This is a genomic window from Ramlibacter sp. JJN2-2R (genome assembly GCF_057747835.1).
Genome location: NZ_CM173226.1, coordinates 2,716,346 through 2,771,694 on the forward strand (window position 1 = coordinate 2,716,346; position 55,349 = coordinate 2,771,694).

54 protein-coding genes and 1 tRNA gene (2 of these 55 running past the window's edge) are annotated in these 55,349 nt (G+C 69.7%); 15 read left to right on the plus strand and 40 right to left on the minus strand.

Annotated features, from left to right (window positions below; genetic code table 11):
* Positions 1–66, minus strand: partial view of a PD-(D/E)XK nuclease family protein gene (locus tag AC3ANR_RS13200; RefSeq protein ID WP_488288563.1) — the 5' end (the start) only. The gene continues 2,445 nt to the left of window position 1, outside the view; only the first 66 of its 2,511 coding nucleotides appear in the window; the start codon lies at positions 64–66; the stop codon falls past the left edge of the window.
* A 98-nt stretch (positions 67–164) separates the two neighbouring features.
* Between AC3ANR_RS13200 and trxA the strand changes: the two genes are divergently transcribed.
* The 5 genes from trxA to AC3ANR_RS13225 all read left to right on the plus strand — a co-directional run bounded on the left by trxA (position 165) and on the right by AC3ANR_RS13225 (position 5,486).
* Positions 165–497 (plus strand): thioredoxin TrxA, encoded by a 333-nt coding sequence (gene trxA / locus AC3ANR_RS13205; protein WP_488288564.1) that lies wholly within the window; start codon positions 165–167, stop codon positions 495–497.
* 206 nt (positions 498–703) lie between these two features.
* Positions 704–1,969 (plus strand): transcription termination factor Rho, encoded by a 1,266-nt coding sequence (gene rho, locus AC3ANR_RS13210; protein WP_488288565.1) that lies wholly within the window; start codon positions 704–706, stop codon positions 1,967–1,969.
* 134 nt (positions 1,970–2,103) lie between these two features.
* Positions 2,104–2,364: a type B 50S ribosomal protein L31 gene (locus AC3ANR_RS13215; protein WP_271234789.1), complete on the plus strand. Its 261-nt coding sequence runs from the start codon at positions 2,104–2,106 to the stop codon at positions 2,362–2,364.
* An 84-nt stretch (positions 2,365–2,448) separates the two neighbouring features.
* Positions 2,449–4,134: a hypothetical protein gene (locus AC3ANR_RS13220; RefSeq protein ID WP_488288566.1), complete on the plus strand. Its 1,686-nt coding sequence runs from the start codon at positions 2,449–2,451 to the stop codon at positions 4,132–4,134.
* Positions 4,134–5,486 carry an MATE family efflux transporter gene (locus AC3ANR_RS13225; RefSeq protein ID WP_488288567.1) on the plus strand — a complete coding sequence of 451 codons (1,353 nt, stop codon included), beginning with the start codon at positions 4,134–4,136 and terminating at the stop codon, positions 5,484–5,486. The genes AC3ANR_RS13220 and AC3ANR_RS13225 overlap by 1 nt, the downstream gene beginning before the upstream one ends.
* On the opposite strand, the gene phoR is transcribed toward AC3ANR_RS13225, so the two are convergent.
* From phoR to pstS, 7 genes are all read right to left on the minus strand, one after another.
* Positions 5,434–6,789, minus strand: a complete 1,356-nt coding sequence (gene phoR / locus AC3ANR_RS13230) for a phosphate regulon sensor histidine kinase PhoR (RefSeq protein ID WP_488288568.1) — start codon at positions 6,787–6,789, stop codon at positions 5,434–5,436. The two genes, AC3ANR_RS13225 and phoR, sit on opposite strands and share 53 nt — an antisense overlap.
* A 31-nt stretch (positions 6,790–6,820) precedes the next feature.
* A complete protein-coding gene (phoB, locus tag AC3ANR_RS13235; RefSeq protein WP_488288569.1) occupies positions 6,821–7,531 on the minus strand; it encodes a phosphate regulon transcriptional regulator PhoB in 711 nt (236 codons plus the stop codon).
* A 4-nt stretch (positions 7,532–7,535) separates the two neighbouring features.
* A complete protein-coding gene (phoU, locus tag AC3ANR_RS13240; protein ID WP_488288570.1) occupies positions 7,536–8,237 on the minus strand; it encodes a phosphate signaling complex protein PhoU in 702 nt (233 codons plus the stop codon).
* Positions 8,238–8,272: 35 nt separating this feature from the next.
* Positions 8,273–9,043: a phosphate ABC transporter ATP-binding protein PstB gene (pstB, locus tag AC3ANR_RS13245; protein WP_488288571.1), complete on the minus strand. Its 771-nt coding sequence runs from the start codon at positions 9,041–9,043 to the stop codon at positions 8,273–8,275.
* A 12-nt stretch (positions 9,044–9,055) separates the two neighbouring features.
* Positions 9,056–9,955 (minus strand): phosphate ABC transporter permease PstA, encoded by a 900-nt coding sequence (gene pstA, locus AC3ANR_RS13250; protein ID WP_488288572.1) that lies wholly within the window; start codon positions 9,953–9,955, stop codon positions 9,056–9,058.
* Entirely contained in the window at positions 9,952–10,917 is a 966-nt protein-coding gene (gene pstC, locus AC3ANR_RS13255) for a phosphate ABC transporter permease PstC (protein WP_488288573.1), read from the minus strand. Before pstC ends, pstA begins: the two co-directional genes overlap by 4 nt.
* Positions 10,918–11,047: 130 nt before the next feature.
* Positions 11,048–12,085 (minus strand): phosphate ABC transporter substrate-binding protein PstS, encoded by a 1,038-nt coding sequence (gene pstS, locus AC3ANR_RS13260; protein ID WP_488288574.1) that lies wholly within the window; start codon positions 12,083–12,085, stop codon positions 11,048–11,050.
* A gap of 223 nt (positions 12,086–12,308) precedes the next feature.
* Between pstS and AC3ANR_RS13265 the strand changes: the two genes are divergently transcribed.
* Entirely contained in the window at positions 12,309–13,448 is a 1,140-nt protein-coding gene (locus AC3ANR_RS13265; protein ID WP_488288575.1) for an ABC transporter substrate-binding protein, read from the plus strand.
* 112 nt (positions 13,449–13,560) lie between these two features.
* On the opposite strand, the gene AC3ANR_RS13270 is transcribed toward AC3ANR_RS13265, so the two are convergent.
* From AC3ANR_RS13270 to AC3ANR_RS13295, 6 genes are all read right to left on the minus strand, one after another.
* Positions 13,561–14,385: a GNAT family N-acetyltransferase gene (locus AC3ANR_RS13270; RefSeq protein WP_488288576.1), complete on the minus strand. Its 825-nt coding sequence runs from the start codon at positions 14,383–14,385 to the stop codon at positions 13,561–13,563.
* A gap of 141 nt (positions 14,386–14,526) precedes the next feature.
* Positions 14,527–15,069 (minus strand): MOSC domain-containing protein, encoded by a 543-nt coding sequence (locus tag AC3ANR_RS13275; RefSeq protein ID WP_488288577.1) that lies wholly within the window; start codon positions 15,067–15,069, stop codon positions 14,527–14,529.
* Positions 15,069–16,403: a phosphoglucosamine mutase gene (gene glmM / locus AC3ANR_RS13280; RefSeq protein ID WP_488288578.1), complete on the minus strand. Its 1,335-nt coding sequence runs from the start codon at positions 16,401–16,403 to the stop codon at positions 15,069–15,071. The genes AC3ANR_RS13275 and glmM overlap by 1 nt, the downstream gene beginning before the upstream one ends.
* 2 nt (positions 16,404–16,405) lie before the next feature.
* Positions 16,406–17,245, minus strand: a complete 840-nt coding sequence (gene folP, locus AC3ANR_RS13285; RefSeq protein WP_488288579.1) for a dihydropteroate synthase — start codon at positions 17,243–17,245, stop codon at positions 16,406–16,408.
* 77 nt (positions 17,246–17,322) lie between these two features.
* Positions 17,323–19,233, minus strand: coding sequence for an ATP-dependent zinc metalloprotease FtsH (gene ftsH / locus AC3ANR_RS13290; RefSeq protein ID WP_488288580.1), 1,911 nt, complete (start codon positions 19,231–19,233; stop codon positions 17,323–17,325).
* A 146-nt stretch (positions 19,234–19,379) separates the two neighbouring features.
* The gene (locus tag AC3ANR_RS13295) at positions 19,380–20,045 is read right to left on the minus strand and encodes an RlmE family RNA methyltransferase (protein ID WP_488288581.1); all 666 of its coding nucleotides are present in this window, start codon (positions 20,043–20,045) and stop codon (positions 19,380–19,382) included.
* Between the two features lie 35 nt (positions 20,046–20,080).
* On the opposite strand from AC3ANR_RS13295, the gene AC3ANR_RS13300 reads away from it, so the two are divergent.
* Positions 20,081–20,554, plus strand: coding sequence for a YhbY family RNA-binding protein (locus AC3ANR_RS13300; protein ID WP_488288582.1), 474 nt, complete (start codon positions 20,081–20,083; stop codon positions 20,552–20,554).
* Between the two features lie 24 nt (positions 20,555–20,578).
* Here AC3ANR_RS13300 and AC3ANR_RS13305 read toward each other — a convergent pair whose 3' ends face one another.
* From AC3ANR_RS13305 to rpsB, 21 genes are all read right to left on the minus strand, one after another.
* A complete protein-coding gene (locus AC3ANR_RS13305; RefSeq protein ID WP_488288583.1) occupies positions 20,579–21,037 on the minus strand; it encodes a DUF4149 domain-containing protein in 459 nt (152 codons plus the stop codon).
* Positions 21,038–21,041: 4 nt separating this feature from the next.
* Entirely contained in the window at positions 21,042–21,518 is a 477-nt protein-coding gene (greA, locus tag AC3ANR_RS13310; RefSeq protein ID WP_488288584.1) for a transcription elongation factor GreA, read from the minus strand.
* A 110-nt stretch (positions 21,519–21,628) separates the two neighbouring features.
* Positions 21,629–22,519 carry a Kdo hydroxylase KdoO gene (kdoO, locus tag AC3ANR_RS13315; RefSeq protein WP_488288585.1) on the minus strand — a complete coding sequence of 297 codons (891 nt, stop codon included), beginning with the start codon at positions 22,517–22,519 and terminating at the stop codon, positions 21,629–21,631.
* A gap of 2 nt (positions 22,520–22,521) precedes the next feature.
* Entirely contained in the window at positions 22,522–25,773 is a 3,252-nt protein-coding gene (carB, locus tag AC3ANR_RS13320; protein ID WP_488288586.1) for a carbamoyl-phosphate synthase large subunit, read from the minus strand.
* Positions 25,774–25,776: 3 nt separating this feature from the next.
* Positions 25,777–26,946, minus strand: coding sequence for a glutamine-hydrolyzing carbamoyl-phosphate synthase small subunit (gene carA / locus AC3ANR_RS13325; protein WP_488288587.1), 1,170 nt, complete (start codon positions 26,944–26,946; stop codon positions 25,777–25,779).
* A gap of 180 nt (positions 26,947–27,126) precedes the next feature.
* Entirely contained in the window at positions 27,127–27,891 is a 765-nt protein-coding gene (locus AC3ANR_RS13330; protein ID WP_488288588.1) for a TrmH family RNA methyltransferase, read from the minus strand.
* Positions 27,888–28,541, minus strand: a complete 654-nt coding sequence (gene rnhB, locus AC3ANR_RS13335) for a ribonuclease HII (protein WP_488288589.1) — start codon at positions 28,539–28,541, stop codon at positions 27,888–27,890. The genes AC3ANR_RS13330 and rnhB overlap by 4 nt, the downstream gene beginning before the upstream one ends.
* Entirely contained in the window at positions 28,513–29,631 is a 1,119-nt protein-coding gene (gene lpxB / locus AC3ANR_RS13340; RefSeq protein WP_488291811.1) for a lipid-A-disaccharide synthase, read from the minus strand. The genes rnhB and lpxB overlap by 29 nt, the downstream gene beginning before the upstream one ends.
* 32 nt (positions 29,632–29,663) lie before the next feature.
* Positions 29,664–30,455, minus strand: coding sequence for an acyl-ACP--UDP-N-acetylglucosamine O-acyltransferase (lpxA, locus tag AC3ANR_RS13345; RefSeq protein WP_488288590.1), 792 nt, complete (start codon positions 30,453–30,455; stop codon positions 29,664–29,666).
* A gap of 2 nt (positions 30,456–30,457) precedes the next feature.
* Positions 30,458–30,898, minus strand: coding sequence for a 3-hydroxyacyl-ACP dehydratase FabZ (gene fabZ, locus AC3ANR_RS13350; RefSeq protein WP_488288591.1), 441 nt, complete (start codon positions 30,896–30,898; stop codon positions 30,458–30,460).
* Positions 30,895–31,869 (minus strand): UDP-3-O-(3-hydroxymyristoyl)glucosamine N-acyltransferase, encoded by a 975-nt coding sequence (gene lpxD, locus AC3ANR_RS13355; RefSeq protein WP_488288592.1) that lies wholly within the window; start codon positions 31,867–31,869, stop codon positions 30,895–30,897. Before lpxD ends, fabZ begins: the two co-directional genes overlap by 4 nt.
* A gap of 7 nt (positions 31,870–31,876) precedes the next feature.
* Complete coding sequence (locus tag AC3ANR_RS13360) at positions 31,877–32,386, minus strand: OmpH/Skp family outer membrane protein (RefSeq protein ID WP_488288593.1); 510 nt, start codon at positions 32,384–32,386, stop codon at positions 31,877–31,879.
* A complete protein-coding gene (gene bamA, locus AC3ANR_RS13365) occupies positions 32,386–34,680 on the minus strand; it encodes an outer membrane protein assembly factor BamA (RefSeq protein WP_488288594.1) in 2,295 nt (764 codons plus the stop codon). The genes AC3ANR_RS13360 and bamA overlap by 1 nt, the downstream gene beginning before the upstream one ends.
* 61 nt (positions 34,681–34,741) lie before the next feature.
* The gene (rseP, locus tag AC3ANR_RS13370; protein ID WP_488288595.1) at positions 34,742–36,115 is read right to left on the minus strand and encodes an RIP metalloprotease RseP; all 1,374 of its coding nucleotides are present in this window, start codon (positions 36,113–36,115) and stop codon (positions 34,742–34,744) included.
* A gap of 20 nt (positions 36,116–36,135) precedes the next feature.
* Positions 36,136–37,323: a 1-deoxy-D-xylulose-5-phosphate reductoisomerase gene (gene ispC / locus AC3ANR_RS13375; RefSeq protein WP_488288596.1), complete on the minus strand. Its 1,188-nt coding sequence runs from the start codon at positions 37,321–37,323 to the stop codon at positions 36,136–36,138.
* Positions 37,320–38,171 (minus strand): phosphatidate cytidylyltransferase, encoded by an 852-nt coding sequence (locus AC3ANR_RS13380; RefSeq protein WP_488288597.1) that lies wholly within the window; start codon positions 38,169–38,171, stop codon positions 37,320–37,322. The genes ispC and AC3ANR_RS13380 overlap by 4 nt, the downstream gene beginning before the upstream one ends.
* Before the next feature lie 7 nt (positions 38,172–38,178).
* Complete coding sequence (gene uppS, locus AC3ANR_RS13385; protein WP_488288598.1) at positions 38,179–38,895, minus strand: polyprenyl diphosphate synthase; 717 nt, start codon at positions 38,893–38,895, stop codon at positions 38,179–38,181.
* 16 nt (positions 38,896–38,911) lie between these two features.
* Positions 38,912–39,475: a ribosome recycling factor gene (gene frr, locus AC3ANR_RS13390; protein ID WP_488288599.1), complete on the minus strand. Its 564-nt coding sequence runs from the start codon at positions 39,473–39,475 to the stop codon at positions 38,912–38,914.
* Positions 39,476–39,497: 22 nt separating this feature from the next.
* Entirely contained in the window at positions 39,498–40,220 is a 723-nt protein-coding gene (pyrH, locus tag AC3ANR_RS13395) for a UMP kinase (protein WP_488288600.1), read from the minus strand.
* Positions 40,221–40,322: 102 nt separating this feature from the next.
* On the minus strand, positions 40,323–41,213 hold the full coding sequence (gene tsf / locus AC3ANR_RS13400; RefSeq protein ID WP_488288601.1) for a translation elongation factor Ts: 891 nt from the start codon (positions 41,211–41,213) through the stop codon (positions 40,323–40,325).
* A 72-nt stretch (positions 41,214–41,285) separates the two neighbouring features.
* Positions 41,286–42,038 (minus strand): 30S ribosomal protein S2, encoded by a 753-nt coding sequence (gene rpsB, locus AC3ANR_RS13405; protein ID WP_488288602.1) that lies wholly within the window; start codon positions 42,036–42,038, stop codon positions 41,286–41,288.
* 183 nt (positions 42,039–42,221) lie between these two features.
* On the opposite strand from rpsB, the gene AC3ANR_RS13410 reads away from it, so the two are divergent.
* The 3 genes from AC3ANR_RS13410 (at position 42,222) to AC3ANR_RS13420 (ending at position 46,529) form a co-directional block, all read left to right on the plus strand.
* Positions 42,222–43,556 (plus strand): amidase, encoded by a 1,335-nt coding sequence (locus AC3ANR_RS13410; RefSeq protein ID WP_488288603.1) that lies wholly within the window; start codon positions 42,222–42,224, stop codon positions 43,554–43,556.
* Positions 43,557–43,584: 28 nt separating this feature from the next.
* Positions 43,585–44,856 carry a D-amino acid dehydrogenase gene (locus tag AC3ANR_RS13415; RefSeq protein ID WP_488288604.1) on the plus strand — a complete coding sequence of 424 codons (1,272 nt, stop codon included), beginning with the start codon at positions 43,585–43,587 and terminating at the stop codon, positions 44,854–44,856.
* A gap of 242 nt (positions 44,857–45,098) precedes the next feature.
* Positions 45,099–46,529, plus strand: coding sequence for an NAD(P)H-hydrate dehydratase (locus AC3ANR_RS13420; RefSeq protein ID WP_488288605.1), 1,431 nt, complete (start codon positions 45,099–45,101; stop codon positions 46,527–46,529).
* A 6-nt stretch (positions 46,530–46,535) separates the two neighbouring features.
* On the opposite strand, the gene AC3ANR_RS13425 is transcribed toward AC3ANR_RS13420, so the two are convergent.
* Positions 46,536–47,291, minus strand: a complete 756-nt coding sequence (locus AC3ANR_RS13425; protein WP_488288606.1) for an SDR family oxidoreductase — start codon at positions 47,289–47,291, stop codon at positions 46,536–46,538.
* A gap of 25 nt (positions 47,292–47,316) precedes the next feature.
* Positions 47,317–49,539 carry a ribonuclease R gene (gene rnr / locus AC3ANR_RS13430; protein ID WP_488291812.1) on the minus strand — a complete coding sequence of 741 codons (2,223 nt, stop codon included), beginning with the start codon at positions 49,537–49,539 and terminating at the stop codon, positions 47,317–47,319.
* 55 nt (positions 49,540–49,594) lie between these two features.
* On the opposite strand from rnr, the gene AC3ANR_RS13435 reads away from it, so the two are divergent.
* A tRNA-Leu gene (locus AC3ANR_RS13435) sits at positions 49,595–49,679 on the plus strand.
* Positions 49,680–49,761: 82 nt separating this feature from the next.
* Here AC3ANR_RS13435 and rimO read toward each other — a convergent pair.
* Complete coding sequence (gene rimO / locus AC3ANR_RS13440) at positions 49,762–51,144, minus strand: 30S ribosomal protein S12 methylthiotransferase RimO (protein WP_488288607.1); 1,383 nt, start codon at positions 51,142–51,144, stop codon at positions 49,762–49,764.
* A gap of 70 nt (positions 51,145–51,214) precedes the next feature.
* Positions 51,215–51,733 (minus strand): polyhydroxyalkanoate synthesis repressor PhaR, encoded by a 519-nt coding sequence (gene phaR / locus AC3ANR_RS13445; protein ID WP_488288608.1) that lies wholly within the window; start codon positions 51,731–51,733, stop codon positions 51,215–51,217.
* Positions 51,734–52,052: 319 nt separating this feature from the next.
* On the opposite strand from phaR, the gene AC3ANR_RS13450 reads away from it, so the two are divergent.
* Positions 52,053–52,457, plus strand: a complete 405-nt coding sequence (locus AC3ANR_RS13450; RefSeq protein ID WP_488288609.1) for an RNA-binding protein — start codon at positions 52,053–52,055, stop codon at positions 52,455–52,457.
* 36 nt (positions 52,458–52,493) lie between these two features.
* Here the strand turns inward: AC3ANR_RS13450 and AC3ANR_RS13455 are convergent, their stop codons facing one another.
* Positions 52,494–52,826, minus strand: coding sequence for a hypothetical protein (locus tag AC3ANR_RS13455; protein ID WP_488288610.1), 333 nt, complete (start codon positions 52,824–52,826; stop codon positions 52,494–52,496).
* A 359-nt stretch (positions 52,827–53,185) separates the two neighbouring features.
* On the opposite strand from AC3ANR_RS13455, the gene xisR reads away from it, so the two are divergent.
* The 3 genes from xisR to AC3ANR_RS13470 form a co-directional block, all read left to right on the plus strand.
* The gene (gene xisR / locus AC3ANR_RS13460) at positions 53,186–53,425 is read left to right on the plus strand and encodes an excisionase family protein (protein ID WP_488288611.1); all 240 of its coding nucleotides are present in this window, start codon (positions 53,186–53,188) and stop codon (positions 53,423–53,425) included.
* A gap of 177 nt (positions 53,426–53,602) precedes the next feature.
* Positions 53,603–54,715, plus strand: a complete 1,113-nt coding sequence (locus AC3ANR_RS13465; RefSeq protein WP_488288612.1) for a GmrSD restriction endonuclease domain-containing protein — start codon at positions 53,603–53,605, stop codon at positions 54,713–54,715.
* Positions 54,712–55,349, plus strand: partial view of a HEPN domain-containing protein gene (locus AC3ANR_RS13470; RefSeq protein ID WP_488288613.1) — the 5' portion only. Its footprint extends 79 nt past the window's final position; only the first 638 of its 717 coding nucleotides appear in the window; it begins with the start codon at positions 54,712–54,714; its stop codon lies off the right edge, out of view. The genes AC3ANR_RS13465 and AC3ANR_RS13470 overlap by 4 nt, the downstream gene beginning before the upstream one ends.

Genomic DNA, 55,349 nt, shown 5'->3' on the forward strand with positions numbered 1-55,349 from the left:
GCGCAGGGCGGCGATCCAGTGCGGCCAGGGACCGGCCATGCGATGGTCGGCCGCTATCACGTCCATAGCATCTGCCCACCCGCCCGCTCCCGGTGAGGGCACTTGGCTTCTGTCACAATGACCCCGACTGTAGCCGCATCGTTCGCCAGCAGAAAGGAACCGACATGGCCAGCGACCTGATCAAGCATATTTCCGACGCCAGCTTCGAAGCCGACGTCCTGCAAGCCGACAAGCCCGTGCTGGTGGATTACTGGGCCGAGTGGTGCGGGCCGTGCAAGATGATCGCGCCCATCCTCGACGAGGTGTCCGCCACCTACAAGGACAAGCTGCAGGTCGCCAAGATGAACGTGGACGAGAACCGCGACATCCCGGCCAAGTTCGGCATCCGCGGCATCCCCACGCTCATGCTGTTCAAGGGCGGCCAGCTCGCGGCCACCAAGGTCGGCGCGATGAGCAAGGCGCAGCTGACGGCGTTCCTGGACCAGCAACTGGCCTGAGCGCCGCCCAGCCGGCCCCGGGGCCGGCGAATGGACGGGGCGCTGCGCGCCCCGTTTTTATTGCATAATCATCCGCAATCGCTGACCTGCCCGTGCGAAGCGGGTCAGTTCGAATTCCAGGTCTGCAAGGCGCCTCCAGCCTTGGCCAAGGACCTCCCCCAGCCACCCAACAAGAACCCCGCCGGGGTCCCACCGCAGTCGCAGCCATGCATCTGAACGAACTCAAGGCGCTCCACGTCTCCGAAGTCCTCAAGCAAGCGGAAGAACTCGAGATCGAGAACACCGGCCGCATGCGCAAGCAGGAGCTGATGTTCGCGATCATCAAGAAGCGCGCCCGCGCCGGCGAGCAGGTGTTCGCCGACGGCGTGCTGGAGATCCTGCCGGACGGCTTCGGCTTCCTGCGCAGCCCGGACACCAGCTACACGGCGAGCACCGACGACATCTACATCTCGCCCTCGCAGGTGCGGCGCTTCAACCTGCACACCGGCGACATGATCGAGGGCGAGGTGCGCACGCCCAAGGACGGCGAGCGCTACTTCGCGCTCACCAAGCTCGACCAGGTCAACGGCGGGCCGCCCGAGCAGAACAAGCACAAGGTGATGTTCGAGAACCTCACGCCGCTGTTCCCCAAGGAACAGATGAAGCTCGAGCGCGACGGCTTCAAGGGCGACGAGAACATCACCGGCCGCATCATCGACATCATCGCCCCCATCGGCAAGGGCCAGCGCGCGCTGCTGGTGGCCCCGCCCAAGAGCGGCAAGACGGTGATGATGCAGCACATGGCGCACGCCATCGCGGCCAACTACCCGGACAGCCACATGATGGTGCTGCTGGTGGACGAGCGCCCCGAGGAAGTGACCGAGATGCAGCGCTCGGTGAAGGCCGAGGTCATCGCCTCCACCTTCGACGAGCCGGCCGCCCGCCACGTGCACGTGGCCGAGATGGTGATCGAGCGCGCCAAGCGCCTGGTCGAACTGAAGAAGGACGTGGTGATCCTGCTGGACTCGATCACCCGCCTGGCCCGCGCCTACAACAACGTCGTGCCCTCGTCGGGCAAGGTGCTCACCGGCGGCGTCGACGCCAACGCGCTGCAGCGCCCCAAGCGCTTCCTGGGCGCGGCGCGCAACGTCGAGGAAGGCGGCTCGCTGACCATCATCGCCACCGCGCTGATCGACACCGGCTCGCGCATGGACGAAGTGATCTTCGAGGAGTTCAAGGGCACCGGCAACAGCGAGATCCACCTGGATCGCCGCCTGTACGAAAAGCGCGTGTTCCCCTCGATCCAGCTCAATCGCTCGGGCACCCGCCGCGAGGAGCTGCTGCTGGCCCCCGAGATCCTGCAGAAGACCCGCATCCTGCGCCAGTTCATGTACAACATGGACGAGATCGAGGCGATGGAGATGGTCCTGAAGTCGATGAAGGCCACCAAGACCAACGTCGAGTTCTTCGACATGATGCGCCGCGGCGGCTGACCTTGGTTCAGTGAACGCCGCTGCCCGCGGACCGCAAGGCTCCGCCGTGCGCAGCGGCTATAATCTCGCGTTTTGCGGAAAGTAGCCCAGGTGGTCTGGACCGGCTCCCGCACCGACCTGGAAGGAAAACCACCATGGCCAAAGAAGGCATCCACCCGAACTACCGCGAAGTGCTCTTCGTGGACCTGTCCAACGGCTTCAAGTTCGTCACCCGTTCCTGCGTGAACACCAAGGAGATGGGCAAGACCGACGACGGCCGCGAGCTGCCGCTGTTCAAGCTGGACACCTCGAGCGAATCGCACCCGTTCTACACCGGCACCCAGAAGTCGGTGGACAACATGGGCGGCCGCGTCGAGCGCTTCCGCAACCGCTTCGGCAAGACGGCCGCCAAGTAAGCCGCCTCTTGCGAACGAGGGCAGCCCGGGCAACCGCGCTGCCCTTTTTCTTGCCTGCCGCCACCCTGTGACACACTCGCGCGCGTGACCCAGCCGACCCCCGCCATCGTCGCCCAGAGCGCCGTGCGGCGGCTGCCGCGCACCGCGCTGCTGCTGTTCTGCGCGGCGTACGTGCTGCCCGGGTTCATCGGCCGCGAGCCGTGGAAGAACGCCGACATCACCGCGTTCGGCTACATGCTCGAACTGGCCACCGGCCACGCCGGCTGGCTCTCGCCCACGCTGCTGGGGCAGCCGCCGGAGTTCGACGCCCTGCTGCCCTACTGGCTCGGCGCCTGGGCGATGCGGCTGGCCCCCGGCTGGATCGCGCCCGACTTCGCCGCCCGCCTGCCCTTCATCGCGCTGCTGGCGCTCACGCTGCTGGCCACCTGGTACGGCATCTACAACCTGGCGCGATCGCCCGCCGCGCAGCCGGTGCCCTTCGCCTTCGGCGGCGAGGCGCGCCCCAAGGACTATGCGCGCGCGATCGCCGACGGCGGCCTGCTGGCGCTGATCGCCTCGCTGGGCCTGGCGCAGCTGAGCCACGAGACGACGCCCGCGCTCGCCCAGCTGGGCTTCTCGGCGCTCGCGTTCTATGGCCTGGCGGCCCTGCCGTTCCGCACGGTGCTGCCCGCGGTCGGCATCGCGCTCGGGCTGGCGGGCCTGGCCCTGTCCGGGGCGCCCAGCACCGCCGTCCTGATCGCCCTGGGCGGCGCAGTCTTCCGCGTGCTCGACCATCCGCCAGAGGGCCGTAGCCGCAGCGGGCAGCTGCTGTGGGCCGGCGCGCTCCTCGCCGCCGCGGCCGCCGTCGCCGCCATCGCGAGCTCGCTGGACCTGTGGCGCTGGCGCGTGCTGGCGGGCTGGCAGCGCGACTGGAACGCCCTCGGCAAACTGCTGCTGTGGTTCACCTGGCCGGCCGGCGCGCTGTCCCTGTGGACCGTGTGGCGCTGGCGGCGGCAGCTCGGCAGCCGCCACGTCGCGGTGCCGCTGTGGTTCGCGCTGATCGCGATCGGCTCGACGCTGCTCACGCCGTCGTCCGACCGATCCCTGCTGCTGGGCCTGCCGGCGTTCGCGGCCCTGGCCGTGTTCGCGCTGCCCACGCTGCGCCGCAGCGTCGCGTCCCTGATCGACTGGTTCACCCTGCTGTTCTTCAGCGGCTGCGCGGTCGTCATCTGGGTGGTCTGGATCTCGCTGCAGACCGGCGTGCCGGCCAAGCCGGCGGCCAACGTCGCGCGCCTGGCGCCGGGCTACGAGCCCAGCTTCTCGCTGCTGGCCTTCGCGCTGGCACTGGCCGGCACGGCGGCCTGGCTGTGGCTGGTGAAGTGGCGGGCGGGCCGGCACCAGGCGGCCTTGTGGAAGAGCATGGTCCTGCCCGCAGGCGGGGCGGCGCTGTGCTGGCTGCTGCTGATGACCCTGTGGCTGCCGGTGCTCGATTACGCCCGCAGCTACGCCCCCGTGGTGCGCGGCATCACGCAGGCGATCCACGCGCCCGGCTGCGTCGAGGTCGTCGGCCTCAACCGGGCCCAGGTCGCGGCGCTGCGCTTCCACGGCGAGCTCGAGCTGCGCACCGCCGGGCCGGCGCCGCAGTGCCCCTGGCTGGTCGTCACGTCGGAGTTCCAGCCGCTGGCGGCGATGGCGCTGGACATGAAGCGCTGGGAGCTGGCGGCCACGGTGCGCCGGCCCACCGACGCGCGGGACCACTTCCTCCTCTTCAAGCGCCGCAAGGGCGGCTGATGTCCGAGCTGCGCACCATCAGCCGGCACGCGGGCACCGTGCTGGTCGGCCAGCTCGCCACCATGGCGTTCGCCGTGGCCGACACCGTCATCGCCGGCCGCTACCGGCCCGAGGCGCTCGCCGCCCTGTCGGTGGGCGCCGCCGTGTACGCCAGCATCTTCGTGGCCCTGGTGGGCATGGTGCAGGCCCAGCTGCCCGTCTGGGCCGAACTGCGCGGGGCCGGCCGCAGCGCCGAGGTGGGCCGCTCGGTGCGGCAGGCGCTCTACCTGGTCCTGGCGGCGGTTCTGGTGGGCGGAGCAGCCCTGCTCCTGCCCGGCCCGTTGCTGCGATGGGCGCAGGTGCCGCCCGCGCTGGAGGGCGAGGTGCAACGCTACCTGGGGATCCTCGCGCTCGCCCTGCCGGCGGCGATGCTGTTTCGCGGCTACTCGACGCTGAACCAGTCGCTGGGACGGCCGCTGCTCGTCACGTGGCTGCAGCTCGGGTCGCTGGCCGTGAAGGTGCCGCTGTCGGCCTGGTTCACCTTCGGCGGCCTGGGCCTGCCGGCGCTGGGGCTCGCCGGATGCGCCTGGGCCACGGTGGCCGTGCAGTACCTGATGCTCGCCGTCGCGGCCTGGACGCTGCGGGCCAACGACTTCTACCGGCCGTTCCGGCTGTGGCATCGCATCGAGCCGCCGGACTGGGCCGCGCTGCGCGACTTCGCGCGCCTGGGCGTGCCCACCGCACTGGCCGTGCTGGTCGAGGTGACCTCGTTCACGCTGATGGCGCTGTTCATCGCCCGCCTGGGCACGGAGGCCTCGGCCAGCCACCAGATCGCCGCCAACGTGACCGCCCTGCTCTACATGACGCCGCTGTCGCTGGGGCTGGCGACCAGCGCGCGCGTGAGCTACTGGCTGGGCGCAGGCGACGAGTGCCGGGCCCGGCACGCGCTGCGCGTGGGCTACCGGCTCGCGCTGCTGTTCGCTTGCTGCAGCGCCGGGGTGGTCGCGCTGCTGCACGAGCACATCGCGCGCCTCTACGCGGGCGACCAGCCGGGCGTGCTGCACGTCGCCGGCGGGCTGCTGCTGTGGGTCGCCGTCTACCACGTCGCCGACGCCCTGCAGGCCGTCGGCGTGTTCCTGCTGCGCAGCTACGGCGTGGCGACGCGGCCGCTGGTCGTCTACTGCGTGCTGCTGTGGGGCGTGGGACTGGGCGGCGGCTACGTGCTGGCGTACACCGGCCTGGGGCCGCTGGCGCCGATGCGCACGCCGGCCGCGTTCTGGTCCGCCGGGGCGGTGGCCCTGGCGCTCACGGCCGCGGCCTTCACGATCCTGCTGTGGCGGGTCGTGCACTCGCGGCGCCACGGTCCGCGGTGACCGTGCGCAGCCGCGCCGCCGGAAAGACGATGCCGAACGTCGATCCAGCGCCCGGCGTGCTGTCGATGCGCAGCTCGGCGCCATGCCGCTGCGCCACGTGCTTGACGATCGCCAGCCCGAGGCCGGTGCCGCCGGTCTCGCGCGAGCGGCTGCGGTCGACGCGGTAGAAGCGCTCGGTCAGGCGCGGCAGGTGCTCGGCCGCGATGCCGGGGCCGGTGTCGCGCACCGAGAACTCGGCGCGTCCGTCGGGCAGGTCGCGCCAGCGCACCACGATCCGGCCGCCGGCCGGCGTGTACCGCACGGCATTGCTCACCAGGTTGCACATCGCGCTCAGCAGCTCCGAGGGCGCGCCGGACACTTCCCGCTGCGGCGGCGCCTCGAACAGCAGCTCCTGCGACTTGCCGAGCACGGCCGACAGCGAGCGCGCCTCCTGCTCGCATTGCGCCACCAGCGATGCCACCGGCGTCCAGTCGCCGGCGCCCGGCAGGGGGCTCCCCTCCAGGCGCGACAGCGTGAGCAGGTCGTTCACCAGCGTCTGCATCCGCTGCGCCTGCGGGCCCATCAGCCCGAGGTAGCGCGCGCGCTCGGCCTCGTCCAGCGGCAGGGTCTGCATCGTCTCGATGAAGCCGGCCAGCACCGTGAGCGGCGTGCGGATCTCGTGCGAGACGTTGGCGACGAAATCGCGCCGCATCGTCTCGGCCTGCTCCAGCGCGGTGACGTCGCGCGAGAGCAGGAGCTTGCGCCCGCCGCCATAGGGGTGCAGCTGCACCGACAGCCGCAGCGGCCGCGACGGCGTGCCGCCGCGCCCGGTGATCACGACGTCACGCGCGTAGTCGCCGTGCGCGTTGTAGGCGGTGAAGCCCGGGTCGCGCAGCAGGTTGCCGATGATCTGTTGCAGGTCGCGCTGGGGATCGATGCCCAGCTGCTGGGCCGCGGTCTCGTTGCACCACTCGATGCGGCCGTCCGGATCGAGCAGCACCACGCCGTTGGGCGAAGCCTGGATCGCGGCCAGGAACTCCTGCAGGCGGCGCTCGGCATCGGCCCGCTGCTGGTCGCGGTCGCGCAATGCCCGCCGCACCCGGTCCCCCGCCTCGCCCCACACGCCGACGGAGACCGGCGGATCGGCGCGCTCGCCATGGCGCAGCCAGCGCAGGAAGCGCGCGCCGCGCCACAGATCGACGCCCACCCACGCGAGGCCGCCGGCCACCAGCCCGGCCTGCGCTCCCAGCGGACCCAGCGCGGCCCAGCCGGCCACCCAGCCGGCCGCCAGGCACACCAGGAACGAGCAGACGCGCCAAGCCATGGAAGGGATTGTCAGCGGCCGCCGGGGCGGCTCAGCCGGCCCGCGCCGCGGCCTGCGGCTGCGCGGTGATCCGGTACCCGGCGCCGCGCACCGTCTCGACCATCACGCCCGCGGCCCCGAGCGCCTCGCGCAGGCGCTTGACGTGCACGTCGACCGTGCGCTCCTCGATGAAGACGTGGTCGCCCCACACCTTGTCGAGCAGCTGGGCGCGCGAATGGACGCGCTCCGGGTGCTTCATCAGGAAGTTGAGCAGCTTGAACTCGGTCGGGCCGACCTTCACCGGTTGGCCGCGCCACGACACGCGGTGGGTGGCGGCGTCGAGCCCCAGCTCGCCGATCTGCACCGCGCCGGTGTCCTGCTCGGGCGCGCGCCGGCGCAGCACGGCGCGGATGCGCGCCAGCAACTCCTGGGTCGAGAACGGCTTGGTGATGTAGTCGTCGGCGCCGGCGTCCAGGCCCGCCACCTTGTCGGGCTCGTCGCCGCGGGCGGTGAGCATGAGGATCGGGATGGCCTTGGTGCGCGCCGCGGCGCGCCACTTGCGCGCGAGCGACAGGCCGCTCTGGCCCGGCAGCATCCAGTCCAGCAGGATGACGTCCGGCAGCACCGCGTCGAGCTCGCGCTGGGCGGCATCGCCGTCGGCCGCCCAGACCGGCTGGAAGCCGTTGTGCCGCAGGTTCACCGCCACCAGTTCGGCAATCGCCGGCTCGTCTTCGACCACCAGGACGCGGGGCACGGTCTTCATCGCGTCACTGCAGCGCCGACTCGATCATCTCGAGCGAGGAGTGCCGCACGTCTTCGCCCTTGACGACGTAGATGATGAACTCGGCGATGTTCTTCGCATGGTCGCCGATGCGCTCCAGCGCCTTGGCCAGGAACAGCAGGTCCAGGCTGGCCGAGATGGTGCGCGGGTCTTCCATCATGTAGGTGATCAGCTTGCGCACGAAGCCGTCGAATTCCTTGTCAATGAGGTCGTCCTCCTTGAGGATCGACAGCGCGGTGGCCGTGTCCAGCCTCGCGAAGGCGTCCAGCGCCTTGCGCAGCAGGCCGGCGGCCAGGTCGGCGGCGACCCGCAGCTCCGAAGCCGGAAGGTTGCGGGCCGCGCCGCTGTCGATGATCGAGCGCACCATGCGCGCGATCTTGGCCGCCTCGTCGCCGACCCGCTCGAGGTTGGCCGTCGTCTTGGAGATCGCCATCAGCAGCCGCAGGTCGCGCGCCGTCGGCTGCCGCCGCGCGATGATCGACGACAGCTCCCGGTCGATGTCCAGTTCCATCTGGTTCACCTGCGACTCGGTCTGCAGCACCTGCAGGGCGTCGTCGCCGTTGAACTGGGCCAGCGCCTGCACGGCCCGGTGGATCTGTGATTCGACCAGCCCGCCGAGCTCCATCACGCGCGAGGAGACGGCATTGAGTTCGCTGTCGAACTGGGTGGAGAGGTGCTTGTCTGGCATGTGAACTCCAATCGTTGCTCGTTGCCGGCGGCCGCTCACCCGAAGCGGCCGGTGATGTAGTCCTCGGTCTCCTTGCGCCGGGGCTTGAAGAAGATCTGCTCGGTGTCGCCGACCTCCACCAGGTCGCCCAGGTACATGTAGGCCGTGTAGTCGCTCACGCGCGCGGCCTGCTGCATGTTGTGCGTGACGATCACCACCGTGTAGTCGTGCTTCAGCTCCGCGATCAGTTCCTCGATCTTGCCGGTGGAGATCGGGTCCAGCGCCGAGCACGGCTCGTCCAGCAGCAGCACCTCGGGCTTGATGGCGATGCCGCGCGCGATGCACAGGCGCTGCTGCTGCCCGCCGGACAGGCCCGCGCCGCCTTGGTTCAGCTTGTCCTTCACCTCGTTCCACAGGGCCGCCTTGCGCAGCGCCCACTCCACCCGCTCGTCCATGTCGGTGGCGCTCAGGCTCTCGAACAGCCGCACGCCGAAGGCGATGTTCTCGTAGATCGACATCGGGAACGGCGTCGGCTTCTGGAACACCATGCCGATGCGCGAGCGGATCAGCGCGACGTCGCGCCGCGACGTGAGCAGGTTCTCGCCGTCCAGCACGATCTCGCCCTCGGCGCGCTGCTCGGGGTAGAGCTCGTACATGCGGTTGAAGGTGCGCAGCAGCGTCGACTTGCCGCAGCCCGAGGGACCGATGAAGGCGGTGACCTTCTTCTCCGCGATGTCCAGGTTGATGCCCTTGAGGGCGTGGAACTTGCCGTAGAAGAAGTTCAGGTTGCGGACCGAGATCTTGGCCGGGGCGTGCACGGGGGTCATGGAAAGGGCTCGTCAGGTCTTGCTGCGGGTCAGCACGCGGGCCAGGATGTTCAGGCCCAGCACCGCCAGGGTGATCAGGAACACGCCGGCCCACGCGAGTTGCTGCCAGTTCTCGTACGGGCTCATGGCGAACTTGAAGATCGTCACCGGCAGGCTGGCCATGGGCTGCGACAGGTCGGGGGACCAGAACTGGTTGTTCAGGGCCGTGAAGAGCAGCGGCGCCGTCTCGCCGGAGATGCGGGCCACCGCCAGCAGCACGCCGGTGACCACGCCCGCGCGCGCCGCGCGCAGCGTGATGCCGGTGATCACGCGCCACTTGGGCGCGCCCAGCGCATAGGCCGCCTCGCGCAGCCCCGCCGGCACCAGCATCAGCATGTTCTCCGTGGTGCGGATCACCACCGGGATGACGATCAGGCCGAGCGCGAACACGCCCGCCCAGCCCGAGAAATGCCGGAAGCGTGCCACCACCACGGCATAGATGAACAGGCCGATGACGATGGACGGCGCGGACAGCAGGATGTCGTTGACGAAGCGGGTCGTCGCCCCCAGCCAGCCGCGCTGGGCGTACTCGGCCAGGTAGATGCCGGCCAGGATGCCGATGGGCGTGGCGATGAAGGTGGCCAGCAGCACCATCAGGAAGGAGCCATAGATGGCGTTGGCGATGCCGCCCGGCTCGTTCGGCGCGGGGGTCATCTGGCTGATCGTCGCCCAGGTCAGGCCGCCCACGCCCAGGCGGATCGTCTCCCACAGGATCCAGACCAGCCAGAACACGCCGAACGCCATCGCGGCGAGCGAGAGCGCCAGCGCGACCTTGTTCACGCGCTTGCGCGCCAGGTAGCGGCGCTCGCGCCCGTGGGCCTCGTCGGCCGCGCGCAGCAGGGCTTCGCCGGTACCGGCCATGGGCGACTTCATGCCTTGGTCCCCTCGTTGCGGCGCAGGCGCGACAGCAGCAGCTTGGACAGCGCCAGCACCACGAACGTGATGAAGAACAGCACCAGGCCCAGGTAGATCAGCGCCGCCTGGTGCAGCCCGTCGGCCGCCTCGGCGAACTCGTTGGCCAGCGCCGAGGTGATGCTGTTGGCCGGCTGGAACAGCGAGAGCGAGTCGAGCTGGTTGAAGTTGCCGATGACGAAGGTGACCGCCATCGTCTCGCCCAGCGCGCGGCCCAGGCCGAGCATGATGCCGCCGACGACGCCCGTCTTGGTGTAGGGCAGCACGACGCGCCACATCACTTCCCAGGTCGTGGAGCCCAGGGCGTACGCCGACTCCTTGAGCATCGGCGGCGTGACGTCGAACACGTCGCGCATCACCGAGGCGATGAACGGGATGATCATGATGGCCAGGATGATGCCGGCCGACAGGATGCCCAGGCCCACCGGCGGGCCCGCGAACAGGGCGCCCAGGTAGGGCACGCCCGAGAACACGGCCTGCAGCGGCTGCTGCACGAAGGTGGCCAGGATGGGGCCGAACACCAGCAGGCCCCACATGCCGTACACGATGGAGGGCACGGCGGCCAGCAGCTCGATCGCGGTGCCCAGCGGACGCTTGAGCCACGAGGGCGACAGCTCGGTGAGGAACAGCGCGATGCCGAAGCTCACCGGCACCGCGATGACCAGCGCGATCAGCGACGTGGCCAGCGTGCCGTAGATCATCACCAGGCCGCCGTACTCGTTGGCCACGGGATCCCACGCGGTGCTGGCCAGGAAGCCCAGGCCGTACGTCTCGATCGCCGGCCAGGCGCCCACCAGCAGCGACAGCAGGATTCCGGCCAGCAGGGCCAGCGTGAAAATGGCCGCCCCGCGGGCGGCCCAGCCGAACGCGCGGTCGGCCCAGGGGGCGGCTCGCAGCGAGCGGCCGGGAGACTGAATACTCATCTTGCCTTCACCGTCTCGGGCCCGCACCGGGCCCGGGGTCGGGAAGCTGGCCTCGTGGGCCGGGAGTGTAGAGGACACCGCGTCTCTCCGTGGTGCTTCGTGGGACGTGATCGGCGCGGCGTGGCTGGGCCTACTTGAAGGCGATGGCCTTGCCCGACGCGTCCTTGAGCTGGCTGGCCCAGAGCTTCTCGACCTGCGCCTTCACGGCCGCAGGCATGGGCACGTAGTCGAGGTCGTCGGCGGTCTTGTCACCGTTCTGGTAGGCCCACTCGAAGAACTTCAGCACCTGGGCGGCCTGCGCCGGCTTGTCCTGCACCTTGTGCATCAGGATGAAGGTGGCGCCGGTGATGGGCCAGCTCTCGGCGCCCGGCTGGTTGGTGAGGATCTGGTGGAAGCTCTTGGACCAGTCGGCGCCGGCGGCAGCCGCCTTGAACGCCTTGTCTTCCGGCGCGACGAACTGGCCGGCGGCGTTCTGCATCAGCGCGTAGTTCATCTTGTTCTGCTTCACGTACGCGTACTCGACGTAGCCGATCGAGTTCGGCAGCCGGCCGATGTACGCCGCGACGCCCTCGTTGCCCTTGCCGCCCACGCCGGCCGGCCAGTTGACGGCCGTGCCCTCGCCCACCTTGGACTTCCACTCGGCGTTGGCCTTGGACAGGTAGTTGGTGAAGATGAAGCTGGTGCCCGAGCCGTCGGCACGGCGCACCGGCGAGATCGCCGCGTCGGGCAGGTTCAGCGACGGGTTCAGCGCCTTGATGGCCGGGTCGCTCCACTTGGCGATCTTGCCCAGGTAGATGTCGCCCAGCACCTGGCCGTTCAGGCGCAGCTGTCCGGCGCCGATGCCCTTGATGTTGACCACCGGCACCACGCCGCCGATCACGGTGGGGAACTGCACCTGGTTCTTCTTGGCCAGCTCCTCGTCCTTCAGCGGCGCGTCGGAGGCGCCGAAGTCCACCGTCTTGGCGTCGATCTGGCGGATGCCGGCACCCGATCCGACCGACTGGTAGTTGATCTTCACGCCGGTGGCCTTGTTGTAGTCGGCGGCCCACTTGGCGTACAGCGGGGCCGGGAAGCTGGCGCCGGCGCCGGTGATGTCCTGCGCGGCGGCCAGGCCGGCGAACGACAGGGACAGGAGGCCAAGGGCGGCCGATCGGAAGGTCACTTGCATGGCTGGGTTTCCTCTTTTGCGATGGGGGACGCAGTGACTGTAGGAAGCTTGCGTGACAGCGCCGTGACAAGTCGCGTCACGCGAGCGGGCGCGCGACAGCCACGGATGTGCCACGCCGCTGTCACGGCTGCGTCACCGCTCGTTCCTACGCTGGCCGGCACCCCGGGGCGGCCCCGGGGCGCGGGGCCTCGGGTCCCGCCTCGACGTTGGCAGGAGACCTTCCTTGACTTCCACGCGCGCCTCTTTCGCGCCGCGCCGCCGTGCGCTGCTCGGCTTCGCCGCCGCCGTCGCGGCCCCCTCCGTGCGGGCCCAGCCCGGCCGCTCCGGCGGCCGGCCCTTCACGGTGGCCCAGATCGTCGACGTGTCCCCGGCCCAGCAGGACGTGTCCAAGGACTTCCAGGTCGGGTCACGGGCGGCCTGGCAGGACCTCAACGCACGCGGCGGCGTCCGCGGCCGGCCGGTCAACCACCTGTCCCTCGAGGTCGACGGCTCGGCGGCGGCCCTGCGCGCCGCGCTCGCGCAGGTGCGCGAGGACGCCGGCTGCCTGCTGCTCACCGGCACCGCCGGGGACCCGGCGGCGACGGCCGTCGCCGAACACCTGCGGCAGGAGAACGTCGGCATCGCGCATGTGGCGCCGTGGCTGCAGACCTCGAGCCTGGCGGCCGACGAGCGCACCTTTCCCATCTTCGCCACCCGCCAGGAGCAGATCGCCCATGCGCTGAAGTCGCTCACCTCCGTGGGCGTGCAGGACCTCGGGGCGGTGTACGCGTCCGGCGCCGAGCACGCGCTGTACCGCCACGACCTGGAACGCATCGCGGCGGCGCTCAAGCTGCGGCTGCAGTCGTTCCAGGGCGACGGCGACCTGGCCCGGCTCGCGCGGCGGTTCACGCCCGGCACGCCGGCCATCCTGCTGTTCCTGGGCGGCACGCCCGAACTCGCCCAGCTCACCCAGGGCCTGGAGCAGCAGCAGCGCCAGCGCTACCTCATCGCCCTGGCCGACGTGAACCTGCAGACCATGCAGCAGATGGGCGGCGGCCGCAGCACGCCGGTGATCGCGACGCAGGTCGTCCCGGTGGTGACGTCCGGCGTGCCAGTCGTGCGGGCGTACCGCGAAACCCTCGCGCGGCTGTTCGACGAGCCGCCCACCCCGCTCTCGCTGGCCGGCTTCATCGCGGCGCGCTACACGGCCGAGGTGCTGGCGGACATCGGCGTGCCGCTCTCGCGCGGGGCGGTGCTGGCCGCCTTCCAGCGCCGCGCCAGCCACGACATCGGCGGCTTCCGCGTGAGCTTCGAGCAGGGCCGCCGCGCCGGCGCGTTCGTCACCCAGAGCATCCTGATGCCCGGGGGCCGCGTCGTCGGTTGAATGCGCGGCGATGGACCCTGCCGGACGGTCGCTGCAACGGCCCGCGGCCCACGGCCCACGGCCAGCCGCGCCGGCCGCACCGCGCCTGCGGCTCGCCTTCGGCCTGCGGGCGTTAGTGGCCGAGGAAGTGCTTGCGGTAGCGCGGCGGCAGGTCGCCGATGCGCATGAGCATCGGCAGGTCCGCCGTGTTGAAGTCGGGATCCCACGCCGGCGGGCCCAGCACCTTGGCGCCCAGGCGCAGGTAGCCCTTGATCAGCGCCGGCGGTTCGACCGGCAGCGAGCCGTCGAGCCGCTCCAACGGCAGCGGCAGCCGCGGCAGCACCTGGTCCTCGATCGGCGCCAGGTGCGTGCGACGCACCTGGTTCCAGATGCTGGCCGCGGCATGCCCGCTGACGATGCCGTTGTGCAGCATCGGGATGCTCGCGCAACCGATCATGGTGTCGAGGCGGTTGCGAACCATGAACCCGGCGAGCGCGCCCCACAGGGCCAGGATCACGCCGCCTTGGCGGTGGTCGGCGTGCACGCAGCTGCGCCCCAGTTCGACCATGCGCTCGCGCTGGCCGCGCAGCCGCGTGAGGTCGAACTCGGTGTCGCTGTAGGTGCTGCCCACGCGCCGGGCCTGGGCCGGCGTCAGCACGCGGTACGTGCCGACCACGGCGCGCGTGGCCGCATCGCGCACCAGCAGGTGCTCGCAGAAGTCGTCGAACAGGTCGACGTCGTGGCCGGGCACGACACCATCGAGCCGGGCGCCCATCTCGCCCGCGAAGACCTGGTATCTCAGGCGCTGGGCCTCGCGGACCTCGTCCTGGTGCCGCGCCCAGGCCACCGCAATCGCGCCACGCTGCGCACCAGGCTGCTGCGCAGGAGGTCGATGAAGCGACCCCCGGGGCAGCGACACGGGCGACAGCGGCAGGGTGGGCGTGGGCAGTTCGTTCACGTCGGCGCTCCTCTTGGATGGCCGCAGTGTGCGAAGGCCGGGTGACTCGCGCGTGGCAGCCCGATGGCAGTGGCGTGACACGCCCCCGCCGAAAGGCAGCCATGCCGCCGTCACGGCCGGCGGCAGCCGGCCGCGGGTGGCTCAGACCGGCTCGAGCGCCCGGTGCGGTGGCTGCGGCAGGTGCACCGCGATCGGGTCGCCGGGCCGGACCTCCCCCGCCGCCAGCACCACCGCCATCACGCCGGCCTTGCGCACCAGCGCGCCGGCGGCGTCGCGATCCAGCACCGCGGCCATGAGGCCCTGCTGGAATCGGTCGATCTGCGAGCACGGGTTGCGCAGCCCGGTGAGCTCGACCTGCGCCCCGGCGCCGAATTGCAGGCGCGTCCCCGCGGGCAGCGACAGCAGGTCCAGCCCGCGCGTCGTGACGTTCTCGCCCAGCTCGCCGGGCCAGACCGGAAAGCCCTGCTCCATCAGCTGGTCGAACAGCTCGGCGTGCAGCAGGTGCACCTGCCGCAGGTTGGGCTGCGACGGATCGCGGCGCACGCGCGAGCGGTGCTTCACCGTGCGGCCCGCATGCGCGTCGCCCTCCACGCCGAGCCCAGCCACCAGCGTGATCGCCTCCTCGGCGAACTTGCTGAAGCTGTGGCTGCCGCTGCGGTGGACGGCGACGACCTGCGCCGCCATCAGCCGGCGCGGATCGCGTCGGCCAGCGACTTGGCGCCGCCGCTCGCCAGCTTCTCCTCCTGCGCCTCCACCATCACGCGCACCACCGGTTCGGTGCCGCTCGGCCGGATCAGGATGCGCCCGCGCCCGCCGAGCTGCTGCTCGAGCTCGAGCTGCGCCTGCGCGAGCCCGCGGCTCTGCTTCCAGTCCTGCCCGGGCTGCAGGCGCACGTTGACCAGCGTCTGCGGATAGAGCGTCACGCCCTCGAGCAGCTGCGCGAGGCTGCGGCCGCTGCGCACGCTGGCCTTGAGGATCTGCAGCGCGCTGATCAGGCCGTCGCCGGTGGTGTGCTTGTCCAGGGCCAGCAGGTGGCCGGAGCCCTCGCCGCCGAGCAGCCAGCCGCGCTTCTCGAGTTCCTCGAGCACGTAGCGGTCGCCGACCTTGGCGCGCACGAACTCGACGTCGCGCGCGCGCAGCGCGAGCTCGATGGCCATGTTCGTCATCAGCGTGCCGACGGCGCCGGGCACGCGCTCGCCGGCCGACTGCCGGTCCGCCACCATCAGGTACAGCAGCTCGTCGCCGTTGTACAGGCGCCCGTCGCCGTCCACCATCTGCAGCCGGTCCGCGTCGCCGTCCAGGGCGACGCCGAAATCGGCGCCCCGATCGCGCACGGTCCTGACCAGCGCGTCGGGATGCGTGGCGCCGAAGCCCTTGTTGATGTTCAGGCCGTCGGGCGAACAGCCGATGCAGTGCACCTCGGCCCCGAGTTCGTGGAACACCTTGGGGGCGATGTGGTACGCCGCGCCGTTGGCCGCGTCGACCACGATCGACAGGCCCCGCAGCGTGAGGTCGTTGGAGAACGTGCTCTTGCAGAACTCGATGTAGCGGCCCGCCGCGTCGTCCAGGCGCCGGGTCTTGCCCAGGCTGGCCGAGTCCACCCAGACGGCGGGCTCGTCGAGCGCGGCCTCCACCGCCTGCTCCCAGGCATCAGGCAGCTTGGTGCCCTGCGCGCTGAAGAACTTGATGCCGTTGTCGGCGTACGGGTTGTGGCTGGCGCTGATCACCACCCCGAGGCTGGCGCGCTGGGCGCGCGTGAGGTAGGCGACGCCGGGCGTGGGCAGCGGGCCGAGCAGCGTCACGTCCACGCCGGCCGAATTGAAGCCGGACTCCAGCGCGCTCTCCAGCATGTAGCCGGAGATGCGCGTGTCCTTGCCGATCAGGACCGTGGGGCGCTCCTCGGTGCGCTTGAGGACGCGGCCCACCGCGTGCGCGAGGCGCAGCACGAAGTCGGGCGTGATGGGGGGCTGGCCCACGGTGCCCCGGATGCCGTCGGTGCCGAAATAGCTTCTGCTCATGTTCATTCCTTCCCTGTCCCTTCGCTGGCGGCCACCCAGACCTTCAGGGCCGCCACGGTGTCCTTGACGTCGTGCACGCGCACGACCCGGGCGCCCCGCTCCACCGCGAGCAAGGCCGCGGCCACGCTGGGCACCATGCGCTCGCCCACCGGCAGGCCGGTCACCTGCCCGAGCGAGGACTTGCGCGACCAGCCGGCCAGCAGCGGGTAGCCCAGGTCGAGCAGGGCCCGCTGGCGGGCCAGCAGCGCGAAATTCTGGTCCGGCGTCTTGCCGAAGCCGATGCCCGGATCGAGCACGATGCGCCCGGCGGCAACGCCCAGGCCGCGCAGCACCGCCGCTTCCCGCTGCAGGAAGTCGCGCACCGCGGCGACCGGATCGCCGCCCATCGGCGACAGCTGCATCGTGCGCGGTTCGCCATGCATGTGCATCAGGCAGACGCCGCAGGCCGGATGCGCCGCGACCGCCTCGCGCGCGCCCGGCTGGCGCAGCGCCCAGATGTCGTTCACGATGTCGGCGCCGGCGTCCAGCGCCTGACGCATCACTTCGGGCTTGTACGTGTCCACGGACACCGGCACCTGCAGCCGCACGGCCTCGCGCAGCACGGGCAGGAGCCGGGCCAGTTCCTCCTGCAGCGGCACGGGCGGCGTGCCGGGCCGGGTCGATTCGGCGCCCAGGTCCAGCAGGTCGGCGCCGTCTCGCACCAGCTGCTCGCAACGCTCCACGGCCGTGCGGGGGTCGTCGTACCGGCCGCCGTCGGAGAACGAGTCCGGCGTGACGTTGACGATGCCCATCACCCGGGGACGCGCCAGGTCGATGCGGAATCGCGTGGTCTGCCAGAGCATGGGCCTGGATTGTGCGCCAGCCCGACAAGCGACAAGGGCCCGCGAGGGCCCTTGTCGAGGTTGCCGGGATGGCTCTTTCAGGCTGCCGTGGGCGACGGTTCGGTGACCACGGGGCTGCCGCCGGAACCGCCGCCCGAGGACGGCGTGCGCGGCGTGAAGTCCTTGGGCGGACGCGGGTCCTTGCCGGCCATGATGTCGTCCAGCTGCTCGGCGTCGATGGTCTCCCACTCGAGCAGGGCCTTGGCCATGGCGTGCATCTTGTCCTGGTTGTCCTCGATCAGCTTGCGGGCCAGGGCGTACTGCTCGTCGATGATGCGGCGCACCTCGCCATCGACCTTCTGCATGGTCTGCTCGCTGATGTTGGTGGTCTTGGTGACCGAGCGGCCCAGGAACACCTCGCCCTCGTTCTCGGCATAGACCATCGGGCCCAGCGCGTCGGACATGCCGTAGCGCATGACCATGTCGCGCGCCAGGTGCGTGGCCCGCTCGAAGTCGTTGCTGGCGCCGGTGGTCATCTGGTTCATGAACACCTCTTCCGCGATGCGGCCGCCGAACAGCATGCTGATCTGGTTGAGCATGTACTCGCGGTCGTAGCTGTAGCGGTCCTGCGAGGGCAGGCTCATGGTCACGCCCAGCGCGCGGCCGCGCGGGATGATGGTGACCTTGTGCACCGGGTCGCACTTGGGCAGCAGCTTGCCGATCAGGGCGTGGCCGGACTCGTGGTAGGCCGTGTTGCGGCGCTCCTCCTCGGGCATGACCATGCTCTTGCGCTCCGGGCCCATCAGGATCTTGTCCTTGGCCTTCTCGAAGTCCTGCATCTCGACGACGCGCGCGTTGCGGCGGGCGGCCATCAGCGCGGCCTCGTTGCACAGGTTGGCGAGGTCGGCGCCGGACATGCCCGGGGTGCCGCGCGCGATGATCTCGGCCTTGACGTCCTGGCCGATCGGGATCTTGCGCATGTGCACGTTCAGGATCTGCTCGCGGCCGCGGATGTCCGGCAGCTGCACGTAGACCTGGCGGTCGAAGCGGCCCGGGCGCAGCAGCGCGGCGTCCAGGATGTCCGGCCGGTTGGTGGCCGCGATGACGATCACGCCGAGGTTGGTCTCGAAGCCGTCCATCTCCACCAGCATCTGGTTGAGGGTCTGCTCGCGCTCGTCGTTGCCGCCGCCCAGGCCGGCGCCGCGCTGGCGGCCGACGGCGTCGATCTCGTCGATGAAGATGATGCAGGGGGCGTTCTTCTTGGCGTTCTCGAACATGTCGCGCACGCGGGCCGCGCCCACGCCGACGAACATCTCGACGAAGTCGGAGCCGGAGATCGAGAAGAACGGCACCTTGGCCTCGCCGGCGATGCCCTTGGCCAGCAGCGTCTTGCCGGTGCCGGGGGGGCCGACCAGCAGCAGGCCGCGCGGGATGCGGCCACCGAGCTTCTGGAATTTCTGCGGGTCCTTCAGGAAGTCGACGACTTCCTTGGTCTCCTCCTTGGCCTCGTCGCAGCCGGCGACGTCGGCGAAGGTGACCTGGTTGTTGTTCTCATCGAGCATGCGCGCCTTGCTCTTGCCGAACGAGAACGCACCGCCCTTGCCGCCGCCCTGCATCTGGCGCATGAAGTAGATCCACACGCCAATGAGCAGCAGCATCGGCCCCCAGCTCACGAGCAGCGTCATGAGCAGTGAGCCTTCCTCGCGCGGCTTGACGTCGAACTTGACGCCGTTGTTGATCAGGTCGCCGACCAGGCCGCGATCCAGGTAGGTGGCGGTGGTGCGGATCTTGCGGTCATCGTTGGTGACGGCAACGATCTCGGTGCCGCCCTGGCCCTCCTGGATGACGGCCTGCTTGATGCGGCGACCGCGCACTTCCTCGAGGAAGTCCGAATAGCCCATCACGCTCGCACCGGCGGCGCCGCGCGTGTCGAACTGCTTGAACACCGTGAACAGCACGAGCGCGATGACGAGCCAGACGGCGATTTTGGAGAACCACTGATTGTTCAACTCAGACTCCGGAGAAGCGTGGACACGGGCGGGAACGCCCTAGCCTAGTTACGGCCCATTCTAGGGGTTTCAAGTGGTGGAATGATGCAATTTCGCTACGGAAACCATAGGCGAAAAGGTGACATCCCGTCACTGGCGCAACGGAATCAGCCGGCGGGCTTCTTCAGGCCGATGCCCACCAGGAAGGTCTCGGAGGACTTGTCGCGGGAAGCTTTGGGCTTCAGAGGCTTGACGACCCGGAAAGTTTCCTTGAACAGCTTCACCAGCTGGCTGTAGCCGCTGCCGTGGAACACCTTGGCCACCAGCGCGCCTTCGGGCTTGAGGTGGGTGCGCGAGAACTCCACGGCCAGCTCCACCAGGTGGCTGATGCGGGCCGCGTCGGCCGACTCGATGCCCGACAGGTTGGGCGCCATGTCCGACACCACGGCGTCGGCCTTGCGCCCGCCGACCGCCTGCTCCAGGCGGGCCAGCACCTCGGGCTCGCGGAAGTCGCCCTGCAGGAAGACCACGCCCTCGACCGGCTCCATCGGCAGGATGTCCAGGGCGATGATGGTGCCGTCGAGTTCGCCCGCCGCGGCGCCCTGGGGGGACAGCTTGCGCCGCACGTACTGGCTCCAGGCGCCGGGGGTCGAGCCCAGGTCGACCACCAGGTGGCCAGGCTTGATCAGGCCCAGTGCTTCGTCGATTTCCTTGAGCTTGTACGCGGCGCGCGCGCGGAAGCCCTCCTTCTGCGCCAGCTTGACGTAAGGATCGTTGACGTGGTCGTTCAGCCAGGCCTTGTTGACCTTCTTGCTCTTGGTCTTGACTTTCAAATGCGTGCCTCGGGTGGGCGGGGATAATACCGGTCATGCCCGCAATCGAACTGACCATCGCCGAACGCAAGGCGCACCGCGCCGAAGCCCACCACCTGGATCCCGTGGTGATGATCGGCAACGACGGGCTGACGCCGGCAGTCGTGAAGGAGACCGACGCGGCGCTCAATGCCCACGGGCTGATCAAGGTGCGCGTGCTCGGCGACGACCGCGAGCAACGCGAGGCCGTCTACCGCCGGCTGTGCGACGAGCTGGGCGCGGCGCCGATCCAGCACATCGGCAAGCTGCTGGTGCTCTGGCGCCCCCAGCCGCCCAAGGCCAAGGAGGTCGACGAGGACCGCATGCCCGGCCCGCGCGACTTCAAGGTCCTGAAGTACAGCAAGCGCGGCGGCCAGCGGCCCGAAGTCAAGACCCTGCGCGTGCTGGGCAACCAGCGCCTGACCCCCGGGGGCCAGGTCAAGCGCGCCAAGCCGAAGCAGAAGTCGGTGAAGAAGGGGCGGTTGGGCTGAGGCCCGGCTGGCCGGCTGAGTCGACTAACGTGGATCCCGGCCTGCGCCGGGATGAACGGCTTCGGCGGGCGCCGCGCCGGTCACGCGCCACAAGACGACCAGGGCACAGACCCATTGCAGCGCGTACATCGCGCTGCCGACGCCGTGCCACAGGCGCAGGTTCTCGCGCGCGACGATGCGGGGCGCCACGCCGAATTCGGCCAGCAGCGCCAGCAGTATGCCGGCCAGGACGAAGGCCAGGGCGCCACGCGCCCAGTCCATGCGGGGCGGCTGCCCCGGCTCGCGTGCAGCCATCAGGATCAACACCCCGCAGCCGAGCGTCACCCAGGTCTGGGCGGTGAACAGGCGCGCCGCCGTCTGGCCGGCCAGCGCCGGCGTCGGCAGGCTGGCAAAGAGCAGCGGCACGGCGAGGAAGCCGATGGCACACAGGCTGCCCCACCAGAGGGCCGCCGCCAGCACCGGGACGCGCTGCCGCCAGCCCATGGGATCAGAGGTAGTGGACCGCGACGATCTCGTAGCGCTTGACGCCGCCGGGCGCCTGCACTTCCGCGGTGTCGCCCTCTTCCTTGCCGATCAGCGCGCGGGCGATCGGGCTGGAGATGTTGATCAGGCCTTCCTTCAGGTCGGCCTCGTCCTCGCCGACGATCTGGTACTTCACGGTCTCGCCCGAGTCTTCCTCCTCGAGCTCGACGGTCGCGCCGAACACGACCTTGCCGCCGGCATCCAGCGCGGTCGGGTCGATCACCTGGGCCGCGGCCAGCTTGCCTTCGAGCTCGCGGATGCGGCCCTCGATGAAGCCCTGGCGGTCCTTGGCCGCGTCGTACTCGGCGTTCTCGGACAGGTCGCCCTGCGCCCGCGCCTCGGCGATGGCGTTGATCACGGCCGGGCGCTGCACGGTCTTGAGCTCGTGCAGCTCGGCCTTGAGCTTCTCGATGCCGCGCTTGGTGATGGGGATGGTGGCCATGTGTGTGATTTCCGTTGAACCAAAGGAAAACCGCCGACCGTTGCCGACCGGCGGTGTTCTTGTGGCCTGAATGATACCCGGGCCGCCGGCTCGGCGGTTCGCCCGCCCGCTCAGGCCGCCGGCGGCAGCGGCGCCCCCTGCAGGGGCCGGCCGACCAGCCGCGTCAGGATGCCCAGGGGGCTGGCGGCGGGCTCGTACTGGGCCGACACGGGCAGGTGGAACGTCTGCTCCATCATGTACTGGCCGCCCATGGCCGCATGCAGCGTGTGGTCGGAGAAGCACACCCAGGTCGAGCCGGCCGGGAACTCCACCCGCTGCTGCGGCGCCTCGGCCTGGTAGCGCTCGTCGGCCTTCATCAGGTCGTGCAGCTGCAGCATCAGGTGGTCGTACTCGCTGCGCAGCGACTTGGTCACGCGCAGCGCCCGCAGCAGCCGTGCCTGCACGGGCGAATACGGCCTGGCCTGCGGCAGGTAGCGGCGCGCCAGGTCCTCGAACGGCTCGCCCACGCGCCAGACGCGCGGCTCGCCGGCCGGGTTGACGTTGGTGAACACGCGCAGGATGCGCTCGCCGTAGTTGGGCCGCGAGGGGAAGGCGTCGACGTGGAGGCGCCGGTCGTCGGCGCGCACCGACTGCCGGCGGGTCGAGACCTGCGCCGGCCGCAGGCTCGTCGGGGCCGGGCGCAGTTGCGCGTCGTAGGCCGGGAACAGGCCGCGCACCAGCGCCCTCGCCTGCCCGGCGAAACGCGCCATCAGCCCGGCGACGGCCTGCTGCACGGCGGCGTCGCCCGCGACGCCCTTGAGCTGGCCGTTGGCGTCCAGGCTGATGTTGCGCACGCCGTCGGCCAGCAACTGCGGGCGCAGCAGCGCTCGCTCGGCGTCGCCGAGCGCAAACGCCAGCCGCGGGAAGTACAGCACCTGCCCCGCCTCGACCGCGGCGATCCAGCGCGGATCGGACGCCGCGGCGGACCAGTCGTGGACGTCGAGCGTGACGAGCGCGTCCATGCTCAGCGCAGCTGCGCGTGCAGCTCCTGCAACGAGACCACGCCCAGGTTGTCCACGTACTTCATGCCCTCGACCGCCGCCTCGGCGCCGGCGATGGTGGTGAACGTGGTCACGCGGGCAAGCAGCGCCGAGGTGCGGATCGCGCGCGAGTCGGCGATCGCGTTGCGACGCTCCTCCACGGTGTTGATCACCATGCAGATCTCGTTGTTCTTGATCATGTCGACCACGTGCGGGCGGCCCTCGGTGACCTTGTTCACCGTCTCGCAGGCGATGCCCGCGGCCGAGATGGCGGCCGCCGTGCCCTTGGTGGCGATCAGCTCGAAGCCCTGCGCCGCCAGCTGGCGCGCGACTTCCACCGCGCGCGGCTTGTCGCCGTTCTTCACGGTCAGGAACACCTTGCGCACCGCGTCGGTCGGGCGCGGCAGCTTGGTGCCGGCGCCGATCTGGCTCTTGACGAAGGCCTCGCCGAAGGTCTTGCCCACGCCCATCACCTCGCCGGTGGACTTCATCTCGGGGCCGAGGATGGTGTCCACGCCGGGGAACTTGACGAACGGGAACACCGCTTCCTTGACGCTGAAGTACGGCGGCGTCACCTCGGCACCGATGCCCTGCTGGTCGAGCGACTGGCCCACCATGCAGCGCGCCGCGACCTTGGCCAGCTGGATGCCCGTGGCCTTGCTCACGTAGGGCACCGTGCGCGACGCGCGCGGGTTGACCTCCAGCACGTAGATCACGTCCTGGCCGTCGATCTGCTGGATCGCGAACTGCACGTTCATCAGGCCCACGACGTTCAGGCCCTTGGCCATGGCGGCGGTCTGGCGCTTGAGTTCGTCGATCGTGGCCTGCGACAGCGAGTACGGCGGCAGCGAGCACGCCGAGTCGCCCGAGTGCACGCCCGCCTGCTCGATGTGCTCCATCACGCCGCCGATGAAGGTGCGCTTGCCGTCGGAGAGGCAGTCGACGTCGCACTCGATCGCGTCGTTCAGGAAGCGGTCCAGCAGCACGGGCGAGTCGTTGGACACCTTCACCGCCTCGCGCATGTAGCGCTCCAGGTCGCGCTGCTCGTGCACGATCTCCATCGCGCGGCCGCCCAGCACGTAGCTCGGGCGCACGACCAGCGGGTAGCCCAGCGCCTGGGCCTTCTCCAGCGCCTCGGCCTCGGTGCGGGCCGTGGCATTGGGCGGCTGGCGCAGGCCGAGCTGCTGCAGCAGCTTCTGGAAGCGCTCGCGGTCCTCGGCGGCGTCGATCATGTCGGGGCTGGTGCCGACGATGGGCACGCCCTCGGCCTCCAGGCCCAGGGCCAGCTTCAGCGGCGTCTGGCCGCCGTACTGCACGATCACGCCGGCGGGCTTTTCCTTGTCGACGATCTCGAGCACGTCCTCGAGCGTCAGCGGCTCGAAGTACAGCCGGTCGGACGTGTCGTAGTCGGTCGACACCGTCTCCGGGTTGCAGTTGACCATGATGGTCTCGTAGCCGTCCTCGCGCAGCGCCAGCGCCGCGTGCACGCAGCAGTAGTCGAACTCGATGCCCTGGCCGATGCGGTTGGGCCCGCCGCCCAGCACCATGATCTTCTTCTTGTCGGTCGGCTCGGCCTCGCACTCGTCCTCGTAGGTCGAGTACATGTAGGCGGTGTTGGTGGCGAACTCGGCGGCGCAGGTGTCCACGCGCTTGTAGACCGGGCGCACGCCCAGCTTCTTGCGCGCTTCGCGCACGGCCTTGTCGGTGGTCTTGAGCAGCTTGGCCAGGCGCCGGTCGGAAAAGCCCTTGCGCTTGAGCGTGCGCAGCGTCTTCTCTTCCAGCGACGCCAGCGCGCCCTCGCCCTTGGCGGCCACCAGCCTGTCCAGCTCGAGCTCGATCTTCACGATCTCCTCGATCTGCACCAGGAACCAGTTGTCGATCTTGGTCAGGTCATGGACCTCGGCGACGGTCATGCCCTGCGCGAAGGCGTCGCCCACGTACCAGATGCGCTCGGGGCCCGGCTCGCCCAGTTCCTTTTCCAGCACCTCGCGGTCCTGGGTCTTTTCGTTCATGCCGTCGACGCCGACCTCCAGGCCGCGCAGCGCCTTCTGGAACGATTCCTGGAAGGTGCGGCCCATGGCCATCACCTCGCCCACCGACTTCATCTGGGTGGTGAGGTGGCTGTCTGCCGTCGGGAATTTCTCGAAGGCGAAGCGCGGGATCTTGGTGACGACGTAGTCGATCGACGGCTCGAAGCTGGCCGGCGTGGCACCGCCCGTGATCTCGTTGCGCAGCTCGTCGAGCGTGTAGCCGACGGCCAGCTTGGCCGCGACCTTGGCGATCGGGAAGCCCGTGGCCTTGGAGGCGAGCGCCGAGGACCGCGACACGCGCGGGTTCATCTCGATCACGATCATGCGGCCGTCCTTCGGGTTGACCGCGAACTGCACGTTCGAGCCGCCCGTGTCCACGCCGATCTCGCGCAGCACCGCGAGCGACGCGTTGCGCATGATCTGGTATTCCTTGTCGGTGAGCGTCTGCGCCGGCGCGACCGTGATCGAGTCGCCGGTGTGCACGCCCATCGGGTCCAGGTTCTCGATCGAGCAGATGATGATGCAGTTGTCCGCCTTGTCGCGGACCACCTCCATCTCGTACTCCTTCCAGCCGAGCAGCGATTCCTCGATCAGCAGCTCGCTGGTGGGCGAGGCCTCCAGGCCGCGCTTGCAGATGACCTCGAATTCCTCGGCGTTGTAGGCGATGCCGCCGCCGGTGCCGCCGAGCGTGAAGCTGGGGCGGATGACGGTGGGAAAGCCCACGCTCTTCTGCACCGCCCAGGCCTCGTCCATGGAGTGCGCGATGCCCGAGCGTGCCGAGCCGAGACCGATCTTGGTCATCGCGTCCTTGAACTTCAGGCGGTCCTCGGCCTTGTCGATCGCCTCGGGCGTCGCGCCGATCAGCTCGACGCCGTGCTTGTCCAGCACGCCGTTGCGCCACAGGTCCAGCGCGCAGTTCAGCGCCGTCTGGCCGCCCATGGTGGGCAGGATCGCGTCGGGCTTTTCCTTGGCGATGATCTTCTCGACCGTCTGCCAGGTGATCGGCTCGATGTAGGTGACGTCGGCCGTGGCCGGGTCGGTCATGATCGTCGCCGGGTTGGAGTTGATCAGGATGACCTTGAAGCCCTCCTCGCGCAGGGCCTTGCAGGCCTGCACGCCGGAGTAGTCGAACTCGCACGCTTGGCCGATGATGATCGGGCCGGCGCCGATGATGAGGATGCTCTTGATGTCTGTGCGCTTGGGCATGTCTTACTTCGTCTTCTGGTCCATCAAGGCCGTGAACTTGTCGAACAGGTAGCCGATGTCGTGCGGGCCGGGCGAGGCTTCCGGGTGGCCCTGGAAGCAGAACGCCGGACGGTCGGTGCGGGCCAGGCCCTGCAGCGTGCCGTCGAACAGCGAGACGTGGGTCGCGCGCAGGTTGGCGGGCAGCGTCTTCTCGTCCACCGCGAAGCCGTGGTTCTGGCTGGTGATGGACACGCGGCCGTTGTCCAGGTCCTTGACCGGGTGGTTGGCGCCGTGGTGGCCGAACTTCATCTTGAAGGTCTTGGCGCCGGAGGCCAGCGCCAGGATCTGGTGGCCCAGGCAGATGCCGAAGGTCGGGTAGCCGGCGTCGACCAGCTCCCGCGTGGCGGCGACGGCGTAGTCGCAGGGCTCGGGGTCGCCCGGGCCGTTGGAGAGGAACACGCCGTCGGGGTTGAGCTTCCTCACCTCGGCGGCCGACGTCTGGGCCGGCACCACGGTGACCTTGCAGCCGCGCTCGGCGAGCATGCGCAGGATGTTCATCTTCACGCCGTAGTCGAAGGCGACCACGTGATACTTGGGCGTGCCCTGGTGGCCGTAGCCGCTGCCCAGGTGCCACTCGGTCTGCTCCCAGCCATAGGACCGGGTGGTCGAGACCACCTTGGCCAGGTCCAGGCCGGTCATGGACGGCGCCTTGCGCGCCTCGGCGATCGCCTGCTCCAGGTGCGCGGGCGTCACCTGCTGCCCCGGCGCGAGCGCCAGGATGCAGCCGTTCTGCGCGCCCTTGGTGCGCAGCAGCCGCGTGAGCTTGCGGGTGTCGATGTCGGCGATGCCCACCGTGTTCTCGCGCCGCAGGTACTGCGACAGCGTGAGGCTGGCGCGGAAGTTCGAGGCGACCAGGGGCAGGTCGCGGATGATCAGCCCGGCGGCGTGGACCTTGCTGGCTTCGACGTCCTCCTCGTTGACGCCGTAGTTGCCGATGTGCGGATACGTCAGGGTGACGATCTGCCGGCAGTAGCTCGGGTCGGTGAGGATTTCCTGGTAGCCGGTGAGGGACGTGTTGAACACGACCTCGCCGCTGGTGGAGCCGGTGGCTCCGATCGAAGTGCCGACAAAGACCGTGCCGTCTGCGAGCGCCAGGATGGCGGGGGAAAGATCTCCCTGTTGGGACAGAAGCACTGGGTTCTCCGAATTCGGTGTCGGGTACGCCCAAACCACAGCCGACGGCCACGGCCTCAGTCGGTGTTGCTTTTGTTCAGGGGAGGAGCTTCGGCTGCGCTAGGCGTACGGGTTGCGGGAAAGCCACTGATTATAGCCCGGGCCGTAGTGCCGTCCCTGCCCCCGGGGCCATCGCGGGCCTCAGGCCACCATGGCCGCGGCGCTGGCGTGCAGGCAGATCGCGGCGGCGGCCGCGACATTCAGAGATTCCTCGCCGCCGGGCTGCGCGATGCGCACCTTCGCCGCCGAGCGCGCGGCGATCTCCGGCGACACGCCCTGCCCTTCATGGCCGAGCACCCAGGCGCAGGGCCAGGGCAGTCGCGCGCGGTGCAGGAACTCGCCCTCGTGCGAACTGGTGGACAGCAGCGGCACCGTCAGCGCGTCGAGCAGCGCCGGCTCGGCCGCGTCGAACAACGCCAGGCCGAAGTGCGCCCCCATGCCGGCGCGCAGCACCTTGGGCGACCAAAGCGAGGCCGTGCCCCTGAGCGCGACGACCTGGCGAAAGCCGAAGGCGGCCGCGCTGCGCAGGATCGCGCCCACGTTGCCCGCGTCCTGCAGCCGGTCGAGCACCACGGTCGGGGCATCGCCGCGCAGCCCGGCGGGCACGGGCACCGGGATCACGAAGCCCATGCGGGCCGGCGACTCCAGCGCGCTGAGTGCGGTGAACAGCGGATCGGCCAGGACCAGGGTGGATGCGGCGGGCAGGCGCTGCGCGGGCGGACAGGATTCGGCCTGGACGGCCAGCAGCGGCGCCACGCCGCGCGCGACCGCGGCACGGCAGAGATGGTCGCCCTCGAGCCAGACGCGGCCCTGCTTGCGCCAGGCCGTGCTGTCCTGCGCCAGCTGGCGCAGGGCCTTGAACTGCGGATTCGACGCCGAGCGGATGACGTCCGGGACGGCGGTCACAGCACCGTGACCGTGACGCCGCCGCCGGGCGCCAGGGTCATCGTGGCGGCGACCGGACTGAAGAAGCGGCGATGGTGCGGACACGCGCCGTGCACCCGCAGCGCTTGCAGGTGCTCGGGCGTGCCGTAGCCCTTGTGGGAGGCGAAGCCGTACTGCGGGAATTCCTCGTGCAGCTGGGCCAGCAGGCGGTCGCGGTGCACCTTGGCGAGGATGGAGGCGGCCGAGATCGCCTTGACCTTGGCGTCGCCGCCGACCAGGGCCTCGGCCAGCACCTCGATGCGCGGCAGGGCGTTGCCGTCCACCAGCACCTTGGCGGGCTTGAGCCGCAGGCCCTCGACGGCGCGCTTCATCGCCAGCATGGTGGCGTGGTAGATGTTCAGCGTGTCGATCTCGGCGACGCTGGCCTCGGCCACCGAGCAGCACAGGGCCTTGTCCATGATCTGGTCGTACAGGCGCTCGCGCTGCAGCGGCGTGAGCTGCTTGGAGTCGGCGATGCCGCGGATGCGCTTGGTGTCGTCCAGGATCACGGCCGCCGCCACCACCGGTCCCGCCAGCGGGCCGCGGCCGGCCTCGTCCACGCCGGCCATCAGGCCCGCGGGATCCCAGGCCAGGCGGGCCTGCTCACCCTTCGATAACTTCTTCGATCGCATCCGTCGCCAGTCTTGCCGTGTCGCGCCGCAGCTGGTGATGCAGCACGGTGAATCTCTCCTGAACGGCCGCCATTCTGGCAGGAGCGTGCAGCCATTCCAACAGGGCGCGGGCCAGCGCGGCGGGGGTCGCGTCGTGCTGCAGCAACTCCGGCACGACGAAGTCCTCGCACAGGATGTTGGGCAGGCCGATCCACGGCTGCATCTGCTTGCGCCGCATGATGTGCCAGCTGAGCGTGTTCATGCGGTAGGCGATCACCATCGGCCGCTTGAACAAGGCCGCCTCCAGCGTCGCGGTGCCGCTGGCAATGAGCGTCAGGTCGCAGGCGGCCAGCACCTCGTGCGAGCGGCCTTCGACGATGGCCAGCCCGTCCGCCAGCCCGGCTCGGGCGGCCGCGGCCGCGATGGGCGCGCGCAGGGCCGGCAGCGCCGGCACCACGAACCGCACGCCCGGCCGCTGGCGCTGCAGCAGCGCGGCGGCCTGGAAGAACGGCTCGGCCAGGTACTGCACCTCCGACGCGCGGCTGCCGGGCAGGATGGCGACCACCTCGCCATCGGCCGGCAGGCCGAGCGCCGCCCGGGCGGCGGCCCGGTCCGGATCCAGCGGAATGACGTTCGCCAGCGGATGCCCGACATAGGTGGCCGGCACGCCGCGGCCGCGCAGCAGGGCCGGCTCGAACGGGAAGATGCACAGCACGTGGTCGCAGGCCTGCCGGATCTTGTCGATCCGCTCGGGCCGCCAGGCCCAGATGGACGGGCAGACGAAGTGCACGGTGCGGAGGCCCGCCGTGCGCAGGTCGACCTCGAGGTCGAGGTTGAAGTCGGGCGCGTCGACGCCGATGAACAGGCCCGGCCGCTCGCGCAGCAGGCGGGCCTTGAGGTCGCGCCGGATGCCGACGATCTCGCGGTAGTGCCGCAGCACCTCGACGTAGCCGCGCACGGCCAGCTTGTCGGACGGCCACCAGGCCTCGAAGCCCTGCCCCGCCATGCGCGGGCCGCCGATGCCGCCGGCCTGGAGGTCGGGCCAGCGCTGGCGCATGCCGCCCAGCAGCAGGCCGGCCAGCAGGTCGCCGGACGCCTCGCCCGCGACCATGGCGAACCGCGGCGGCGTCGGGGACTGGTCCACTAGCGGACGATGCCGCGCTGCGGATTCACGCGGCCGAGGAAGTCGAGCATCAGCGCGACGTCGGGCTGCGCTTCGGGCGTGCCCTCGCCGAGCCGGGCGATGCGCTGGCGCGACTCGTCGAGCGTGAGGCCGTCGCGGTACAGCGCCTTGTGCATGGCCTTGACGGCCGAGATGCGCGCGGGCGAGAAGCCGCGCCGGCGCAGGCCCTCGAAGTTCATCGAGCGGGCGCGGGCCGGCTGGCCCTGGCTCATCACGAACGGCGGCTGGTCGGCGAACAGCACCGAGCACATCGCCGTCATCGCATGGGCGCCGATGCGCACGAACTGGTGCACGACAGTGAAGCCGCCGAGGATGACCCAGTCGCCCACCTCGACGTGGCCGGCCAGCTGCGAGTTGTTGGCAAAGATGGTGTGGTCGCCCACGATGCAGTCGTGCGCCAGGTGCACGTAGGCCATCAGCCAGTTGTCGTTGCCCACGCGGGTGACGCCGCCGCCGCCCGGCGAGCCGATGTTGAAGGTGGTGAACTCGCGGATCGTGTTGCGGTCGCCGATCACCAGCTCGCACGGTTCGCCGTTGTACTTCTTGTCCTGCGGGATCGCGCCGAGCGAGGCGAACTGGAAGATCCGGTTGTCGCGCCCGATGGTGGTGTGGCCCTCGATGACCGCATGCGGGCCCACGGTGGTGCCGGCGCCGATGCGCACGTGCGGTCCGATGACCGCGTACGGGCCGATCTCCACCGAGCTGTCGATCTGGGCGCCCGGGTCGACGATGGCGGTGGCGTGGATCGCCATGCTCAGGCCACGGTCCTCATGGTGCACATGAGCTCGGCCTCGCAGGCGATCTCGTCGCCCACGCGGCTGGTGCCCTTGAACTTGTAGATGCCGGCCTTGGCGCGCAGCAGCTCGACGTCCATGACGAGCTGGTCGCCCGGCTCGACCGGGCGCTTGAAGCGCGCCGCATCGATGCCGGCGAAGTAGTAGACCGTCTTGTCGTCGGGCGTGACGCCCTGGGTGGCGAACGACAGCAGCGCGGCGGCCTGCGCCATCGCCTCGAGCATCAGCACGCCCGGCATGACCGGGCGGTGCGGGAAATGGCCCGTGAAGAACGGCTCGTTGATCGTGACGTTCTTGACGGCGCGGATGCTCTTGCCGAGGTCGACCGACAGCACGCGATCGACCAGGAGGATCGGGTAGCGGTGCGGCAGGAGCTTGAGGATCTGGTGGATGTCCATCATGGCTGGCTTTTTTTCTCGAGGGCCCGCACGCGTTCGCGCAGGGCATGCAGCTGCTTGAGCGAGGCTGCGTTCTTCTCCCAGGCGGCATTGTCGTCGATGGGGAAGATGCCGGTGTAGTGGCCCGGCTTGGCGATCGACCGCGTGACCAGCGAGAACGATGAAACGTGCACGTGGTCGGCGATGGTCAGGTGCCCCAGGATGCCGGCGCTGCCGCCGATGGTGCAGTGCGCGCCGATGGTGGCGCTGCCCGCGATGCCGGCGCAGCCGGCGATGGCGGTGTGCCGCCCGATGCGCACGTTGTGGCCGACCTGGATCAGGTTGTCCAGCTTCACGCCGTCCTCGATCACCGTGTCGGCCAGCGCGCCGCGGTCGATGCAGGTGTTGGCGCCGATCTCGACGTCGTCGCCGATACGCACCGCGCCCAGCTGCTCGATCTTCTCCCAGGCGCCCTGGTTGGGCGCGAAGCCGAAGCCGTCGGCACCGATCACCACGCCGGGGTGCAGCACGCAGCGCTGGCCGATGACGCAGCGCTCGCCGACATGGACCCGGGCCATGAGGACGGTGCCGGCGCCGATGCGCGCACCGCGCTCCACCACGCACAGCGGGCCGATGCGCGCCGTCGGGTCGACGACCGCGTCGGGATCGACCACCGCGCTCGGATGGACGGCCGGGCCGGCGGGCGGCGCCACGCGCGCCTTCCACAGCTGGGTGACGCGGGCGAAATAGAGGTAGGGATCGGCGGCGACGATCGCCGCGCCGCGGGCCAGCGCCGCCTCGCGCATGGCGGGCGCGACGATGACACAGCCGGCGGCCGAGGCCGCCAGCTGCTGCTGGTAGCGGGGATTGCTCAGGAAGCTGAGCTGGGTGGCCGTGGCCGATTCGAGCGGTGCGAGCCCGTCGACGACGGCATCGCGGGAGCCGTGGAGCTCGCCGCCGAGCGAGTCGACCAGATCGCCCAGACGGAGCTGCACCGCGGGCTCACTTGACGGCGTTCAACGCCCGGATCACCTTGTCGGTGATGTCGTACTTCGGGTTGATGTAGACCGCTTCCTGCAGGACGAGGTCGAACTTCTCCTGCTCGGCCACCTGCTTGACGACGCGGTTGGCGCGCTCGAGGACCTGCTGCAGCTCCTCGTTCTTGCGGGCGTTGAGGTCTTCCTGGAACTCGCGGCGCTTGCGCTGGAATTCGCGGTCCTGGTCGATCAGCTGCTTCTGGCGCTGCTGGCGCTGGCTCTCCGACAGCGTGGGCGCCTCGCGCTCGAACTTGTCGGAGGCGGCCTTGAGCGAATTGCCCAGGTCGTTCAGGTCCTTCTCGCGCTTGGAGAATTCCTGCTCGAGCTTGGCCTGCGCGGACTTGGCGGTGTTGGCTTCGCGGAAGACGCGGTCGGTGTTGACGAAGCCGACGCGGAATTCCTGCGCCAGCGCGGGCATGGCGAACGCCAGTGCAGCCAGCAAGGCCCACAGGGAGTGACGGCTCAGATACTTCATTAGAAAGAGGTTCCGATCTGGAATTGAAGGGTCTGGATTCTATCGCCAGCGAATTTCTTGACGGGTTTGGCCACCGCCAGGCGCAGCGGGCCCACCGGCGAGATCCAGGAAATGCCCACGCCGGCGGAGGCGCGCAGCTCGTTCAGGCGCACCGGCTGGGTGTCGGACCAGACGTTGCCCAGGTCGGTGAAGCCGAACATGCGCAGCGTGCGGTCGTTGCCGGCCCCGGGGAACGGGGCCATGATTTCGGCGTTGAGGGTCAGCTTGCGCTGGCCGCCCACGATGGCGCCGGTGACGTCGCGCGGGCCGAGCGTGCCCTGCTCGAAGCCGCGCACCGACCCCAGGCCGCCCGAGTAGAAGTTCTTGAAGATCGGGAACGGCTTGCCGCCCAGTCCCTGGCCCCAGCCCACCTCGCCGTTGAAGGCGAACGTGAACTGCTTGTTCAGCGGGATGTATTGCTGGTACTGGTAGTTCGCCCGCACGTACTGCGTGTCGCCCAGCAGGCCCAGCTCGCCGTTGACGCGCTGCAGGCGGCCGGTGGTGGGCGCCAGCACGCTGTCGCGGTTGTCGCGGCCCCAGCCGAGCGTGAACGGGAACAGGTTGCTCGTGTAGCCGATCTTCTCGCCGTAGTTGAGGTAGTACGCCGGGATGTTGGTGCCCGGGTTGATCTGCGTGCGCTCGGCGCTCAGGCCGAAGTACACCGTGTCGAACTCGCTGAACGGCACGCCGAATCGCAGGCCGGCGCCGCTGGTGGACAGCGAGTAGTTGCCGCCCTGCTGCGCATACGGCTTGGAGCTGCGGTGGTACAGGTCGATCGTGCGGGAGATGCCGTCCTGGGTGAAGTACGGGTCGGTGTTGCTGAACACCAGCGTCTTGTTGTACGCGCTGGTGTTGACCTCCACGCCCAGGTACTGGCCGGAGCCGAAGGCGTTCTCCTGCTTGATCGAGAAGCCCAGCGCCAGCTTGTCGGCGCTGGAGAAGCCGGCCGACAGCTGCAGGCTGCCGGTGGGCTTCTCGACCACGTTGACGTTCAGGTCGACCTGGTCGGGCGCGCCCGGCACGTCGACGGTCTCGACGTTGATCTCCTTGAAGAAGCCCAGGCGGTCGACGCGGTCGCGCGAGAGCTTGATCTTGTCGCCGTCGTACCAGCTCGACTCGAACTGGCGGAATTCGCGCCGCACGACTTCGTCGCGGGTGCGGTTGTTGCCGCCGATGTTGACTCGGCGCACGTAGGCGCGGCGGGACGGCTCGGCCAGCAGCGTGATGCCCACGCGGTTGTTGGCGCGGTCGATCTCGGGCCGGGCCTCGACCTGCGCGAAGGCGTAGCCGAAGCTGCCGAAGTAGTCGGTGAACGCCTTGGTGGTCTCGGTCACGCGGTCGGCGTTGTAGGCCTCGCCCGGCTGGATCTTCACGAGCGACTTGAACTCGTCTTCCTTGCCGAGGTAGTTGCCATCGAGCTTGACGCCCGTGACGACGAAGCGCTCGCCCTCCGTGACGTTGACCGTGATGGTGATGTCCTGCTTGTTCGGCGAGATCGACACCTGGGTGGAGTCGATGCGGAACTCCAGGTAGCCGCGGCTCAGGTAGTACGAGCGCAGCGTCTCCAGGTCGGCATTGAGCTTGGCGCGCGAGTAGCGGTCGGACTTGGTGTACCAGGACAGGAAGCCGCCGGTGTCCAGGTCGAACAGGCGCTTGAGGGTGCCCTCGCCGAACGCCTTGTTGCCGACGATGCGGATGTCCTTGATGCGCGCGGGCTCGCCTTCGGTCACGGTGAAGGTGAGGTTGACGCGGTTGCGCTCCACGGGGGTGACGGTGGTCACCACCTCGGCGCCGTACAGGCTCTTGTTGATGTACTGGCGGCGCAGTTCCTGCTCGGCGCGGTCGGCCAGCGACTGGTCGTACGGGCGGCCCTCGGTGAGGCCGACCTCGCGCAGCGCCTTCTTGAGCGAATCCTTCTCGAATTCCTTGGTGCCGGAGAAATCGACGTCGGCGATGGTGGGGCGCTCCTCGACGATCACCACCAGGACGTCGTTGGCGACTTCCAGGCGGACGTCCTTGAACAGGCCCAGGCCGAACAGGGCGCGGATGGCGGCCAGGCCTTTCTCGTCGTTGTACTGGTCGCCCACGCGGAACGGCAGCGAAGCGAAGACGGTGCCGGGCTCGACGCGCTGCAGCCCCTCGACCCGGATGTCCCGCACGGTGAAGGGATCCACCGCCCACGCATTGACCGCGAAAGCGGCTGCGACCATGCCCGACACCGTGCGTGCGCGCAAGCGCAAGAACTGTTTTTTCATCGAATCCAGATTGCCCCCGCTGGCCCGGGGCTGGCTGCGGCCAAGCCGTCGTTTGTTGTCGTTACCCGAAGAGACGCGTGACGTCGTTGAACAGCGCGATCGTCATCATGACCAGCAGCACCGCCACGCCGCCACGCTGAAGCCTCTCCATCCACGCGTCCGAGACGCTTCGCCCCGTCACCGCCTCCCAAAGATAATACATCAGGTGCCCGCCATCCAAGACGGGCAGCGGCAGCAGGTTCAGCACCCCCAGGCTCACGCTGATCATGGCCAGGAACACCAGGTACTGCACCAGGCCCAGGCTCGCGGACTTGCCCGCGTAGTCGGCGATCGTGAGCGGGCCGCTCAGGTTCTTCAGCGAGGCCTCGCCGATCACCATGCGCCCCATCATCCGCACGGTCAGCACCGAGACGTCCCAGGTCTTCACCGCCGCCAGCCGCAGGCCTTCGAGCGGGCCGTGGCGCACCTCCACCATGGCCGGCGGCGCGCCCACGTAGGCGCCGATGCGCGCGATCGGCCGGCCCGCCTCGTCGGCTGCATCGGGCGTCACCTGCAGGTCCAGGGTGCGGCCTTCGCGGTCCACCCGCCAGGCCGCCGCGCGCGGCGTGCCGCCCTCGCCCTGGCGGCGGATCCACTCGCGCAGTTGCTGGGCGTCGACGATGGCCGTGTCGCCCGCACGCAGCACGAGGTCGCCCTTGCGCAGGCCGGCGCGCTCGGCGGGGCTGCCCGCCACCACGTCGCCCAGCACCGGGCGCGTCAGCGGCGCCAGCACGCCGATGCGGCGGAACAGGGTCGCGTCGGCCTCGGTCGGGTGCAGCCCGGCCAGCGGCAGCACCACCTCGTGCGCGCCGCGGCGCCCGGGGTCCACCACCTGCAGGCGCACGTCGTGGCCGTCGAGCGCGCCGCGCGTGAGCAGCCAGCGCACGTCCTCGAACGAGCGCACGCGCGCGAGTGCCTCGCCGTCGAAGCCGCCGCGCTCCACGCGCTCGCCGCCCTGCAGGCCGGCCTGCTGCGCGGCCGAGCCGGGCACCGGCGAGCCGAGCACGGGTTCGGGCTCCTGCACGCCCCACCAGTTGACGCAGGCATAGAGCAGCACCGCCAGCAGCAGGTTGGCGGCCGGGCCGGCGGCGACGATGGCCGCGCGCACCTTCAGCGGCTGGGTGTTGAAGGCCAGGTGCCGCTCGCCGGGCTCGACGGGCGCCTCGCGCTCGTCGAGCATGCGGACGTAGCCGCCGAGGGGGAAGGCGCCGATCGCGAATTCGGTGTCCTGGCCGGGGCGCTGGCGGCGCGGCTTCCACGCGTACAGCGTCTTGCCGAAGCCGACCGAGAACCGCAGCACCTTGACGCCGCAGGCCACCGCCACGCGGTAGTGGCCCCACTCGTGCACCGCCACGAGCAGGCCGAGCGCGACGATGAAAGCGACGATGGTGAGCATGGGGCCTCCTGGGCCGGCGGTCATCCGGACCGGCTGATGCGTTCCCGCGCCGCCTGCCGGGCACGGGTGTCCAGCGCGAGCAGGTCGGCCAGCGCCTGAGGTTTGGACGGCACCACGGCCTCCAAAGTTGCAAGGTTCACCGCATGGATCTGGTCGAACCGGATGCGCCGCTCGAGGAACGCGGCCACCGCCTCTTCGTTGGCGGCGTTGAGCACGGCCGTGGTGCCCGACGGGGCGCGCAGCGCGTCCCAGGCCAGTTGCAGGCCGGGGAAGCGCTCGCGGTGGCGGTTGCTGTCGAGCGACTCGAAGCTCATGTCGGCCAGCCGGGCGAAGTCCAGCGCCGCCGCGCCGGAGGCGATGCGCTCCGGCCAGGACAGGCCATAGGCGATGGGCACCCGCATGTCGGGCGTGCCCAGCTGCGCCACCACCGAATGGTCGCGGTACTGGACCATGGAATGGATGACGCTCTGCGGATGGATCACCACCTCCAGCCGCTCCGGCGGCAGGCCGAACAGGTAGCGCGCCTCGATGACCTCCAGCGCCTTGTTCATCATGGTGGCCGAATCGACCGAGATCTTGCGGCCCATCACCCAGTTGGGGTGCGCGCAGGCCTGCTCCGGCGTGACGTCGCGCAGCGAGGCCGGCTCGCGCCCGCGGAACGGGCCGCCCGAGGCGGTGAGGATGATCCGGTCCACCCGGTCGGCCCAGGTCGCGGGGTCCTCGGGCAGCGACTGGAAGATCGCCGAATGCTCGCTGTCGATGGGCAGCAGCCGCGCGCCGCCGGCATGCACGGCCGCCAGGAACAGGTCGCCGCCGACCACAAGCGCTTCCTTGTTGGCCAGCAGCAGGCGCTTGCCGGCGCGCGCGGCCGCCAGGCACGAGGACAGTCCGGCCGCGCCGACGATGGCGGCCATCACGGTGTCGACGCCGTCGTCGGCCACCAGGCGGTCGAGCGCCTCGTCGCCGGCCAGCACGCGGGTGGGCAGGCCCTCGGCGGCGACGCGGTCGGCCAGCAGCCGGGCCGCCTGGGCATCGGCCATGACGGCGAACCGGGGGCGGAACCTGGCGCACTGGGCGAGCAGCGGCTCCACGCGCGAGCCGGCGCTGAGCGCCACGACCTCGAAGCGCGAGGGGTGCCGCTCGATCACGTCCAGCGTGCTGACGCCGATCGAGCCGGTCGAGCCGAGGATGGCGACGCGCTGCTTCATCGTGCGAGCGAGGCCAGCAGCATGGCGAGCGGCAGCGTGGGCAGCAACGCATCCACGCGATCGAGCACGCCGCCGTGGCCGGGCAGCAGGTTGCTCGAGTCCTTGGCGCCGGCGCTGCGCTTGACCAGCGATTCCACCAGGTCGCCCACCACGCTCATCGCGCACAGGAAGACGACGCCGGCGACGACGGCCCACCAGCCCGCCGCGGCCAGGTGCGAGTACAGGCTGGGCACCGCGGCGTCCCAATGGCGGTCGCCGGCGATCCAGCCCACGGCCAGCAGCAGCACGCCCAGCATGCCGCCCCACACGCCCTCCCAGCTCTTGCCGGGACTGATGGAGGGCGCCAGCTTGTTGCGCGTGAACTTCAGGCCGAAGGTGCGGCCGGCGAAGTAGGCGCCGATGTCGGCCACCCACACCAGCACCAGCGCGGAGAGCAGGAAGTTGACGCCGATGGTGCGCGCCTGGGCGACCGCGAGCCACGCGAGCCAGAGCGCGAGCACCCCGCCCGCCAGGCGCAGGCGGCGCGGCGCCTGCGGCCAGCCCGGCACGCCGGCGCGCAGCATGAGCGCGCCCAGCACCACCCACGCCAGGCCGCCGGCGGCCCACAGCGCCGGCAGCGGGCGTTCCACCCAGCCGATGGCCCAGGACACGGCGCAGATGGCGACGCACAGCACGCCCGCGGACACGGCCGCGACCGGCCGGCAGTTGTTCAGGCGGGCGAATTCCCAGGCGCCCGCGCCGATCAGGACCAGCGCGATGGCGATGAAGGGCTGCGGGGTGCGCCAGAACAGCGCCGGCAACAGGATGGCCAGCAGCACGACGGCCGTGATCACGCGCTGCTTGAGCATGCGGCGATCAGGCGGCCTTCTTGGCCACCGGCTGGAGCTGCTGCGGGGTCTTGCCGAACCGGCGCTCGCGCTGCGCGTAGTCGGCGATGGCGGCATCCAGCGCCGCGGCGTCGAACTCGGGCCAGAGCTTGTCGCTGAAGTACAGCTCCGAATAGGCGGCCTGCCAGAGCAGGAAGTTGCTGATGCGCTTTTCGCCGCCGGTGCGGATCAGGAGGTCGGGGTCGGGCACGTCCGCCAGCGCCATCGCACGATCGAGGCTCTGCTCGGTGATGGGCTCGCCACGCTCGGCCAGCTTGGCCGCGGCCTGGGCGATGTCCCAGCGGCCGCCGTAGTTGAAGCAGATGTTGAACTGCAGCCGCGTGTTGGCGGCGGTGGCGGCCTCCGCCTGCACGAGGCCGGCGCGCACCTTCTCGGACAGCGCCGAACGGTCGCCGACGAACTGGATGCGCACGCCCTCGGCTTTGAGGTGCGGCACCTCGCGCGAGAGCGCCACCGCCAGCAGCTCCATCAGGCCGGAGACTTCCTCGGGCGGCCGGTTCCAGTTCTCGGAGGAGAACGCGAACACGGTGAGCACCTTCACGCCGCGCTCGCCGCAGTGGCGCACGCAGGCGCGCAGGGCATCGACGCCCTTCTTGTGGCCGGCCACGCGCGGCAGGTACCGCCGGGTCGCCCAGCGGCCATTGCCGTCCATGACGATGGCGATGTGGTACGGGATCGTGGACATGCGGGGCACGGCGGCGTCAGACCGCCATGATCTCCTGCTCCTTCGCCTCGACCATCCTGTCGATCTCGGCGATGTGGCGGTCGGTCACCTTCTGGATGTCGCCCTCGGCGCGCTTCTGGTCGTCCTCGGAGGCGACCTTGTCCTTGACCAGCTTCTTGACGTGCTCGTTGGCGTCGCGGCGCAGGTTGCGGATGGCGATCTTGGCGCTCTCGCCCTCGTGGCGCACCAGCTTGGTCATCTCCTTGCGGCGCTCCTCGCTCATGGGCGGCATCGGCACGCGGATCAGGTCGCCCATCGAGGCCGGGTTCAGGCCCAGGTCGCTCTCGCGGATGGCCTTCTCGATCTTGGCCCCCATGCCCTTCTCCCAGGGCTGGACGCTGATGGTGCGCGCGTCCAGCAGCGCCACGTTGGCGACCTGGCTGATCGGCATCATCGAGCCGTAGTAGTCCACCTGCACCGTGTCCAGCAGCGCGGGGTTGGCGCGGCCGGTGCGGATCTTGGTGAGGTTGTTCTTGAAGGCGCCGATGGACTGGTCCATCTTGCCTTCCATGGTCTTCTTGATCTCGGCGATGCTGCTCATGCGGCTTGCTCCTCGTTCCTCTTCACGCGTAGACGAGCGTGCCCTCGTCCTCGCCCATCACCACCCGCTTGAGGGCGCCGTGCTTGAAGATCGAGAACACCTTGATCGGCAGCTTCTGGTCGCGGCACAGCGCGAAGGCGGTGGCGTCCATGATGCCCAGGTTCTGCGCCATGGCGTCGTCGAAGGTGATCTTGCTGTAGCGGGTGGCGGACGGGTCCTTCTTCGGGTCGGCCGAATACACCCCGTCGACCTTGGTCGCCTTGAGCACCAGCTCGGCGCCGACCTCGGCGCCGCGCAGGGCGGCGGCGGTGTCGGTGGTGAAGAACGGGTTGCCGGTGCCGGCCGCGAAAATCACGACCTTGCCCTCTTCCAGGTACTGCAGCGCCTTGGGCCGCACGTAGGGCTCGACCACCTGCTCGATGGCGATGGCCGACATCACGCGGGCCACCAGGCCCTGCTTGTTCATCGTGTCGGCCAGCGCCAGCGCGTTCATCACGGTGGCCAGCATGCCCATGTAGTCGGCGGTGGCGCGGTCCATGCCGACCGAGCCGCCGGCCACGCCGCGGAAGATGTTGCCGCCGCCGATGACCACGGCCACCTGCACGCCGCTGTTCACGACCTCGGCGATCTCCTCGACCATGCGCACGATCGTCGCCCGGTTGATCCCGAACGCGTCGTCGCCCATCAGAGCCTCCCCGGACAGCTTGAGCAGGATGCGCTTGTGGGCGGGCGACTCGGACGGCATGCGGGGGATCTCCTGGTGGACGGAATCGAGTTTAGCGGGGCTGGGTGCCCCCGGGGATCGCCCGGGGGTGGGAAAAGCCCGCGCTCGCGCGGGCTGCGGGCGTCAGGCGCCCTTGGCGGCCGCGACCTGCGCGGCGACTTCGGCGGCGAAGTCGTCGACCTTCTTCTCGATGCCCTCGCCCACCACGTACAGGGTGAAGCCCTTCACCGTGGTGTTGGCGGCCTTGAGCATCTGCTCCACGGTCTGCTTGTCGTTCTTCACGAACGGCTGGTTGAACAGCGAGACCTCCTTGAGGTACTTCTGCACCGAGCCTTCGATCATCTTGGCGGCGATGTCGGCGGGCTTGCCCGACTCGGCGGCCTTGGCGGTGGCGACGTTGCGCTCCTTCTCGATCAGCTCGGCCGGCACGTCGGCGCTGGTCAGCGCCACCGGCTTCATGGCGGCCACGTGCATGGCCACGTCCTTGGCGGCCACCTCGTCGCCCTCGTACTCGACGACCACGCCGATGCGGGTGCCGTGCAGGTACGACGCCAGCTTGCTGCCGCCGTCGAAGCGCTTGAAGCGGCGGAAGCTCATGTTCTCGCCGATCTTGCCGATCAGGCCCTTGCGCACGTCTTCCAGCGTGGGGCCGAAGCCGTCCTGGCTGTAGGGCAGCGCGCCCAGCGCGGCGACGTCGGCCGGGTTGCTCTTGGCGATGAGCTCGGCGGCGGCCTTGGCCATCGCGGTGAAGCTGTCGTTCTTGGTGACGAAGTCGGTCTCGCAGTTGACCTCGAGCAGCGCGCCGGTCGTGCCCTGGATGCTGGCGGCGACCACGCCCTCCGCGGTGATCCGCGCGGCGGCCTTGCCGGCCTTGTTGCCGAGCTTGACGCGCAGCAGCTCCTCGGCCTTGTCCATGTTGCCCTCGGCCTCGGTGAGCGCCTTCTTGCACTCCATCATCGGGGCGTCGGTCTTGGCGCGCAGTTCGGCGACCATGCTTGCGGTGATTGCTGCCATGTTCAGGATCCTTTCAGAATTCGGACGGTAAAAAGGGGCCCGAGAGCCCCTTCCTTCGGGTGCGGATGGCGATCAGGCGCCGGCGCCTTCTTCGACCTCGACGAACTCGTCGCTGCCTTCCTTGACGGCGCGGGCGACGTCACTGACGGCGTTGGCGCGGCCTTCCAGCACGGCGTCGGCGATGCCGCGGGCATACAGCGTCACGGCCTTGGCCGAGTCGTCGTTGCCGGGGATGACGTAGTCGATGCCCTCGGGCGAGTGGTTGGAGTCGACCACGCCCACCAGCGGGATGCCCAGCTTCTTGGCCTCGGACACGGCGATCTTGTGGAAGCCCACGTCGATCACGAAGATGGCATCGGGCAGGCTGTTCATGTCCTGGATGCCGCCGATGTCCTTCTCGAGCTTGTCCATCTCGCGTTGGAACATCAGCTGTTCCTTCTTGCTCATCGACTCGAGGCCGGCTTCCTGCTGGGCCTTCATGTCCTTCAGGCGCTTGATCGAGGTCTTGACCGTCTTGAAGTTGGTGAGCATGCCGCCCAGCCAGCGCTGGTCGACGAAGGGCACGCCGGCGCGGCGGGCCTCGGTGGCGACGATCTCGCGCGCCTGGCGCTTGGTGCCCACCATCAGGATGGTGCCGCGGTTGGCCGACAGCTGCTTCACGAACTTCATCGCGTCCTGGAACATCGGAAGCGACTTTTCCAGGTTGATGATGTGGATCTTGTTGCGATGGCCGAAGATGAACGGGGCCATCTTGGGGTTCCAGAAGCGGGTTTGGTGGCCGAAATGGACACCGGCTTCCAGCATTTCGCGCATGGAGACTGCCATGAGAATTTCCTAGGTTGGGTCTAGAATCCGCCCCGCAATCACGAAGGCCCGCCTGGGACCGCCGCGACACCTGGTTGGAACGGATTCGCGATTCGCTTCGCTGGTCAAGCGGCCCTTGCACCGTGCAAATGCCACCCAGCAAAACCGCAGGATTCTAGCATAGCCCGCCCGCTTCCCCTCCCCATGGACGACCTCATCGCCACCCGTGCCCAGCTCGAGCGCGGGCGCACCAGCAGCGAGGCCGAACTCGACCGCGCGCTCGCCATCGCCCGCTCGCCCGCCTGCGACCGCGCCTTCATCGCCCTCTCCCCTTCCGCCCGCCAGCAGGCCACGCGGCCCGGCGTCGGGCAGCTTCCGCTGGCCGGGCTGGCGGTCTCGGTCAAGGACCTGTTCGACGTGCAGGGCGAGGTCACCGCCGCCGGCTCGACCGTGCTGGCCGACGCCGCGCCCGCCGCGCGGGACAGCGGGGCCGTCGCGCGGCTGCGCGCCGCCGGCGCCACGCTCCTGGGCCGCACCAACATGACCGAGTTCGCGTTCTCGGGCGTGGGCGTGAACCCGCACCTGGGCACGCCGGCCAACCCGGCCGACACGGACAAGCCGCGCATCCCGGGCGGCTCATCGTCCGGCGCGGCCGTGTCGGTGGCCACCGGCGCGGCGTTCATCGGCCTGGGCTCCGACACCGGCGGCTCGATCCGCATCCCCGCCGCGCTGTGCGGCATCGTCGGCTTCAAGAACACCGCCCGCCTCACGCCGCTGGACGGCGCCGTGCCGCTGTCCACCACGCTCGACACCGCCTGCGCCATGACGCGCTCGGTGCGCGACGCCGTGCTCGCGCACGAGGTGTTGGCGGCGCGCCGCGTCGCCCTGGCCGGCAAGCCGCTCGCGCAGGCCCGCTTCGGGGTCGCGCGCACGCAGATGCTCGACGGCCTGGACCTGCCGGTCGCGCGTGCGTTCGAGTCCGCCCTTCGCGCGCTGCGCGACGCCGGCGCGCGCGTGGAAGAGATCCCCCTGGACGAGATCCGCGACCTGGGCGCCATCCAGGCCACCGGCGGCTTCTCCGCCGCCGAGAGCTACGCCTGGCACCGCCAGCTGCTCGCCCGCCGCGGCGACGGCTACGACCCGCGCGTGCGCACGCGCATCGAGCGCGGCGCGGCGATGAAGGCCTGGGAATACCTCGACCTGGTCCGCGCCCGCGCCGACTGGATCGCGCGCGTCGAGCAGGCCCTGGCCGGCTACGACGCCGTGCTCTCGCCCACCGTGCCCATCGTCGCGCCGGCCATCGCCGACGTCGCGCCGGGCACCGAGCGCGACGAGGCCTTCTTCCGCACCAATGCGCTCCTGCTGCGCAACACGAGCGTCGTCAACATGCTCGATGGCTGCGCGCTGTCCGTGCCGTGCCACGCGCCCGGGAGCCTGCCGGTGGGCCTGATGCTGTGGCAGGGTCCGATGCGCGACGACGCCCTCCTGGACCTCGGCCTCGCCGTCGAAGCCGCCCTGCAGGGCGTGCGTCGCGGATGACCGGCCGCATCGGAAGGAGCGCCGCACCTTGAAGGTCGCCGTCATCGGCGCCGGCATCGTCGGCGTCACCACGGCCTACGAGCTGGCCGCGGACGGGCACGAAGTCACCGTGTTCGAGCGCCGCGGAGCCGTGGCCGAGGAAACCAGCTTCGCCAACGCCGGCGTCGTCGCGCCGGGCTACGTCACGCCGTGGGCCGCGCCCGGCATGCCGGCCAAGGTGCTGCGCCACCTGTTCAGCCGGCACGCGCCGGTGCGCGTGAGCTGGCCGCTCTCGGGCGCCGAGATCCGCTGGATGTGGCAGTGGTGGCAGCACTGCGACCTGCCGACCTACCTGGCCAACCGGGCGCGCCTGCAGCGGCTGGCCTTCTACAGCCGCGAGCGGCTGCACTGGCTGACCGATTCGCTGCAGCTCGAGTACGACCGCAGCCCGGGCTACATGGTGCTGCTGCGCTCGGAGAAGGACCAGCGCATGGTGCAGCCCGGGCTGCAGGTGCTGCGCGAGGCCGGCGTCGCCCTCCACGAGATCGACGCGGCGCAGGCGCGCCACGTCGAGCCGGCGCTGAACCCCGACACGCCCTTCATCGGCGCCGTGCACCTCCCGGACGACGAGGCGGCCAACTGCCGCCAGTTCGCGCTGCTGCTCAAGGACGCGGCCCGCGGCGTGGGCGCCCGGTTCGAGTTCAACACCTCGGTGCAGCCGCTGGACGCGGCGCGGCCCGCCAGCCTGGTGGTGCAGGCCGAGGGCGGCGCGCCACAGCGGCGCGACTTCCATGCGGTGGTCGTGTGCGGCGGCGTCGACTCGGCGCTGCTGCTGCGGCCGCTCGGCCTGCAACTGCCGCTGGCGCCCGTGCACGGCTACTCGATCAGTGCGCCGATTCGCGAGGCGCTCAACGCGCCGCGCAGCGCGCTGATGGACGAGCGCTACAAGGTGGCGATCACCCGCCTCGGCCGGCGCGTGCGCGTGGCCGGCAGCGCGGAGATCGGCGGCTCGCCGCACCACCGGCACCCGGCCGCCCTGCAGACCCTGTACAAGGTGCTGCACGACTGGTTCCCCGGCGCCGCGCAGTTGTCCAACACCGGCGCCGCCGTGCAGGAGTGGAAGGGCGCGCGGCCGATGCTCCCCGACGGCCCGCCGGTGCTGGGCGCCACCGGCATCCCGGGCGTCTGGGTCAACCTCGGGCACGGCTCGAGCGGCTGGGCGCTGGCCTGCGGCAGCGCGCGCGTCGTCGCCGACCTGATGTCCGGCCACGAGCCCTTGCTGGACATCGAAGGCCTGGGCATGGAGCGCCTCGCCACCTGAGGCGCCGTGGGCCCCGGGCGAGGCCCGAGGTGTTCGAAGGACGTCGCTGGATGCCGGGTCGAGCCCGGCATGACAGCGTGCGGGCTGGTCAGGGTGAAGGCTCGTCATTGCGGGCTCGACCCGCAATCCAGTCCGGACGCCCGACATCCGCGCGTCGGACGATGCCGCCGGCCCGTCGCCCCAAAGCTTGCCGTGGCGGCCTCGCGCCGCCGTCCCGTTCGGCGCCGTCGCACAATCGCGCCATGCACCCGGTCACGCCCGAGCGTCCCTGGCCCCTGTTCGACGTGGCCGCCACGCGGCGCATCGAGCAGGCCGCGGCGGCGCAACTCCCGCCGCACGCGCTCATGCAGCGCGCCGGGCTCGCCACGGCGCGCCTCGCGCTGGCGGTCGCGCCCCATGCCAGGCGCATCTGGGTGGCCTGCGGGCCTGGCAACAACGGCGGCGACGGCATGGAGGCCGCCGTCCACCTGCGCCGCTGGGGCAAGCACGTCACGCTCACGCTGTTCGGCGCGCCCGACGCGCTGCCCGCCGACGCAGCCGCGGCCTGGGCCAGGTGCACGCAAGCCGGCATCGGCGCCAGCGCGCAGCCGCCTTCGGACTGGGACCTCTGCCTGGACGCCCTGCTGGGCATCGGCGCGAGCCGCCCGCTGCAGGGCGAACTCGCGGCCACTGTCGATCGCATCAACGCGGCGGGCAACCCCGTGCTGTCCATCGACATCCCGAGCGGCCTGGGCGCCGACACCGGCACGGGCGCGTCGGTGCGCGCACGCCACACCCTGAGCCTGCTGGCCCTCAAGCCGGGGCTGTTCACCGGCGGCGGGCGCGACGCGGCGGGCCGGGTCTGGTTCGACGACCTCGGCGTGGCGCCGGGGGAGCCCGCCACCGCCCTCCTCGCCGGCCCGCCGGCCGCCGGCGAGCGCCTGCATGCCACGCACAAGGGCAGCTACGGCGACGTCGCCGTGATCGGCGGCGCGCCGGGCATGGGGGGCGCCGCCGTCCTCGCCGCGCGCGCCGCGCTGCATGCCGGCGCGGGCCGCGTGTTCCTGTGCCCGCTCGATCCCGCGGCCGAGCGCCTGGTCGGCCAGCAGCCGGAGCTGATGGTGCGCGACTGGGCGCGCCTGCCCCTGGAGGCCATGGCGGTCGCCTGCGGCTGTGGTGGCGGCAGCGCGGTGGCCGCGGTGCTGGACGACGTCCTGGCGCGCGCGAAGGCGCTGGTGCTCGATGCCGACGGCCTGAACGCCGTCGCGGCGCAGGCCGCGCTGCAGGACCGGCTGCGCGAGCGCGCGGCGGCCGGCCATCCGACGGTGTTGACGCCGCACCCCCTCGAAGCGGCGCGGCTGCTGGCGATCGGCACGTCCGACGTGCAGGCGGACCGCGTGCGGGCCGCGTCGACCCTCGCGCGGCGATTCGGCTGCACCGTCGTGCTCAAGGGGTCGGGCACCGTGATCGCGGGCCCGGGACGGCCGCCGGCGATCAACCCCACCGGCAATGCCCGGCTCGCCACGGGCGGCACCGGCGACGTGCTGGCCGGCATGGTGGCCGCGGCCCTGGCGGCCGGGCTCGCGCCCTTCGACGCCGCCTGCGCGGCGGTGTACCGGCACGGCCTGATCGCCGACCGCTGGCCGGCGGACCGGACGCTCACGGCCGGCGCGCTGACGCAGCAGCAGGGCTGACGGCCGTCAGCCGCGCCCCACGAAGGGCATCTTGGTGGCCATCACTGTGTGGAACAGCACGTTGGCTTCCAGCGGCAGGTTGGCCATGTAGAGCACGGACTGGCCGACGATGGCCGCGTCCATGAGCGGCTCCGCCGCGATCTCGCCATTGGCCTGCGGCACGCCCTTGGCCATGCGCGCCGCCATGTCCGTCATGGCGTTGCCGATGTCGATCTGGCCGACCGCGATGTCGTGCTTGCGGCCATCGAGCGAAGCCGCCTTGGTGAGCCCGGTCACAGCGTGCTTGGTCGCCGTGTAGGCGATCGAGTTCGGCCGCGGCGCGTGGGCCGAGATCGAGCCGTTGTTGATGATGCGCCCACCCTGCGGCGACTGCGCCTTCATGACGCGGAATGCCTGCTGGATGGCGTAGAACATGCCATTGAGGTTGGTGTCGACGACCTGCTTCCAGGTCTCGACCGGCAGCTCGTCGAGCGGCACGCCGGGCGCGCCGATGCCGGCGTTGTTGAACAGCAGGTCGACTCGGCCCCAGGCGGCCACCGCGCGGTCGAACAGGGCCTTCACCGACGCCGGGTCGGTGACGTCCGTGGGCACCGGCAGGCAACGGTCGCCCGCCCCCGATTCGCGTGCCACCGCCTCCAGTGCGTCCTGCCGGCGGCCCGCCAGCGCGACGCGCCAGCCGTCGGCCAGCAGGGCGAGCGCAGCGGCCCGGCCCACGCCGCTGCCGGCCCCCGTGACGATGGCGATGCGTGCAGTCTTGTTCATCTTCGTGGTCTCCTCGTTCGGCCGTTCAACGGCGGCCCTTGCGTCCCTTGGGCTTGTTGGCGACGGCTTTCTTCACCGCCGCGCGCAGGGACTGGACCGGGCCGCGGTCCGCGCCCTTGGCCGCCGACTTGCGGCTGGCGCGCTTGGCCGCGGAGGTGCCCGCCGGACCGCCCGGCACGCCCTTGTCGCGCATGGCGCGGGACTCCAGCTCGTCGCCCTCGCGCACCAGGCGGAAGTCGATGCGGCGGCCATCCAGGTCGACGCGGCTGACCTGCACGCGCACGCGGGTGCCGATGGCGTAGCGGATGCCGGTGCGCTCGCCGCGCAGCTCCTGCCGCGCCTCGTCGAACTTGAAGTACTCGCCCCCCAGCTCGGTGATGTGCACCAGGCCCTCGACGTACAGCTGGTCCAGCGTGACGAAGATGCCAAAGCTGGTGGCCGCGCTGACGACGCCGCCGTATTCCTCGCCGAGGTGCTCGCGCATGTACTTGCACTTGAGCCAGGCCTCGACGTCGCGGCTGGCTTCGTCGGCACGTCTCTCGTTGGCGCTGCAGTGCAGGCCGGCGGCCTCCCAGGCCTGCACTTCGCGGCTGGGCGGCGCGGCGGGCTTTTTCAGCTTCTGCCCCGGCGGGGCGACGCGGCTGGCCAGTCGGCGCGCGAGCTTCTCGTGCGCCTCGCCCGGGGTGGGCAGCACCGGCAGCGTGTAGTGGCGCTTGCCGAGGATCGCCTTGATGACGCGGTGCACCAGCAGGTCCGGGTAGCGCCGGATCGGGCTGGTGAAGTGCGTGTAGGCGTCGTAGGCCAGGCCGAAGTGGCCGCTGTTGATCGGCGTGTAGATCGCCTGCTGCATGGAGCGCAGCAGCATGGTCTGGATCTGCTGCGCGTCGGGGCGCTCGCGGGTCGCCTCGGCGATCTTCTGGAACTCCGCCGGCATGGGCTCGTCGCTGATCGACAGGCCCACGCCCATGGCCTTGAGGTAGTTGCGCAGGATCTCCTTCTTCTCCGGCGTCGGCCCCTCGTGCACGCGGTACACGCCCGGGTGCTTGCCTTCCTGGATGAAGTCGGCCGCGCAGACGTTGGCGGCCAGCATCGACTCCTCGATCAGCCGGTGCGCCTCGTTGCGCGTGCGCGGCACGATCTTCTCGATGCGGCCGCTCTCGTCGCAGACGATCTGTGTCTCGGTGGTCTCGAAGTCGACGGCGCCACGCGCCTGCCGCGCCTTGAGCAACGCGCGATAGACGTCGTGCAGGTTGATCAGGTCGCCCACGCGGTCCTTGCGGCGCTGGGCCTCGGGGCCGCGCGTGTTGGCCAGGATGGCCGCCACCTCGGTGTACGTGAAGCGCGCGTGGCTCCACATCACGCCCGGATAGAACTGGTAGGCCTGGATCTCGCCGTTGGCGGTGATCAGCATGTCGCAGACCATGCAGAGGCGGTCGACCTCGGGGTTGAGCGAGCACAGGCCGTTGGACAGCTTCTCCGGCAGCATCGGGATCACCCGGCGCGGGAAGTAGACGCTGGTCGCGCGTTCGTACGCATCGACGTCGATCGCGCTGCCGGTCTCCACGTAGTGGCTGACGTCGGCGATGGCGACCAGCAGCCGCCAGCCCTTGCCGCGGCCGACCTTGGCCGGCTCGCAGTACACCGCGTCGTCGAAGTCGCGCGCGTCCTCGCCGTCGATGGTGACCAGCGGCACGTCGGTGAGGTCCACCCGGTGCCGGCGGTCGGCCGGTCGCACCTTGTCGGGCAGCGTGCGGGCCATGGCGATGCAGGCCTCGCTGAACTCGTGCGGCACGCCGTACTTGCGCACGGCGATCTCGATCTCCATGCCGGGGTCGTCGATCTCGCCCAGCACCTCCTTGATGCGGCCGACCGGCTGCCCGTACAGGCTGGGCGGCTCGGTCAGTTCGACCACCACCACCTGCCCCGCCTTGGCGGTGCCGGTGGCCCCCTTGGGGATCAGCACGTCCTGGCCGTAGCGCTTGTCCTCGGGGGCGACGAGCCAGACGCCGCTCTCGTGCAGCAGGCGGCCGATGATCGGCTGCGGCGGCCGCTCGACGATCTCGACGACCCGGCCCTCCGGGCGACCCTTGCGGTCGTGCCGGACGATGCGGGCGCGCACGCGGTCCTTGTGCAGCACCGCCCGCATCTCGTTGGGAGGAAGATAGACGTCGGTCTCGCCGTCGTCCCGGACCACGTAGCCATGGCCATCGCGATGACCCTGGATGACGCCCTCGATTTCATCGAGCAGCCCGGTTGTTCGTTGTTCTGTATTTTTGATGCTAGAATCCCTTCTTTCCTGAAATGCCCAGGTGGCGGAATTGGTAGACGCACTAGTTTCAGGTACTAGCGAGTAACATCGTGGAGGTTCGAGTCCTCTCCTGGGCACCAAGACAATGATAAAGCCGGCTTTGCCGGCTTTGTTCTTTCCGCAAGCCGCCTGCGCCCGCAGGCGGCTTTTTTGTTGCGGCGGTCAGACCGGCAGCCCGACGAGGTCGTGGCCCTCGGTCGCCACGATGCGGGCGCGCGTGAACTCGCCCACCTTCAGCTGCTTGCTGAGCTTTTCCGGCGGCAGCAGGCGCACCGTGCCGTCGATCTCCGGCGCGTCCGCATAGCTGCGGCCGACGCCGCCCTTGCGCCCGAGCCCCGGCGCCGAATCCACCAGCACCTGCATCGTCGCGCCCACGCGGCGCCGCAGCCGCGCGGCCGAGACCTGCTCGGCCACCTCCATGAAGCGGGCGCGCCGCTCCTCGCGCACCTGCGCCGGCAGCATGCCCGGCAGCTCGTTGGCCGCCGCGCCCTCGACCGGGCTGTAGGCAAAGCAGCCGGCCCGGTCGATCTGTGCCTCGCGCACGAAGTCCAGCAGGTGCTGGAATTCCGCCTCGGTCTCGCCGGGGAAGCCGGCGATGAAGGTGCTGCGCACCACCAGTTCCGGGCAGGCCTCGCGCCATTTCTGCAGGCGCTCCAGGTTGCGCTCGCCGCTGGCCGGCCGCTTCATGCGGCGCAGCACGTCGGGATGGCTGTGCTGGAACGGCACGTCCAGGTACGGCAGCACCGCCCCCGTGGCCATCAGCGGCAGCACTTCGTCGACATGGGGGTACGGATAGACATAGTGCAGGCGGACCCAGGCGCCGTGCGGCTGCGCGAGTTCGCCCAGCGCCTGCACGAGGTCCAGCATGCGCGTCTTCACCGGCCGGCCGTCGAAGAAGCCGGTGCGGTACTTCACGTCGACGCCGTAGGCCGAGGTGTCCTGGCTCACGACCAGCAGTTCCTTGACCCCCGACTCGAACAGCGCCCGCGCCTCCTTGAGCACGTCACCCACCGGCCTGCTTACCAGGTCGCCGCGCATCGACGGGATGATGCAGAAGGTGCAGCGGTGGTTGCAGCCCTCGCTGATCTTCAGGTACGCATAGTGCCTGGGCGTGAGCTTGATGCCGGCCGCCGGCACCAGGTCGATGAACGGATCGTGCGGCTTGGGCAGGTGCGTGTGCACCGCGTCCATCACCTCCTGCGTCGCATGCGGGCCGGTGACGGCCAGCACCGACGGGTGGACCTCCCGCACCATGTTGCCGCCGCCCTCGCCCGCGCGCGCGCCGAGGCAGCCGGTGACGATCACCTTGCCGTTCTCGGCCAAGGCCTCGCCGATGGTGTCCAGGCTCTCCTTGACGGCGTCGTCGATGAAGCCGCAGGTGTTGACGATGACGAGGTCGGCGCCCTCGAAGGTCTTGGACGTGCTGTAGCCCTCGGCCGACAGCTGGGTGAGGATCAGCTCGGAATCGGTCAGGGCCTTGGGACAGCCGAGGCTCACGAAGCCGACCTTCGGCGTCGCGGTCCCGGCAGGGGTGGTATCGCTCATGTTCATTCGATTGTCCCGAAGCGCGAAAGGCCGGGGTTCGCCCGGCCTTTCGCCTTCGGTGCGCGCCTTGTCAGCGCTTGGTGGTCAGCCCGAAGGCCATCTGCATCTGTTCCTGCATCTTGTCGAACATGCTCTTGGACTGCTCGACGTAATTGCCCATCAGCCCCTGCATCATCGGGTTCTGCATGCTCATGAACTGCGCCCACATCTCGGGCGTCAGCTGCTTGGACTGGTCGGCCAGCTTGGCCTGGATCTCGGTGAACGCCTGCACGTTCTTCTCGAGGTAGCTGCCCATGAAGGCCTGCGCGGCGTGTCCGTAGAACCGGATGATGTTGGCGAGGGCCGCCTCGCTGAACATCGGCGCGCCGCCGGCCTCTTCCTCGAGGATGATCTGCAGCAGGATGCTGCGCGTCAGGTCCTCGTTGCTCTTGGCGTCCCGGACCACGAACGGCTCGTTGTCCAGCACCAGTTGCTTCACCTCCGCGAGGGTGATGTAGCTCGAGGTGTCGGTGTCGTAGAGGCGCCGGTTCGGGTACTTCTTGATCACGCGCTGCGCCGGCTTGGCGGCACTGGCCTTCTTGCTTTGCACGGGGGCAACTCCTGGCGTACTTGGCGCCTCACGCGCGGTTTGCGCGGTGCAGCAGATTCTAGGAAGCCGCCGTTGCGCTGCGCCACAGGTTTACCCTACGGTGGCAGCAGGCCTGCGCCGGCGGGCCGCCGAGCGCGATCAGGCGCCTATTGTACCGGCCGGGCGAGGCTGAGCCTTTTCCGCCCCGCCTGCCTGGCACCGGGGGCGCCCGTGGCGGCGCCGTCGCCCGTGGCGGCGCCGTGTTACCACTCGTGCCGAAGACGCGTTGACGCGCGCACGCGGCAGGCGCACGCTGGCCCATTCGTCAAGGAGGTTCGCGATGCAAGCATTCCACCTGGAACGCCACATGATGTCGCTGCTCGGCGACTTCTACCCGACCGGCCACCTGGTCGTCATGGTGCCCTCCGAGGCCCACGCGCGGTCGGCGGAAGCCCTGCTGGCGCGCGACGGCTACGACACCAACACCGTGCTGCTGCTCACGCCCCAGGATGTGCTGGACGTCGTCCACCGGTTCGACGGCCACGACCTGGCCCTGCCCTCGGTCGGGACGGAGGAAGACACGGCCCGGCACTTCGCGACGCTGGCGCGCGAGGGCCACCACGCGCTGCTGATCCCGGTGCGCGATGCCCGCACCTCCGAGCGCGTGATGGCCAGCCTGAAGGATGCGCAGGTGTCGTACGCCGTGCGCTACCGGCACTTCGTGATCGAGGACCTGGTCGCCTGAGCGCCTGGCCTCCCCGCTTGCGCACCGCTTCGGCGCTCAGCCCATCTGCTTCTTGAGGCTGGAGATCTCGTCGTGCGCGCGCTTGACCGCCTGCTGCGCCTGCGGATCGACCTTGATCCCCGAGGCGCGGCACACCTGCACGGCGCGGTCGCCCGACTGTTCCAGCTGCATCACCTGCTGGCGCAGGCTGTCCTGGCCGGCCTGCTGCTGCGAGCCCGCCGCCTGCTGGACCTGCCGCGCCTGCTGGTGCAGCGTCTCCACGCTCTGGCGCAGGTCGTCGGGAACCGACCCCGCCTGCACGGCGCGCTTGGCCTCGTCGACCGCCTGTTCGATGCGATCGATGCTCTGCTTCAACTGTTCCGTCTGCATGTGCCTGGCTCCTTCGTTCGCGCCCAGGAGGGGCGCAGGGCCATTGCACGCGGCGATCGCGGGCCGGGCTGCCGGACACCGGTTGCGCGCCTTGTCGTCATCGACCGACTGGGCCGTTCCGTGGCGCCGCCCATCCTGTCGCGGGAATGCAAAAAGCCCCTGCTTCCGGAACCGGAAACAGGGGCCTTCATGGCATCTGGTAGGCGCGATTGGACTCGAAGAAAAAACACCAATCGCAACGAATGACAACCTCGCATTATAGCCCGCTGCGATTGCACCAGACATCACACCTAGCTGATCTACTGGGCTGAGCGAAGCAACTAAATTACCTGTATAAAAATACAGGTAAGAGGTTCGCTATGCCCAAGCCCCAGAAGATCGCGCGCGCCTGCCCGAGTGATGAGCCGCCACTCGTTCCATCGCGCTGTGTGACGATCTCTCTCGCCGCTGCTTGCACCGGCCTCACCGTGAAGGCCATCGAAGCAAAGATCGCACGAGGCGTATGGGCCGAAGGACTGCATTACTACAGGGCACCCGATGGGCGCATATACGTCGATTTAGTCGGGTTCGATAGGTGGGTCCGAGGAGAGTGGACCTAGTCGCCTCGGTAAGACTGACGCCGGTTCTTCATAGGCTTATCCCACGGTCGTGTCGCGGTCCTGTCCGCCGCAGCCTGGAACACCTCAGCTCGCATTGGCGCTCGAGATTGCGCCGGTTGAAATGCGGATGAGCCCCGATACACTCCCACACAGATTGCGATCTGGAAGGAGCAGCCCGTGGCAGTGAAGAAAAAGATCTTGAGCCAAGACCAAGAGGCCCTTGCGGATGCTCTTTTTCCCGCCGAAGTCGATGAAGACTTCGAGGAGGCAATTCTCTCTATCCCGCCTGAGAAGCGTGTTCTCCGAACGGAGCACTACGACTTCGCCGTTGCGACCCTCATAGGAATGATGGACAAAGGCGAGGTTGCAATCCCAGAGTTCCAGCGTAGGTATGTTTGGAGCGATCGGCAGGCTTCTCGCTTGATCGAATCCTTAATCATCCAGTGTCCCATCCCAGTCCTCTACATGAACCAAGAGCGAGACGAAACGTTCTCGGTCATTGATGGCAACCAGCGTCTAAACAGCTTGCGTCGTTTTCTGAAAGGCGAGTTCGCGCTGTCCGGGCTCACGAGCTATCCGGAACTCGCGGGACTGAGCTACTCGCAGCTTGACGTTCGCTTTCAACGTCACATCAGCAATCGGGTCCTCAGATGCACGGTGATCTTGAAGGAGACGCATCCTCAGGTGAAGTTCGACGTGTTCGAGCGGCTGAACTCGGGCGCCGTCGCTCTAACCAGACAAGAACTTCGGCACGGTCTGTACTACGGAACTCTGCTCAAGCGGGCCTCGCAAACAGCGAAGGAACTGAAGCTCGAATCGCACTTGGGCACCCGCAAAGACAAGCGCATGAAGGCTGAGGAGCTAGTTGTCAGATTCTGGGCGCTAAGTCACAGCCTCGGCGCCTACGAGAAGCCTCTGGCCACCTTCATCACAAACTTCGCCGAGACGAATCGAAACCCGGGAACTGACGAACTCGACCAACTTGCAGACGGCATCAAGACAGCGTTCGCCAGGGCGACCGAGCTGTTTGGCCAACATGCCTTCACCTTCTCAAAAGACGGCCGATCTAAGTTCAACGCCGCTGTGTTTGATGCTCAGATGCTCGCCTGCGGAAAACTCAGCGCCGCTAAGTTCGACGATCTCAAGAAGAAAGTGGGCGTCGTGCGAGCGGAGTACGAAGCTCTTCAAAAGAACACAGAGTTCATCCGTAGCGTGACACTGGCGACGAGCGACAAAGCCGCCTTGCAGGGCCGCATCCACAAGGTAACAACGCTACTCAGAAATCTATGAGCTACCGACAGAGTCGGGCTCGACGCTCGTTCGAGTTGCAGTTGAATCAGGCGCTAAGCGAACTGGTTCCGCTCTACAAGCAGTCGCAACAGGTGGGCGGAGGAACGCGACTACTGGCTGCCTACTACGTATTCGCCTTCGCGCAACTAGAGGTATACGTCAGAAGCATTGTGGAAGACTCCTTGGCGGCCGTGCAGTCAACAAACCCCGCCTTTGACAAGTGGCCTGACCTAATGCTTGCGTACCTTCTTCACAAAGGGTCCAACTTAGCGGCCGAGTACCGGAAGTTCGGGATTGGTGAAGATGAGCATGCCATCTTGAGTAAGGTGGCGGAGGTCGCCAGACAGATCGCTGCTTGGGGCGCCGGTGGCCCTGCTCCAACTGCAGTTGATGCCGCCGCCTTTCTCGATAAGAAGAAGTACCCGTCCCCCAACAATCTTCCCCAACTGTTTCGTAGGCTTGGGGTCAAGCAGATTTGGGCCGTCGTGAGCGCCACAGGCAAGATGAACAGCGAGTTCATCCTGACGTCGTTGAACGATCTCAGAACGGACATCGCTCACGAAGGCAAAGTGCCGCCGGGATTCAGCCTTGCTGATTTTCGGGATCGGCTCGAGCAGATGAGGCGCTTCGCCGC

Excerpts from the sequence above, each read along its gene's own strand:
- pstS (WP_488288574.1), bottom strand. The coding sequence starts at position 12,085 with ATGCAAGTGACCTTCCGATCGGCCGCCCTTGGCCTCCTGTCCCTGTCG.
- tsf (WP_488288601.1), bottom strand. The coding sequence starts at position 41,213 with ATGGCAGCAATCACCGCAAGCATGGTCGCCGAACTGCGCGCCAAGACC.
- pstC (WP_488288573.1), bottom strand. The coding sequence starts at position 10,917 with ATGAGTATTCAGTCTCCCGGCCGCTCGCTGCGAGCCGCCCCCTGGGCC.
- phoU (WP_488288570.1), bottom strand. The coding sequence starts at position 8,237 with ATGCCAGACAAGCACCTCTCCACCCAGTTCGACAGCGAACTCAATGCC.
- AC3ANR_RS13425 (WP_488288606.1), bottom strand. The coding sequence starts at position 47,291 with ATGAACAAGACTGCACGCATCGCCATCGTCACGGGGGCCGGCAGCGGC.
- phoR (WP_488288568.1), bottom strand. The coding sequence starts at position 6,789 with ATGGCTTGGCGCGTCTGCTCGTTCCTGGTGTGCCTGGCGGCCGGCTGG.
- glmM (WP_488288578.1), bottom strand. The coding sequence starts at position 16,403 with ATGAGCAGAAGCTATTTCGGCACCGACGGCATCCGGGGCACCGTGGGC.
- rpsB (WP_488288602.1), bottom strand. The coding sequence starts at position 42,038 with ATGGCAGTCTCCATGCGCGAAATGCTGGAAGCCGGTGTCCATTTCGGC.
- bamA (WP_488288594.1), bottom strand. The coding sequence starts at position 34,680 with ATGAAAAAACAGTTCTTGCGCTTGCGCGCACGCACGGTGTCGGGCATG.
- folP (WP_488288579.1), bottom strand. The coding sequence starts at position 17,245 with ATGCTCTGGCAGACCACGCGATTCCGCATCGACCTGGCGCGTCCCCGG.
- AC3ANR_RS13450 (WP_488288609.1), top strand. The coding sequence starts at position 52,053 with ATGCAAGCATTCCACCTGGAACGCCACATGATGTCGCTGCTCGGCGAC.
- pstA (WP_488288572.1), bottom strand. The coding sequence starts at position 9,955 with ATGAAGTCGCCCATGGCCGGTACCGGCGAAGCCCTGCTGCGCGCGGCC.
- AC3ANR_RS13275 (WP_488288577.1), bottom strand. The coding sequence starts at position 15,069 with ATGGCGGCGCAGGTCGTCGCCGTCCACCGCAGCGGCAGCCACAGCTTC.
- AC3ANR_RS13300 (WP_488288582.1), top strand. The coding sequence starts at position 20,081 with ATGCCCGCAATCGAACTGACCATCGCCGAACGCAAGGCGCACCGCGCC.
- rho (WP_488288565.1), top strand. The coding sequence starts at position 704 with ATGCATCTGAACGAACTCAAGGCGCTCCACGTCTCCGAAGTCCTCAAG.
- rimO (WP_488288607.1), bottom strand. The coding sequence starts at position 51,144 with ATGAGCGATACCACCCCTGCCGGGACCGCGACGCCGAAGGTCGGCTTC.
- phoB (WP_488288569.1), bottom strand. The coding sequence starts at position 7,531 with ATGAAGACCGTGCCCCGCGTCCTGGTGGTCGAAGACGAGCCGGCGATT.
- fabZ (WP_488288591.1), bottom strand. The coding sequence starts at position 30,898 with ATGATGGACATCCACCAGATCCTCAAGCTCCTGCCGCACCGCTACCCG.
- AC3ANR_RS13305 (WP_488288583.1), bottom strand. The coding sequence starts at position 21,037 with ATGGGCTGGCGGCAGCGCGTCCCGGTGCTGGCGGCGGCCCTCTGGTGG.
- carB (WP_488288586.1), bottom strand. The coding sequence starts at position 25,773 with ATGCCCAAGCGCACAGACATCAAGAGCATCCTCATCATCGGCGCCGGC.
- lpxA (WP_488288590.1), bottom strand. The coding sequence starts at position 30,455 with ATGGCGATCCACGCCACCGCCATCGTCGACCCGGGCGCCCAGATCGAC.
- AC3ANR_RS13360 (WP_488288593.1), bottom strand. The coding sequence starts at position 32,386 with ATGAAGTATCTGAGCCGTCACTCCCTGTGGGCCTTGCTGGCTGCACTG.
- AC3ANR_RS13420 (WP_488288605.1), top strand. The coding sequence starts at position 45,099 with ATGCACCCGGTCACGCCCGAGCGTCCCTGGCCCCTGTTCGACGTGGCC.
- trxA (WP_488288564.1), top strand. The coding sequence starts at position 165 with ATGGCCAGCGACCTGATCAAGCATATTTCCGACGCCAGCTTCGAAGCC.
- AC3ANR_RS13410 (WP_488288603.1), top strand. The coding sequence starts at position 42,222 with ATGGACGACCTCATCGCCACCCGTGCCCAGCTCGAGCGCGGGCGCACC.
- AC3ANR_RS13215 (WP_271234789.1), top strand. The coding sequence starts at position 2,104 with ATGGCCAAAGAAGGCATCCACCCGAACTACCGCGAAGTGCTCTTCGTG.
- AC3ANR_RS13455 (WP_488288610.1), bottom strand. The coding sequence starts at position 52,826 with ATGCAGACGGAACAGTTGAAGCAGAGCATCGATCGCATCGAACAGGCG.
- pyrH (WP_488288600.1), bottom strand. The coding sequence starts at position 40,220 with ATGCCGTCCGAGTCGCCCGCCCACAAGCGCATCCTGCTCAAGCTGTCC.
- rnhB (WP_488288589.1), bottom strand. The coding sequence starts at position 28,541 with ATGCGATCGAAGAAGTTATCGAAGGGTGAGCAGGCCCGCCTGGCCTGG.
- greA (WP_488288584.1), bottom strand. The coding sequence starts at position 21,518 with ATGGCCACCATCCCCATCACCAAGCGCGGCATCGAGAAGCTCAAGGCC.
- pstB (WP_488288571.1), bottom strand. The coding sequence starts at position 9,043 with ATGACCCCCGTGCACGCCCCGGCCAAGATCTCGGTCCGCAACCTGAAC.
- AC3ANR_RS13225 (WP_488288567.1), top strand. The coding sequence starts at position 4,134 with ATGTCCGAGCTGCGCACCATCAGCCGGCACGCGGGCACCGTGCTGGTC.
- frr (WP_488288599.1), bottom strand. The coding sequence starts at position 39,475 with ATGAGCAGCATCGCCGAGATCAAGAAGACCATGGAAGGCAAGATGGAC.
- rseP (WP_488288595.1), bottom strand. The coding sequence starts at position 36,115 with ATGCTCACCATCGTCGCTTTCATCGTCGCGCTCGGCCTGCTCGTGGCG.
- AC3ANR_RS13380 (WP_488288597.1), bottom strand. The coding sequence starts at position 38,171 with ATGCTCAAGCAGCGCGTGATCACGGCCGTCGTGCTGCTGGCCATCCTG.
- uppS (WP_488288598.1), bottom strand. The coding sequence starts at position 38,895 with ATGTCCACGATCCCGTACCACATCGCCATCGTCATGGACGGCAATGGC.
- lpxB (WP_488291811.1), bottom strand. The coding sequence starts at position 29,631 with ATGGTCGCGGGCGAGGCGTCCGGCGACCTGCTGGCCGGCCTGCTGCTG.
- kdoO (WP_488288585.1), bottom strand. The coding sequence starts at position 22,519 with ATGGACGCGCTCGTCACGCTCGACGTCCACGACTGGTCCGCCGCGGCG.
- ispC (WP_488288596.1), bottom strand. The coding sequence starts at position 37,323 with ATGAAGCAGCGCGTCGCCATCCTCGGCTCGACCGGCTCGATCGGCGTC.
- xisR (WP_488288611.1), top strand. The coding sequence starts at position 53,186 with ATGCCCAAGCCCCAGAAGATCGCGCGCGCCTGCCCGAGTGATGAGCCG.